The following is a 53,201-nucleotide window of genomic DNA, read 5'->3' as shown; positions in this document are numbered from 1 at the left end:
CTGGCGGTGCAGGACTTGGAGGCGCAGTTTTTATACGCTCTGGTAACTTGACCCTAAACAATGCCACTTTTAACGGTAATGAAGTTGCTGGCGGAGAAGGGGGCAATTCAAATGCTGTTACTGATGACGGACAAGGTTTAGGCGGTGCTATCTTTGCTCTCAATACTTTAGATAACGGTAACGGTAATAATCTGGGAATGCCCGATTCCTTGCCCACCGTTACGGTTAATGGTATTACTTACACCAACAACATCGCTCCCAACGATGCGGGGACTGCTACCGATAATGATGATTATTATGGTGTCGCACCAAACGTATCACCTTCCATCACTAGTAACAATACCGCCAATCTTGATGAAAACACCACAGAAGTAATTACCGTTACAGCAGATGACCCCGATGGAGACGTTGTAACTTACAGTATTAGTGGTGGCAACGACAATACCCTCTTTAGTATCGATAGCGATACGGGAGTTTTAAGCTTTAATACTGCTCCCGATTACGAAAATCCTGGCGACAATGATTCAGATAATGTTTATGAAGTCGAAGTTACTGTATCTGATGGTAGTGCCAGTCAAACACAGAATCTTCTTGTTACAGTAAGTAACGCTAATGAAACACCTGCGATTGTTAGTAGCGATACCGTTAATCTTGAGGAAAACACTACAGAAGTCATTACCGTTACAGCAGATGACCCCGATGGAGACAGTCTCAATTACAGCATTAGCGGTGGCAGCGATAATAGTCTTTTCAGTATCGATAGCGATACGGGGGTTTTAAGCTTTAATACTGCTCCCGACTACGAAAATCCTGGCGACAATAATTCAGATAATGTCTATGAAGTAGAAGTAACTGTATCTGATGACGATTTAACTAAAACTCAAAATCTTTTGATCACGGTCGATAATGTTAATGAATTATCGATCGCTAGTAACAAAACTGTAGACTTTTATGGTGATACGAATGAAGTAATCGCGGTAACGGCAGAAGAACCTGATGTTGGGGACATTGTAACTTATAGTATTAGCGGTGGCGTTGACAGTAATCTCTTCAGTATCGATCCCGACAGTGGCATTTTAATTTTTAATACTATTCCTGACTATGAGAATCCTAGCGACAGCGATTTAGATAATGTTTATGAAGTAGAAGTAACAGTCTCCGATGGTGATTTAACTAAAACTCAAAATCTTATAATAACCGCCAAAGATCCTGATAGCGTACTAACTCCAGTAATAGATCTTGATGATAGTGAAAATATTATTGCGGGAAATGTTTTCGACAACCCTTCAGTTGGGATCGCAGCAAATTCTAGTAACCCCAATAACGATACTATTACCTATAGTCTATTAGACGACTTTAATGGTGCTTTTGCCATAGATTCTGATACTGGTGTAGTGACACTAGCAGATCCTTTGGCACTAAACTACGGGGTTGGTCAGGAATACAATATAACAGTAGAAGCTTCCGACGGAGTAACTACTGTTAGCAATGATTTTGTTATTACACCAGATACTGTTTCAATTTTATCGTCGTTAATCAATCGAGATAACTTAATTCAGCTAACTAATGAATTTTTAAGTTTAATCCCCGAATTTACGCTCAATTATTCAGAAATTGCTGAAAATTTACTCGAAAAATTAGAGATAAGTATAGACAGTTTCCTTGGCGGAGAAATAGAATTAGACCTGGCAAATACTCTTGGCTACACCAATACAGAGAGTACTGAATACAAGTTGCTTGGGGCAATTGTCGATACCATTGATGGTACGGAAGAAGGAGTTACCGATACCACTCTTAATATCCAAGGACTGAGCTACAGCAGCGAGAGTACACCCGACGACCTGACGACACCAGAAATATACGACCCGATTACCCAAAGCGTAGATTTTGCGGTGACAGTCAACGAACAAGACTTTATCTACAGTAAAGACGAAACGGGATATCAGCTTTCCTATGGCGGTAGCGTCGATGTCCTGGCACTAATTAGAACCCTGGCTAACGAAACGGGAATTGTCGAATTACCCGAAGGGTTTAGTCTCAATGTCAGTGGTTTTAATCTCAGTTCGACTTTTGACGAAGAAACAGATACAGAAACCCTAAATCTGAGTATCGAGAGTCTTAATAATGGCGAAACGGGATTGAACTTAGCCGCACTGTTTGGCATCAGCGATACCAATTCCACCAACTACAAGTTAATCGAAGCGGTAGCCTCAACCATTGATTCTAATAGTGTAGATACAGTTTTAAATATCCAAGGACTGAGCTACAGCAGCGAGAGTACACCCGACGACCTGACGACACCAGAAATATATGACCCGATTACCCAAAGCGTAGATTTTGCGGTCACCATCAACGAACAAGACTTTATCTACAGTAAAGACGAAACAGGATATCAGCTTTCCTATGGCGGTAGCGTCGATGTCCTGGCACTGATTAGAACCCTGGCTAACGAAACAGGAATTGTCGAACTACCAGAAGGATTTAGTTTAAATGTCAGTGGTTTTAATCTCAGTTCGACTTTTGACGAAGATGCCGACCTTGAGACTGTCAATCTTACTATCGATAGTTTGAGTAATAGTGATGAGGGATTAAACCTAGCCGCACTATTCGGCATAACCGATCCCAATTCAGGAAGCTACAAGTTAGTCCAAGCCATTGCCCAAACAATTGATTCCTCTTCGGTCGATACGGTGTTAAAGATTAGCGATATTTCTTATCGCAGCGAAAGTACACTGGATGACCCCACAACAACAGATATTAATGAATCAGAGATTCAAAGTTTAGACTTCGGTTTGAAGATTGAGGATGAGGATGGGGTCGAGCAAGACTTGGTCTATAGCCAGAGCGATTCGGGCTACTCATTCTCCTATGGTGGCAGCATCGATGTTTTAGCAATCATCAGAACCCTAGCTAACAATACTGGATTGGTCGAGCTACCAGATGAATTTAGTTTGAATGTTAGCGGTTTTGACTTTAGTACTACTATCGATGAAGATGCAGAGCTTGAAACTGTTAACCTGACTATCGATAGTCTCAGTAACGGCGAAGAGGGATTAAGACTCGCCTCTTTATTTGGTAATCCTCCGCCAGATTCAGGAAGCTACAAGTTAGTCCAAGCCATTGCTCAAACAATTGATTCCTCTTCTGTCGATACGGTGTTAAAGATTAGCGATATTTCTTATCGCAGCGAAAGTACACTGGATGACCCCACAACAACAGATATTAATGAATCAGAGATTCAAAGTTTAGACTTCGGTTTGAAGATTGAGGATGAGGATGGGGTCGAGCAAGACTTGGTCTATAGCCAGAGCGATTCAGGCTACTCATTCTCCTATGGTGGCAGCATCGATGTTTTAGCAATCATTAGAACCCTAGCTAACAACACTGGATTAGTCGAGCTACCAGATGAATTTAGTTTGAATGTTAGCGGTTTTGACTTTAGTACTACTAAAGAAGAATTTGAAACAACTACCAATTTAACTATTGGTGAGGTAAGTAATGGAGAAGACGGATTAGATTTAGCTTCTTTCTTTGGATTAACGGCAGCAGATAATGAGACTTTTACTTATAAATTAATTGGCGGATTAGTCGATACAATCGATGGTGACAAAGATAATATTGAGGGTGAAATAGATACAGTTTTAGCTCTTAACGGTTTAGAGTATCAAACTATTGAAATATCTAACGACCCAGAAACAAGAGATATAGATGAAACTGCTAGCAGTTTGGATTTAACCCTCGATATAGATGAAAACCAGTTTGTTTATAGTCAGGAATCAGTAAAAACTAAAGTTAGTTATGACGGTGTAGTTAATGCTTTGGCTTTACTTAAAGTATTGGTAGACCAAACAGGAATTATAGATTTACCTGACAATCTAGCTTTCGATGTTGATGGGTTTGAGGTCGATCTAACTAAAGATGAAATAACTAATAAAATTGTAGAATACGATCTATTTGTCAATGTACCAAAAACAAGTATTGTCAATTTATTTGAATCTTTAGAAGTTCCCGATTTTATTAATAGTTTTGTAGATGCGATCGCAGCAGATCTTGAGTTTAATATAGGTTCGGATGCTGTTGGTTTTAACTATCAGGGAACATTAGATATTAGTGGCATTATCGCTAGCATTCTTTCAGGATTCGGCTTAGATACACAACTAGAACCACTATCTGTTAATAATGCCAATATCCTAATAACTAAAAATGAACTACAAGAACGCATCTATGAAGTAGCAATTGAATCAGTCGCTCCTGGTGAAATCATCACTTTTCTAGCCGATCTTGTTGGTGCGGGTTTATCCGATGAAACCAAAAACAAACTTAGTAATGTTGGCGATGTCAGTTTAGTTTTATCTAATGAAGGAATTATTTTATCCTATCAAGATGATATTACTATCGATCTAGGCAATATCCTTAGTGGAGATGGCGGCATTCCCTTTGTCGAAGATATTATCGATGAAATTGTTACCAGATTCTTAGGAACCGAGGAGATAACCTTTTCTCAGTCGCAGTTTGGCATAACTGAAGAAAATAACAAAACTGTTCTGAGTTTAGTTTCGCTCCTAAATGACAAAGAAATCAGCCTAGATTATAGCGATCGCAACACTACTTTTGGTTATGAAATAGGCGAGCTTGATTTTGCTACTATCGCACCAGATATTGCCATTTTAAAAGACTTCAAGTTAGATAATGTCGATCTGCTAATAGCTGAAGCCGATGAAACTGTCGATTACGAAGGTTTAGGCAGTATAGATTTAGTAAAAGGTGTCAATTTAATTGGTCAATTAAATTTCACCAATAGCGAATCTGAAGTTATCAAATATATTAACAATGATTTAGGCATAGATAACTTAGACGTTGCTCTGGGAATTGGTGCTGATGACGGAGTTGGTTTTAAAGGAAAAGTTGACGGTAATATTTCGCTGCTTTCATTGGGCGATTCAGCAGAGGATTTGAACTTAAAGCTTAATGAAATTGCTCTCGGTTTTCTAATAGGTTCGGAGCTATCACCTAAATTTACAATAGAAGCAATTTTGGCTTTATCGGGATACGATCCTTTTCAAGAGAACGAACCAACCTTGTCTTTAGCGGGTGCTTTAGCCTTAGATACTCAATCTTCAATCGCTTCTTTTGCTCTCGAACCTGAAAGTCCCTGGATAAATCCTTTTGGCATTCCCGATACAGAAATTAGAACTTTAGCTTTCCAACTAGAAACAATCTATACCCCTCCTTCTTCTACTATTGGATTTTTAGCCGATTTAAAATGGGGTGCAATAAATGTTGATTTTGCTTTTACCTATAATCCTACAAACCCTTTACAAAACGCCGTACTTCTCACTTTAAATGAATCTGTATCCTTAATCGAACTATGGACAGTACCCGCTTCACCTTTCATAGGAGACTTAGGAATCGTTACCGATGGATTAGAATTGCTCGATTCAATTATCGATCTCGAAGTTGTCTCTTTTGATAGGGATAAAGATGGAAAATTAGACCCTTTAATTAAGTACGTTCCCTTTGCAACCGAAATTGCGGGAAATGTAATTGAAGAAGGGTTTGAAATTAATGCAGAAATTACAGCTTGGGGTGCTGCTGCACGATTAGACCTCCAAGCCTCTCCTGACTATACGAGCTTTGAAGGTAGTTTGCAAATTCCCGAAATCAGTTTTGATATTGGTGACTTTAATATTCTTACTTTAGGAGGCTATGATCCCAATGCTGACGATACAGACAAAACTCTAGACGATCCGAATTTGGCTAATAGTAGCTTAGATTTAGAGTTTAAAATTTCTACCGAAGAAATCTATCTTAGAGGTGATGGAAGTCTATCAATATTAGGAACTCAAGTAGCTAATGCTGCCTTTTCTATCGGTACAGAAGAGATTAATATCCAAGATTTTGATATCAATTTATTTGAGGTTATTACTCTCGACGTTGATAATTTTTACCTCAACTTTAATACCTATAGTGGCAGTGGTGCAGCAGCCTTAACTTTCTTCGGTCAATCTTTAGCTGATGTCGATTTCACCATCGAAAATGGTAGTTACTTCGAGTTAAACGTCAATCAATTAGGATTTGGCGATTTTCTAGCTTTCCAAGATGTCAATTTAACCCTTGATTTTGAAGAACCATCTGCTTCTGCGGAAGGTTCGTTAGTCTTATTGGGTCAGGAAGTGGCTAGTGCTGCGATGGCAATTAACCCAGATGGAATTGTAATTGACAATGTTAACTTAGATCTAGGAATTGCTAGCTTTGAAGTTGAAGAGTTATCGCTCACTGGTTTAGAGACTAACGAACCTGCGTTTAAAGCCAATGCAGGATTTGAGATTTTAGGACAAACTATGTCCAGTATTGATATTGAATATGCCGATGATATATTCAATGCTCAAGATGTTGTTTTAGGTTTTGGCGATATTGCCAGCATCCAAATTCCCGAACTTTATATCGACTTTAATTCTTCGGAGTTTGATGCTGAAGGAGAGTTGGTAGTATTAGGTGCTACTCTGGCTTCGGTTGATGCAGAATACCAAGATGAAGCTTTAGATATCGACACATTTTGGGGCGTAGATATGTCCTTGCCCGTTGTAGGCGATATTAAAATTGGGGTAAATATCGGACTAAGTAGTACTGAAACTACCTCTAACTATAGCTTTGCTTTTGTCTTCTGGGACGTTGAATATGAAATCGAAGTTCAGCTAGATAAAACCATCCCAGAAATGATTGCCGAAATTCTCGACCCCGTACTGGCAGCATTTGAGGCTGTTGGTGAAGCAATAGGAGCGGTATTTGATGCTGTAGGAGGCGCATTTTCAGCGATCGGCAATTTCGTCGGAGAAGCCTTTTCCTTCATATTTGGTCCAGATAATGATAGCGAATATGACGAGCTTGATAATGATTTTGATGACCCCGACGAATTTGACGGCGGCGGCGGTGACGATACAATTAAAGGTTTGGGTGGAAACGACACAATTACTGGCGGTGATGGTCGAGATGAGATAGATGGTGGCAACGATAATGATTCCTTACTTGGAGGTAGTGACAACGATCGCATTATTGGTGGAAATGGCAATGATTCTCTGTTGGGTGAAGGTGGCAATGACTCTCTTTACGGTTATGCAGATGACGATTTAATCCTCGGCGGTAGCGGCGAAGACTCGATTCATGGTGATGGGGGGAACGATACCCTCTTAGGCGAAGATGGCAGAGATTATCTAGACGGATTTGAAGGAAACGACACGATCTCTGGTGGAAACGATAATGACACGATACGCGGAAGTGATGGAAATGATGTCATTGCTGGCGATGAAGGAAATGATGTAATTGCTGGTAATAACAACGACGATACGATCTCTGGTGGTGAAGGAGATGATTCTCTAGAAGGTAATTCAGGAAATGATGTCATTGCTGGCGATGAAGGAAACGATACAATCTCTGGTGGTGAAGGTGACGATGTAATTACTGGTGGCGAAGGAAATGATTCGATTCAAGGTAATTTAGGATATGACACGATCGCTGGTGGCGAAGGAGATGATGTAATCTCTGGTAATGAAGGAAAGGATGTTCTTTCTGGCAGTCAGGGTAACGATACCATTGATGGTAACTCTGAAGCCGACATAATTCTTGGTGGAGAGGGCGATGACCTCATTACTGGTGACGCTCCTGAAACTGAAGGATTTTCCGATACTTTAGATGGTGGTGCTGGAGATGACACCATTTATGGCTATGGTGCTAGCGATATCATTTACGGTGGTAGTGGTAACGACAGTATCTTAGGCGGAGAAGGTAACGATAATATTTATGGTGGCGATGGCGTAGATTCTATCGAAGGTGAAGCGGGTAACGATAATATTGAAGGCGGTAGCGGAAACGATCTCCTCATCGGTAATTTAGGGGATGATATTATAGCTGGTGGTGACAATGACGACAGCCTTGAAGGTAACGAAGGTAATGATTATCTTGCTGGTGGAAGCGATCGCGATACTCTAGTTGGTAATGTAGGTGATGATACTCTAGAAGGTGGTACTGGCAGCGACAGTCTGGAAGGTGGTACTGGCAACGATTATCTTTTCGGCGAGGACAATGCTACTTCTAGTGAAGAAGAGACAGAAGAAAATCCGACAATTAATAACGATACTTTAATTGGTGGAGAAGGTGACGATACCTTAATTGGTGGAAAAGGTGATGACTTACTTATTAACGATGCAGGGGTAGATTACTTTGATGGTGGAGAAGGTCGCGATACCTTAGATTTAAGCAGTGAAACAGATAATCTCAAGATAGATCTAAACCGCAATCGCATTACTAGAAATAGCAGTGAAATTGTCGAACAATTCTCCAATATTGAAGAATTTGTTAGCGGTAGCGGTAACGATATTATTATCGGCGATAGTAACGATAACAATCTAGATGCTGGTGCTGGTAACGATTTAATTGATGTTACCGAAGGCTTAGAAGTTACTACAGGCAACGATACTATTCTTGGTGGCGATGGTGATGATACTTTGGTCTTGGCTGACACGACCGAAGATTATAATTATTCCCAACTAAGCAATATTATTCTGATTACGGATAATAATAACCAAGTCAAGACTGTAAACGGAGTCGAGCAATTTTTCTTTGACGATGGTATTTTAACTCCCGATTCCTTTAAAGACAGAGCTAACTACAACGATTTACTGGATGGTAATTTTGACAGTCTAGAAGAATTTTTATCCATTGTTAGAGTTTTAGTTAACGATGGTTTATACAATCTGTTACCAGATTTAACTGTAAACCTCAACCAAATTAATGGATTTAATTTAGGATTTCAAAAACAAGCTGAAAACGTCGATTTGGCGATGGGAATCGGGCAACTTGCCAATGAAGAGTTTGGTATTCAAGAAAGTACTTCTAACCTGGCAGAAATTTTAAATCTAGATGATGCGACAACTCTAACTGAAATATTCGATCGCCTGACTGATAGCGAGACGGGATTGGGATTAGAAGAATTATTGGGAATAGAAGATACTCCTCTAATTGCCGAGACTATTAGAGGTGTTTTGGGTGTAGTCGATAGTACTGGACTCGGAAATTCGTTAATCGATGGCTTGAATCAAAGCGGTGGAGATACAAATTCCGACGGCGACACAACTCAAAATTCGCCTTTTACAGGAGTCGGTTTAACTGTCGATTCGATTTTAGATAATCCCGATACGGTTTTAAATGAAAGTGAAGACAATCTCACCTTTAGTATTGGTATTAACGATGCCAAGTTTAATATCGGTAGAGGATTTTCGGGAGATAATTCCTACAATAACTACAACTTTGGTTATGACGGCACGGTTGATATCGTAGCTCTAATTAGAGATTTACTAAACTCGACCGATTTGGTTAACTTGCCTCCAGAAGTTTCTCTGGCAGTAGAAGATTTTGAGGTTAGCTATACCGAAGAAACTGGTGTCAATCCGTCAGAAACATTAGCTTTGAGCGTAGGTCAAATTAGCAATACCAGCGAGGGATTAGATTTAGCTGCCATGTTTGGCATCCAGTCAGATTCCTTTATGTATCAAATAATCGGCGGAATTGTCGATACTATTGATGGCACAGAGATAGGAGTTACCGACACTACTTTAGACTTGAACGATCTCAGTTTTGAGATGAATCGCCGATACGATCTTTTAAGTCTGCAAAACGAAAACGAAACCGATTACAGTCTTAACATCGGTATAGATGATAATGATTTCGTTTGGAAACAAAGTCCTAATAGCTATGAGATTAGCTACGACGGCACCATAGATACTCTGGCAATGCTTCGAGGTTTAGTTAACTCGACGAATCTATTTACTATTCCTCAAGATTTCTCTTTTAATGTCGATGGGTTTTATATTGACTTTTCTAAAGAAAAAACCCTATTAGATCGAGATTTACCTAGTTTCTTACAGGATGATGCCGAAAAAGAAGTTACCGAAACCTTTAATTTTGGTATAGGTGCAATTAGAAATGGCGAATCGGGACTAGATTTAGCTAAATTATTTGGCATTAAAGACACTAATTCTTTTGGTTATCAGTTAATTTCTGGGTTAGTCGATACTGTCGATGGAAGTGAAGTCGGCGTTGACGACACGACTTTGAATATTAGTAGTTTAGATTTCAGTATGGACGAAGTCTACACTATTAATACAGAAACTCCCACCAGTTCTAAAAATATCGAGTTCGATCTTGGCATAGACGATAACAATTTCATCTGGAGCCAAAGTCCCGATGGTTGGTCGGTAAGCTACGATGGCACGATCGATCTTCTAGCTTTGAGTAGAGGATTTATTAACGGCATTGCGCCAAACACTCTACCAGAAGAATATGCTTTCAATATTAATGGATTTGGTACTAGCTATACCGAATCAGAATTTCAAGATGTCTTAGAACTTAATGTCGGCGGTATTAGTAATACTGAATCGGGACTAGACATAGCTAAAATGCTCGGTTTGACCGATACTACATCGGTTGGCTATCAATTAATCGAAGGTTTTGTTAACACTATTGACGGTAATGAAATTGGGGTCAGCGATACTGAAATTGCCTTTAATGGTTTAGATTTAATTCTTACTAACGACCGTGACAACCCCGAAACAACCGAGATAGACGAAACTGCTCGAAGTATTGCCTTTAATCTTAATCTTGACGAAAATTTATTAACTTGGAATCAAAATTCTGACGGCTGGCAACTCAGTTACGATGGTACGACTGATGCCTTAGCACTAGTAAGAGTGTTAGCCAACAGTACGGGACTATTTAATTTACCCGAAACCTTCGCCCTCAACGTCGATACTTTTGATATTGGCTTTACCGAGACAGAAACAGAAGAAAAATTTAATCTTTCCTTCGGTGAAGTAAGCAATGGTGACTCTGGTATCGACCTAGCTGCCATGTTTGGCATTACCGATATTAATTCCTTTGACTATCGTTTGGTAATGGCAATTGTTAATACGATTGCAGGTACGGGAGCGGAAATAACCGAACCGATTATTAACCTTGACGGCGCGGACTTTAACTTTGCCAAAGACAAAGAAACTGGAGAGCAAAGTATTGGTTTAAATATCGATACGGGAAGAAACAAATTTGTTTGGGAGCAAAGTAAAGATAATTTTGAACTAAGTTATGACGGCACAATCGATGTCTTTGCTTTGATTAGATTTGCAGGACAAGAAATAAATTTATTTGATGTTCCTGATGAATTTGCTCTCAATGTTAATGGTTTTAGCGTTAGATCTTTCCAAAATAATGCCGAAAAAACTTTGGAGCAGTTAGTAATACCAATGATGGATTAGATTTAGCTGCTATGTTCGGTATTACAGATACCGATTCCTTCGGTTACAAATTTATTGGCGGAATAGTTGACACCATTGACGGTAGTGAAGTTGGAGTTGTCGATACGGTATTAGGATTTAACGGTTTAGATTTACAAATACTCGACGGCAGTGATATAAACTTAGGCTTAACTATAGATGAAAGTCAGTTTACATATTTACAAAAAGATGATGGATACAGTATTAGCTATGACGGAACAATTGATGTCTTAGCAATCCTTAAAGTCTTAGTTAATGAAACAGGATTGATTAGTTTACCCGATGAATTTGCTCTTAATGTTGAAGGTTTCGCAGTTGATTATACTAAAACTGCAACTCAAGAAATTACTGACATCAGTATCGGAGCAGTTAGTAACACCGATAGCGGTCTAGATTTAGCTGCCATGTTTGGCATCAGCGATCCTAATTCCTTTGGTTACAAATTAATTGGCGGGATAGTTGACACCATTGATGGTAGCGAAGTTGGAGTTGTCGATACGGTATTAGGGTTTAATGGTTTAGATCTAGCAGTAGATAGGAACTTAGAAACAAATGAAATTGATTTAGATTTAGATTTTGCGATCGATGACAATTTACTAACCTACAATCAAACAGCCAATAATAAATACGAACTAAGTTATGACGGAACAATTGATGTTTTAGCTCTAGTCAGGGTATTAATCAATCAAACAGGATTAATTGCTTTACCTGATGAATTTGCCTTTAATATTGAAGGATTTGACGTTGCACTAGAGCTAAATAACCAACAAGAAATTGTCGATTATGAATTAGATATCAATAAAGTTTCTCAAGAAACTATTGTTAATTTGTTTGATTCATTAAGTCTGCCTGAATTTATCGATCGCTTTATCGAGGCGATCGCAGGTGATTTACAGTTAATCCTTACCGACGATTCATTCCAGCTTTATTATCGAGATACGTTAAGAGTCGATACAGTTTTAGAAAGCATTGCTATTGCATTGGGAATTAATTTAGATTTACCAACATTGGCAGTAAGCAATCCTAGTCTAACTCTTGGCAAAGATGGAGATGAAACTACCTTTGAATTATTAATTCCTGAAATAGATGCTGCTAGCTTCCTTACTTCATTTATTGATTCTCTTGGCATTGATGTACCTTCGAGTATTAAAGATCGATTGAGTGAAATTGGTATTGTAAGTGTAAATCTTTCTGACGATGGAATGTTATTAGCCTATCAAGACGAGCTAGTAATTGACTTTGGTAAAATATTCAGTTTTGGCGGCTCGATAAAAGCAGTTGAAGATATTATTGATACCCTTGCTACTGTTATTTTTGGTAGCGAACAACTTGTTATCAATAGTACTCAGGAATTTGGTATTTTCAATGAAAATGGCGTTACCGAAATTTATTTGAGTTCTGCCCTTAACGGCAATAAATTATCATTTACCTTCTCAGAAGAAAAGACCAGCTTTGGGTTTGAATTACCAGAACTTGATTTTGGTTTCTTGGGAATAGATCCATTATTTGGTGGAATCAAAATAAATCAAGCAGAATTATTCATGACCGATAAAACTGAAGTGAGAACCCTGGAAACTATAGGTGAATTAACTATGGTAAAAGGTGTTAACTTACTCGGGCAAATAGATTTTACTCAAGCTGAAGGTATAATCGGTCAGTTCATCAACGAATACTTGGGTATAGATTCGTTAGCCGCTCATATGGGAATAGACCCTGAAAATAGTTTGAGCTTAACTGGAAAAGCGATTCTTGACATTCCTTTGATTCCGATTGGCAATATTATACCTATCGGCGATCTGAAATTAACCCTAAAAGAACTCAATTTAGGGGTAGATGCCGATTTTGTCGCTCAAGACTATGGTTTTACTATCGGGGGTGGTGTCACTTTAGAGGGATACGATCCTTTCCAAGTCAACGAACCCTTATTGCGGTTAGATGGTGGTCTGACTGTTGGCATTAACCTGATATCTCAAGCCCCCACCTTTACAGGCTTCTACAGCCTGAAAACTGGGGAAACCTGGTCAAATGTCTTTGGCATTCCCGATACAGAAATTCGTACTTTCGCTATGGAGTTAGGTGGTGCTATTCAAATAGTTCCACTACCTATAGCAGCAGGTGCGCCCGTTCCGACTCCAGTTCCCAGACCCGACAATCTTGGCTTTATTACCAACTTCCGTTGGGGTACAATCGATGTCGATTTGGCTTTGAAAGTCGATATCGATAATCCCACCGATATTGCAGGAAGCTTCACAATCTATGAGCCTGTTGGCTTGACCCAGCTATTTACAGGTCCAGTATCGCCCTTTATCAGTGCCGTTGATAGTCAAGTTATCGATGAGACTATTGCTTTTATAGATAAAATTGTTAACGCCAAAATTGTATCTACTGATGGCGACGGAGACGGCAAGCTAGATCCTATCGTTCAGTTTGTCCCCTTTGAAACAGATATTGCAGGAATTCCTTTAGATAGAGGACTTGGCATCAATGCCGAATTTTCGGGTTACGGAGCAAGTGCGGCATTGTCGTTACAAAGTAATGCTAATTACACCAGTTTTGCAGGTAGTTTGACCATTCCCGAAATCGCGATCGCCTTTGAAGACCAACCTTTACTTACCTTGAGTGGTTCTTCAGACGACACCTTAAACCTCGAATTTAAAGCAAGTTTATTAGAAACTTATCTTAGAGGTGATGGACGCTTAGAAATGTTTGGTCGAGAAGTCGCTCAAACAGACTTCTCGATTACTCCCACCCGAATAGATATTACAGAGCTAGACCTCGACTTAGGAAAATTAATTACCCTTGATATTAATGACTTTTTCCTTGACATAATTACTTTCAGCGGTGGCGGCGAAGTAGATCTAACTATTCTCAATCAACGAATTGCCGATGCCTCTTTCAGTATCGAAAACGGAACTAAATACAACCTAGATATCGAGCAGCTAGGATTTGGCAACCTTCTCGCTCTGCGAGACGTAGATTTAAGTTTAGATTTTACTCAATTTGATGCTTCGGGTACGAGTAATATAGTCTTGTTGGGTCGAGAAATTCTAGGAAGCTCTTTTAGTATCGATGATAATGGTCTTAACCTTAGTTCCTATGCAAGTTTTAATTTCGCTTCATTGGGTAATATCAACTCAGATTTGTCACTGAGTTTAGATAAAGCAGGATTTAGTATGCGAGGCGACACTGACATCTCCCTTGCTGGTATAGAAGTCAATCTTGGCTTTATCAAACAACGTCTAGGTGGTTTGGATTTTGAAGCGCAATTAATGTTAGAAGCAGATCTTAGTGGATTGAGAGGGGGTATAGAAGATCTTGAGTTTGAGGTATTTGGCAAAAAAGTCGGCTCTTACGACCTCACTTTTGACACTGGAATTTTAATCGATAGTTGGGACGATCTTGTTGAAGAAGTCTATGATTCGGCTAAAGATAAAGCCCTAAGTGCTGCTAAAAGAATATTTTCTCCGCCCAAAAAAGTCGTTCAAGGCATTAGAAATGTATTTAGAAGACTATTTAATGGTTATATTGATGGTGCAGAAGTTTGGTTAGACCTCGATAATGATGGCTTATTAGACTCAGAAGAACCTGCTGGAATTACTAAAGTTGATGGCTCTTTCGTTCTAGAAACTGCCGAAGACTTCGACCTATCTGGAGCAGTCATTCGCTCTATGGGTGGTATTGAGACTGCAACTGGTTTACCTGTTGTAGGAGTTATGTCTGCACCCGCTAGCGGTAATATCACCCCTTTAACTTCTCTAATTCAAGGCTCGATCGATGGGGGAGCGACCTTAGCCGAAGCCACAGAAAATGTTAGAACTGCCTTGGGTATTTCTTCTAATGTCGATCTGCTCGACTTCAATCATGTGGACGAAGCTCTCAATGGCAATCCCGATGCTCGTAATGTCTTATTAACAGTTAACACCGTCCAGGGAATTATATCTGGAGTTCTCAACTTGTTAGCAGGGGCTGCTGGTGGCACGATGGATAGCCAAGATGCTGCTGCCAATCTACTTCTAAGCAACGCAGCCTATTCGTCACTAGCAGAGCTGGTTGATGGCGACACTTTCAATCCAGAAGACTTAGAAGATCCTAGCCAATTAGAAGGAGTCATTCGCAGCGCAGCAACAACGGCGCAAACTCAAGCCCAACAGCAGGGTGTAACTCTAGAAATTGACGACACTGTAATTGATGACATTGCTACTAATGCAGCAGGAGTATTAGCTGCGGGAGCAACTAAGAAGCGGCTCCTCAGTGAAGAATCTGCTGATGGTATGGATTTGTTTACCAGAATTAATCAGGCTAAGTTCATTTCTAATGGGGAAGAAGCAAATGCTCTAAATAATTTTGCTCTGGGTAACGTTGACGAAGCAGATATTCTGGCTCTGGCAGATACTAGCGAAACCGCACTGCAAGCAATTAGAGATGTCAATCTCAAACCTCAGTTGGCAGGAATCCTCGATTTATACTTAATTGGCGAGCAAAAAGTCATCGATCTTCCTATTACCCTGTTTGATTTTGAAACTCCTTACGAAGAATTAAATATTACCATTACCTCCGATAATCCAACTTTATTACCAAGTGAAAATATCTCAATTGCTCCTGGTAGTAACCCACAGGAAGCTCTCTTTAGCGTTTCTCCTCTAGATGGAGAGACAGGAGAGGCAACTGTTAATATTACCGTCGAAGATGCTAACGGCAACAGTATTAGTGAAGAAATTACTGTAACCGTTGAAAGTGATGTTGCACCTATATTTACCAAAACCCCAAATACAACTGTATTGACATCCAGAGATGCCGAACTAGGTTTGATTGTTACCGATCTAGATGCGGATGACGGTAACGGTAGCGATACAGACTTGAGCGTTTCCTATTCTATTGTGGACGGAAACAATTTGGATGGAGACGACCTCGAACCTTTTGATATTGGCATCGATGGGGAAATTATCGTCACCGATCCTGACGATCTGGCTCTGGCAGATCCCATAACGCCATTTAGTTTAACGGTAGAAGTCAATGATGGGGTTTACACTACTCAAACCGATGTTGCTATCCGAATTAACGATGCTCCCACAGTCGCTAATGCTATAGCAGATCGCAGCATTCAAGTAGGAAAATCCTTAAACTTCCAATTTGCTGCCGATAGCTTTGCAGATATCAACCAAGACAATCTAACTTACACTGCTACCCTGGCAGATGGTTCGGATTTACCGACCTGGCTCGATTTTAATCCCGATACTCGCACCTTTAGCAGCAATAGCAATCCTAAAAACAAAGATGTTGGCGTTCTAGAAATTGTGGTCACTGCTAGTGATGGAGAAAGTTCGGTTAGCGATCTGTTCGAGCTTGCAGTTGTTAACACAGTAGTAGATGACAGCAAAGAACAAAAAGGTAGCGGTGGTAACGATGCCATTGGTGGCGGTGCTGGTAAAGACACTGTCAGAGGTGGTAATGGTGATGATGTCATTAGCGGTAATGATGGCGCAGACCGAATTTTTGGAGATAAAGGTAGCGATCGCCTGGTTGGAGGCGAAGGCAACGACAACCTCGATGGCGGAGACGATGATGACACCCTCTCTGGTGGTTCGGGTAGAGATAATCTCAAAGCTGGAACGGGTAACGATACACTTTATGGCGGTACTGGTAACGATCGCTTGTTCGCTGGCTCGGGAGATGATTTTCTCGACGGTGGAGCGGGAATAGATTACCTTAAGGGAGGAGCGGGTAACGATACACTCTATGGCGGTACTGGCGGCGATCGCCTCAGAGGGAATGAAGGTAATGATGTCTTTGTTCTTACCTTTGGCGATACAGGTAACGTTATCTTTGACTACCAAGATGGCAGCGATAAACTAGCCTTGGAACTCTCCAGTTTTACTACTAATACCGTAGAAGATATCTTTACTAACGAACTCACTATTAGTCAAAACGGCAGTAAGAGTGAAATCTATACCAATGACAATAATTTACTTGTCTCCCTCTCAAACGTCGATTCTTCCAGTCTCACCGTAGAAGACTTTATCGAATTCTAATTTTCTCAATCGAGGCAGTTCGCCAACTGCCCTTATCTTTTCCCGAAATCGCGATTGACTTTTTAGTTCGGTACAACTCAACCAACAATAAACTAAAGATTATGAACATCTATCGTCTTCTGGCTACAACTGGTGCAATAGCAGGAACTTTGTTTCACGCAGTTTCAGCTTACGCTCTTACGTTTTCACTAAATAACTACGATTCTAGCAGTGGAGTTTTTTCTTACGATGTAACTCTCGACCCTAATGAGCCCCTAGAAGCAGGTTTCGATTATATATCCCTAACTAATTTGACGGGAATAACCAATACCAGTGCTGTTGCTCCTTATAGTACAGATGGTTATGACACTACAAGTGCTGATTTTCTTGTATCTACTTCAGTTGATTCTCTATCTCAACCTCAAACTTTTGAAAATGTCATTTCGTTAACTTCAAACAGTCCCCTCGGAACGATCGACTATGAAGCTACATCCGATTTTTTTGCGAATGAATTTAGCTCTACTGCTCAGGGTCCTACAGCGGTTCCTTTCGAGCTTTCACCAGATATCGGGCTGTTTACTATCTTCGGCATTTTTGGGTTAAATTACTACCGCAAGAAGTTTAGAGCTAAATAGTAGATTTTGCTCTTTTAAGGATAGAGCCGAGTATTTATTGTCTAGATCGATCGACACCGCGTGTGCAACTTTTTTGAGCCATTGATTTTATTGGGTTTCAGGCATACAGATTCATTAAAAATCTCCTGAAACTGTTATTCTCTCGTAGAAAGTTGCATATCGCGCGATCGACTGATTTCTAATGACGATCGCTTGAATTTCTTCAACTATAAGTCAAAATTTGACACTTAATTTTTTAAAGCAAAAAACGCCTTCGGAAAAAATTGACATCTAATTTTTTAAATGTAATTTTGGTCTAATTTGGCAAAAAAAAGCTACAAGCTATATGCTGAGATTCTTGTAGAATACCGTGATTTTTGACACTAATTCTTTAAATTGGACAAATAATTCTTTAATCTACACTAAAAATCGTTTTAAAATGATAAACTATTCATCTCGTTTGACAGCGATCGCTCTAAAATTGTAAACTTCACTAGTTATTCTGTCGATCGCTCCAAATACAACTAATTTCTAAATAAAAATAATTTTGAATACCAGTGCTAATCTCTCCTAATTGTTCGCTATCGGAAATAAACCCCAAACAGCCACTTCAACTGGGAATTATGGCATCGGGAAGCGGAACTAATTTTGAGGCTATAGCTAAGGCGATCGCGTCGGGACAATTAAATGCAGAGATAGAAGTTTTAATTTACAATAATCCCCAGGCAAAAGTGCGATCGCTTGGCAAAAAATATAATGTTCCGACAATACTAATCAATCATAGAGAATATAAAACTAGAGAAGACTTAGACCACGCTGTCGTATCTACCCTGCAAAACTACGGTGTTGAGTGGGTAGTAATGGCTGGCTGGATGCGGGTAGTAACTGAAGTATTGATTGCCAGTTTTCCCGATCGCATTATCAATATTCATCCAAGTCTGTTACCTAGTTTTAAAGGCATTCGCGCTGTAGAACAGGCTTTAGCTGCACAGGTCAAAATTACGGGCTGTACGGTGCATTTGGTAAGCCTAGAGGTCGATAGCGGTAAAATTTTGATGCAGGCTGCCGTACCAGTATTGACTGAAGATACACCTGCAACTCTACACGCCAGAATACAGGAACAGGAACACATTATTTTACCACGGGCAATTGCTCTAGCAGCCCTCAAAGGAGCCGACGCGATCGAGAACCTTACTAATTAATGCTGAAATTTGCGAGGCACGATTCATAATCATTAAATGTCCGCCTTTTTCTATTTGCCAATCGGCATTTACGAAAGAAATAGGAAAGACGCGATCGCGCGTTCCGTGAAGATGACAGATATGTTCGGGAACTTCTTCATTGTTCCAGATTACAACCCGATGCACTGCCCACTTCAAAAAATGTGCGTCAGTATCGCTTAAAATTGCCCTGAGTAATTTCTGTTCGTCAACGGTTTCCAAACTAAAAAACCAGTATGCCAGCCAGTACACAAAGCGCAGTAAGCTTTTTAAAGGAATAAGACGGTGAACGGGAAACCAGCGAAATAATCTAAAGTATAGGGGAATTTCTCGTTTGTTTTTCGCACTAGAAACCAAAATTACTTTCTCTACTTCGATTTGTTTGGCAATTTCAATCGCAATTAAACCGCCAAAAGATAGTCCGATCAAAATCGGCTTTTCTGACTTTATTTGCGCCGTCAGACGTTTGGCATAGTCAGCAATTGATTCTCTCGGTTCTGGTTCTACCCAACGTATGTGAACTGGCTGATAACCTTCAAACTCTAACTGTTGAAATACGCGATCGTCGGCACCCAAACCGCTTACACAGTATATATTTTTTAACGAATTTTCTAGCTTTTCTGAGGCTGTTGGTTGAGAATTGTTTTCTAACTCGGCTAACTGCTGTTCTGTTATCTGTTCTGAAGTCATCAATAATCTTAAAGTTTTAAATATTTGCTTTGAAATACTTATTTTTTGCTGGTTTCATTCAACATTATAGTTTTGCTACTTCAAAAATTCTGTTAGATAGCTTACTCAAACTACTAGAACGACTGTTATTGATTTATGGCTCAACTGCGTAAGTCCTGATGAGTTACAAAATTGCCAAAGTGAAGCGTGGCTATCAGTGAAATAGATCTAGACTCGATGTAAATGCGAAGTCCCTTCAGTTGAATTTTTGCAACATCTACTTCTAAAACCAAGAACTTAAAGATTATGTACTATAACGAACTGATTGTTTTTGTGTAGTTGTTTTAAAAAATATTGTAAAATTTGCCTATCTGTACGTTAACGCGCTAAAAGTATTGTTCTTTTGCGTAACAATTGTTAAATAATTCAAGAACCTTTGTTGAAAAAGTCAATATATTTGAAATGAATCGCTCCAACTTTTTTCGTCCTAGATATCACTACTACGGAAAGAATAATCCTAAAAACATTTCTTTTAACACTTACCTACAAGAATTTTCACATAAAATAAGCTATATTTCTAGCTTGGAAACCAACGGCAAACTATCTTCAGATGAAGCTTACCGACAACTCAAACATCTTTGGAAGCAACTAAAAAAAGCTAAAAAGCAAATTTTAACTAAATAGTTAAAAAAAAATAAAATTAGAACGATTGGTTGTATCACAGTCGTTTGATTAATAGTAACAGCTTTTTTAATATGCTTGACGTAAAAACTACAGTGAAAGTTATTTATCCCAAATATGCCAAAGGAATTAAAGGGATAGTTATAGCCAGAGAAGAATCAACTAGACGTTGGTTAGTCAAATTAAATTACCAAGAACGAGAGCGTAGTGAAACCTTGATTTTGTCTTTGAAAGAATTGGATTTTGAAGTAATAGAAAGTGACGACATTTAGCCAACTCAAAGTTCAGTTATAACTTTTTTCGAGCGGCTGCTTTGAGTAAATTCAAGTTATTAACTAATAAATAAAATTTGGCACAATTATCATTTTTATGAAAAATGTTTTGTCTTTTGAAACTAAATTAAGTCAAGCAGTGACTCAGATTGAAAATAAATATTCAAAAACAAGAGTATTAGAGGCAGGTGAAAAGATATTTGACTTTTTAGAACCACAACAAAATATTTATTTTTCTTTGAATGGAATAGTCAAACTTTTTAAAATAGATCGGATAGGCAATGAAATTGCGATTGCTTTACTGCCAGAAAAAAGTTTCTTTGGATTATCATCTTTGCTTTTAGACGAACTAGAACAAAAATACTCTGCTTCGGCTGTAACTCCAGTAAAATTGATTTCTACACCTACTTTTAGAGTACGGCAAGAATTACACAAATCGCCAGAACTATCATCATTAATGATTCGGCAGCTAGTATCGCGACTATTGAATGCTGAAATAACTATTGAATTTTTACGAATGCAAAGATCGCAGACTAGATTAGTTAGCTTTTTATTAATCTTGAGTCGTGATTTTGGAATTAAAACAAATGCTGGAATTGAAATTAACTTGCGATTAAGCCATGAAACTTTGGCTGAAATGACTAGTCTAAGTAGAGTCTCCGTTACCAAATTTTTAGGACAACTAAGGCATCAGCAAATGATTTCTATATACCGACAAAAAATTACCATACACGACCCTAAATATCTGCGTCAATACTATAAAATTCCCGATTTACTAAGCTAAAGCGCACAACAGAAAGCTAATTGCTACTTGCTGCTTTTTACTTCCGCGTAGCGGTATTAGCTATACCCAATCCTCATCGTCTTCAAAATCATCATCAGAAAAAGCCGTGTCAGAACTTATTACAGCGCGATTAGCCTGACTGGCATTTGCTTCGCGATCGCGCTCTGCGCGCTGCCTTCGGCAATCGCCCGATTCTATACTGCTTTCATCTTCAAGATCGTCAAACTCTTCTCTATCTTCATGACTCACAGATGAAACCACAATTTCTGGCAAAATTTCTGAAGGTTTTTGACCGTCTATTTCGCTAATAATTAAATCGTCAATATAACTCAAAAACATATTTCCTCTGGCATCGCAAACAGTTACCAGTCCATAATTTTCGGTATCGTTCTGAGGAAATAGATCGTTGAGAAAACGCGAGGGTAAATTGACTTTACTACCACCGCTAACAGCATTAACAGCTAAAAGAATATATTCACTGCCAGTTTTTTTGTGTTTGACTACGATCGCCATAAATTTATTTTTGCCCTTGGTTTTTAGTTATTTTCCACCGTGATTGCGAGGATCGCTGTTTTTCTGTGTTGCAACCTTATCAAGCTGAGAAACGGCTCCTTTCTCATAAGCATAAGGGATGGGGTTACTAGCAATTAAAGCTTCAAGATCTGCTTCTAGGATCGAACGAGGCTGTTCGCCAATTGCTTCGGCGATCGCTTCACCCTCTCGATCCATAAACACGAAGTGTGGAATTCCATCAACGCGATAGCGCAACATTTCTGGAAGCCATTTATTATTATCGACATTGAGCATGACAAAATTAACCCGATCTTCATAGCTGTTTTCGATGGCTGAAAGATCTTCTGCCATTGCCTGACAGCTAGTACACCAGTCAGCATAGAATTCTGTTAGGGTTGGTTTACCGTTACTCAAAGCATCCTCAAGAGGTATAGAGCGTCGTACTAGAGCTTCAAGAGAACCAGAGTTTGTTTCGCTTTGTAACCCAATAAACAGAGCTACACTTAGTACTACTGCCACGATCGCAATCAGTACGTTTCTAACAGTGCTACTGTTTTTAGATTCATAATCTACTGTAGGTTCGTTCATTAGCTAACTTAGTATATATTCTCATTCCTGTTTTATTGTACTTTTTTATTTCTAACCAGCCATGAAAAAACGGGTAACTCTAACTTTTCCCCGAACTGCCATTCAAATACCAATTACCTATCGTCTGGCAAAAGATTTTAATGTCGCTGCTAATATTATTCGCGCTCAAGTTGCTCCCGATCGCATGGGCAAGCTGGTAGTAGAATTACAGGGTGATATCGATCGCATCGATGAGGCGATCGAATGGATGCGTATGCAAAGCATCAGCGTTTCTTCAGCTAGTGGCGAAATTGTTATCGATGAAGAAAGTTGTGTAGACTGTGGTTTGTGTACTGGTGTCTGTCCTACCGAAGCTTTGATTTTAGAGCCGCAAACTTTTAAACTCAAATTTCGGCGATCGCACTGTATTGTTTGCGAACAATGCGTTCCTACCTGTCCCGTAGGCGCAATTTCTACTAATTTATAGCTAGTTTACCAATGAACAGTGAACATTGCTCATTGCTCATTGTTCATTGTTCATTGTTCATTGCTCATTGATAATAGCTTGTTTGAGATTATGACAAAATTGGGCGATCGCTTCCAATCCTGCTTCTGAATTTTCATCTGCCAGACGCTTGACAAAAGCACTACCGACAATAACTGCATCTGCTCCCCAGTCTTTAATCTGTCGGGCTTGTTCGGGACTGGAAATTCCAAATCCTACCCCAATTGGTTTATCGGTAATCTCTCGCATAGAGGTAAGTAAATCTTTAACTCTAGTAGCAATTTCAGTCCGCGCTCCCGTAACGCCCGTAACCGAAACTAAATAAATAAAACCTTGAGAAGAGTTAGCAATGGTATGTATTCGCTCTTGAGAACTGGTGGGTGCGACTAACAAAGTCACCTCAATCCCCATTTGGTTAGCTGAGGTGAGTAAAGTTTGGGCTTCCTCTAATGGTAAATCGGGAACTACTAAGCCTTTGACTCCTGCGGCTTGAATCTGCTGCATAAATTGCTCTATGCCTCGGTAATAAATAGGATTGTAGTAGGTAAATAAAATAATTGGAGTCTCAATTTTTCTACTTACCGTTTTAACTACATCCAAAACCGCCTCTAAATGTACACCTCGTCCTAAAGCTCTAGTTGCCGCCGCCTGAATTGTCGGACCATCAGCCAGAGGATCGCTATAAGGAACCCCCAGTTCAATTAAATCTGCTCCATTTTGCGCCAAAACTTCTAGGGCTTTAGCCGTAGTTTCTAAGTCAGGATCGCCAGCGGTGATAAAAGGAATTAAGGCACATTCAGATTTTTGACGCAGATGTTTAAAGCGATCGCTAACAGAATTCATCTTGAGATTATTTAATGTTTAATTACCGAAAAATATTTTATTCCGAAGCAGACTCAGAAGAAGCAGAATTTTCTTTTTCTCTTTCTACCTCTGTTTGCAGACGCTCGATTTCTTCTGGACTCATTTCTTCCAGTCGCTTTTGCAAAACGGCATCTTCATAGTCTTTGAGTTGTTGATTGTAAGTCATGTTTTTAGTACCTACTCGGAACAAATAAGTCAAACACCAACCCAATAAGCCAACTACCAACAGAGTTTGAGTCCAGATTCCAGCACTGACGCTGTTTATTCCCAATACTTGCAGCACTAAATAGACGATACCACCCGTTAGAAAAATACCAAAAGCGATCGCGATCGCATCTATTCTTCGCATAGCTTACTTAGGCTTTGAGATCTCGACGTTTGGGACGAAAGTTAAGAAATGGACTGAGTAGTAGCATTCCAGGGAAGCAGAGAAACACAAATAGATACATGATAAATCGCTCGACCGAACTAGCTGTATACCAGCGATTTTTTAAATAGAAATAAACTAAACCTGGCAATACCAGCAAATACGTCCCACTCAAAACCAGGTATATTAGGGCAACTAAATTAGTTTCTGTTAATAGCGTCATCTACTTTTACCAGTAATTTTTTTCTCTAATTTAATCTTAGATGTTAAAGCACAATAAACATACTGTATGATATATTAGGTTCTACCGCAAAAGCTAAGACTGGGTTTTTAAAACTTGGGGGTATGGCGGAATTGGTAGACGCTGCGGACTTAAAATCCGTTGAGCCTTATAAGCTCGTGAGAGTTCAAGTCTCTCTACCCCCACTACTAGCAAGCGATTTTTACGCCTCTTACTGTGACAGGAAGCATAATTTTGCCATTTTGGAAGCTTTATGCTTCCTCTGACTCTTGACAATTTTATGTTTCTTATAATAATTCATATCACACACAATAAGTACGATATTTGATTGTTGTTTTAGTTTATCTAAGCTCGACTTTATCCATAAATTGCCAAGATGTGTAAATCAGTTAAACAGGGAAAATAGTTAAAACATTGGGGCTTTTAAAAGTCAGCCCCTTATAAAATCAGAAAAGTCGCTCGGACAAGAATTTTTACTCCCTAAATGCTTATGCTGTTTTGTTTGTTTTCACTGCATGAAGCTTTTTCTAAAGTGTATGTTCTTAAATTGACATGATTATTGCAACCATCCTTTTAACCGACGAGCTACTTGCGGACGGCGTAACTTTCGCATTGCTTTACTTTGTATCTGACGCACCCTTTCGCGAGATAGATTAAACACCTTACCAACTTCCTCTAAAGTATACGAGCGATCGTTGGTTAGTCCATAACGCAAACAAATAACGTCTTTTTCTCTTTCTGTAAGTACGTCATTAAGAACATCGGTAATTTCCTGACGCATCATCGATTCACTCATGCGTTCTTCAGGTAGCTGCAACTCGCTATCTTCTAATAAATCTACTAACTCGGTATCTTCTGCTTTTCCTACTCGATGATTTAAAGATAGAGATTGACGGCGTAGTTCGAGTAGCTGACGCAATTGTGACAGGGAAATTTTTAATTCTTCAGCCAGTTCGGTTTCATTAGGGTTACGCTGTAGCTGTTGTTTGAGGTGACGCTGTGCCTTTTTAAGCTTATTAAGTTTTTCTACTATGTGAATTGGTAATCGAATAGTGCGAGCATCGTTGGCAATGGTTCTAGTAATTGCCTGCCGTATCCACCAGTAAGCATAAGTAGAAAATTTATATCCTTTATTGGGATCGAATTTTTCTGTAGCTCTATTCAAACCGATCGCGCCTTCTTGAATTAAGTCTAAAAAAGGAACGCCGCGATTGAGATAACGTTTGGCTATAGAAACTACCAGACGCAGATTAGAGCGAATCATTTTGCGTTTGGCAACTCTACCGCGATATAAAATTAGCTTTAACTGACGTTCTGATTCTAAGGTTAAAGCTTGTGATAGTTCTGTCGTACTGGGATTTCTATCTAACTGTTTTTTTAGCTGTTGACGTGTTGCTTCCACTTTAACCATCATTTTGACATCGTTGGCTAAATGAATTTCTTCCTCTGCTGTGAGCAAAGGATAACGAGCCATTTCTTTAAAAAAAGCACCGATATTATCTTCGAGGTTGCTGCGGCGATTACCAGTCAAATAGAAATTATTATCTTCTTCTGAATATTCGGCTTCAACTAATTTTAAATTTTCAGCAGTTGAAGGTTCTTCTTCAATCGTTAGCCCCGCAGCATTAAAGTTATAGCTATCTCGAACGGCTGATTTGGCGGTAGTCATCGGTTGTAAATCCTATTTTATTTTTATTTAAACTTGGCTGCTTATTTTGGATAGATCGATAACCTATCTCAGACAAATCGAACTAGATACCTAGATTTAAGTAAACCTTTTTAGCAAAATGAAAGCTGAATTAGATGTACGGTTGCTAAATATTTACTTTCAAAGTGTAGTCAATTTCCGATCGCTGAAAAAATATGTTAAATCAACTTTTCTTAATATGTTTATAAAGTGACCTGTTTTTATTTCCCCTGACTTTTTAAACCAAAGTAAAATTTATGTATGTAAATACAGTACCAGATGTTTTAAGGGTTTTTGTTTTGTCAGTTACCGAATTGTTATAAATTTTTTTAAAACTCAAGATTAAGTTAAGTGATTTTTGGGATAAAAAGTAATAATCTTGAGTGATAATTGTTACTTAAATAACAAATGTACCTTCAAGACTAATTGCTCGACGACAACAAGCTTTTTATATTGGTAAAACTGTGAGTCTTGGAAAAAGTTGAAACAAGCCGACAAAGCCTTGATTGTATGAGTCTTCTGGCTTGCGAAACTAAACCGATCGAGATAATTTTTAAAAATACTACTGCGACCTGTCTAATATTAATTTTGTGAATGCTTATGTTATAGATTTACCTGAGTTTTTAAGTAAAAATAACTAGTTATTAATTATTTTTATGAATTACATAAAATTTAATCTATGGCATAGACTGTAATAATGTAGTCCGAACTAATTTTGTCAACAAAAAAACTGAAACAGTGTATCCCCCGCACAGAACAAATACTGTATGTTTGCCGAATATTTTTTCTCTAGCTAGCTAATCTACAACGGAGTCATCTATGACCAGACAAAAGTGTAAAATAGTATTCCTGTAAGACAATAGCCAGAAACGCTAGTGAAATCAGATTGTTACCATATATCAGAATCTACAGAATCCTTAGCCAGTGAAATTGCTGCGTCTCGTGCAGAAGAATCTTACCCAACTCGACACACTCAGCTTACTCTCTCAGTTGCCGAACCTAAAATCGTCTATCGATCGCAAACATCACCACAATGGATAGAGGTATTGGTAGATTGTCCTGGAGCAAGGGGATTGTATACATACAGTCTACCGCCAGAGTTGATGGTGCAGTCGGGAGACATTGTCAGCGTACCCTTCGGTATGCAGATAACAGGAGGGATAGTTATTGGTTTTCTGGCATCGCTTCCCGAAAATCTCAAGCTAGAGCAAATTCGCCCTATAGAAGAAGTAATTACTTCTGGTTTTTTTCCTAATAGGTATTGGGAGTTGTTGGGACGTGTGGCAGATTATTACTGTAGCGATTTGTTGAGCGCGATCGCCGTAGCTTTGCCTCCTGGTTTACTGGGGCGATCGCAAAGAAGAATTAGACTCAAAACCGCAGCAATTCCTTCAGGGGCTGAAACTTTTTGTAGTTCGGTAGCGGGGCAAATTTTACAGCTATTAAAACAGCAAAAAGAAGGTGACTACAGCGTTAACTATCTTCGCAGCCAGATTCGAGGCGCAAACAGAGGAATCCGCGAATTAAGTAAGCGAGGTTGGATTGAAGCTTATCTCGAACCACCCAGACGCGCCAAACCCAAGCTCAAAACAGCCATTACTTTGGTTACGAGTAACTTTTTAAACGATCTTAGTTCCAGACAGCGAGAAATATTACAAATCCTAAGTAGCCAGGGAGGAGAGTTGTGGCTACAAGATTTTGTTCGTTTGTGTCGCACTACCTCAACTACAGTCAAAAAGTTAGAAGCAAAAGGCTATGTTAGCTTGAGCGAACGCGAAATTCTGAGAAAAGCTGGAGGAATAGAAGGAGAAGCAGATAGACCCAAACAGCTAAATCAGGCTCAAGCCGAAGCTCTATCAGTAATTAATAACCAACAAAACTATACCCAGATCTTATTACATGGCGTAACGGGTTCGGGTAAAACCGAAGTTTATTTACAGGCGATCGCGCCAATTTTAGAACGAGGACAGTCGGCACTGGTATTGGTTCCCGAAATTGGCTTGACTCCCCAACTGAGCGATCGCTTTACCGCTCGTTTTGGCGATCGGGTTTGTATATATCACAGCAAGTTGTCTGTAGGGGAACGCTACGATACCTGGCGACAAACCGTTCGGGGAGAACCCCAGGTAGTTATCGGCACGCGCTCGGCAATTTTTGCACCGTTACCCAATCTGGGTTTAATTATTTTAGATGAAGAACATGACTCTAGTTTCAAACAAGACCGTCCCGCACCTACTTATCATGCCAGAACCGTAGCTAACTGGCGTGCCGAATTAGAAAACTGTCCTTTGGTGTTAGGTTCGGCTACGCCTTCGTTAGAGACTTTGACTGTATCTTATGGTGGTGAGGATGAAACGGGACAACAAACTATTAACCATTATCTATCTCTACCCGAACGCATTGGTTTTCGTCCCTTACCCAAAGTCGAAATAGTAGATCTCAGACAAGAACTAAATCGCGGTAATCGCTCGATCTTTAGTCAGTCTTTACAGGCTGCGATCGCTCAAATGCAGCAGCAAGGCAGACAGGGAATTTTATTCATTCCCCGTCGGGGTCATAGTACTTTTGTTTCTTGCCGTAGCTGTGGTTACGTTATGGAATGTCCTGATTGTGATGTATCTCTTTCTTATCACTATGCCAGCGAAGGTGCTGCCAAACTATTGCGCTGTCATTACTGCAACTATACTAGCCTCCAGCCTAATCTCTGTCCTGAATGTAGTTCGCCTTATCTCAAGCACTTTGGTAGCGGTACGCAAAAAGTAACTCAAGAATTGAGCAAGTTATTTCCCGAACTAAAGGCGATCCGTTTTGACAGCGATACTACTAGAAATAAAAACGCACATCGTGAGGCGATCGCCAGCTTCATTAATCGCGAGGCAGATGTTTTAGTAGGTACGCAAATGCTTACCAAGGGTTTGGATATTGCAGGAGTAACGGTAGTAGGCATAGTATCTGCCGATGGTTTGCTGCATCGTAGCGATTATCGCGCTGCCGAAAGAGCTTTTCAAACCCTGACTCAGGTAGCTGGTAGGGCAGGTAGAGGTGACGAACCAGGCAAAGTTATTCTGCAAACTTATTCTTCCGAACATCCTGTAGTGCAAGCCGTAGCCGATGGCGACTATCACAATTTCAGTAATGTCGAACTGCAACATCGAGCCGAATTACGCTATCCTCCCTACGGTAAGCTAATTTTAATCAAATTAAGCAGTGTGGATGAAGAAGAAGTAAGAAAAACAGCAGAAATTTTAGCTGACGAATGCTGCGAACGTCTGGGACAATACGCTCAGATTTTAGGTCCCGCACCTGCAAGCATTATGCGTGTAGCTCGTCGCTATCGCTGGCAAATATTACTCAAGTTTGAATTGGAAGTAAAAAATAATTTACCCGATTTAAATGAACTGCGATCGCTTTGCCCTAATTCTGTCAGCATGACTATTGATGTCGATCCGTTAAATATGGATTAATATAATGAACATTGACCATTGAGCAGTTGAAAATGATAAATGCTTAATGCTTAAATGTTTGTTGCCTAGTGCTTAGTTCCTAAAGTCTAAAATAACTTCCTACTTTTTCTGCTGTTCTAAAAAGGACAACATTGCTAGCTCATCGAGTTCTAACAATTCATCAGCCGATGGCACTTGTGTTTTTATGGACTCCAGTGTTTCTAATAACTGTCCTGCCTGATAAGTTTCCAGCACTAAAGGATGAATATAATACTTGCGACAGGTTGCAGGGCGATTTCCCAGACGTTTGGCAACGAGTTTTACAGCATTAACAATATTTTGTTTGGCTTCGGTATCGGACTGAAAATTACCAACATCCTGTAGGGCTATAGCTGCTTCCATCGTTCCCGCCCAGGTGCGAAACTCTTTGGCAGTAAATGTATGTCCCGTAATTGTTTCGAGATACTGATTGACATCACCCGAATCGACCTGTTGTTTGTTACCGTCATCATCAAAATACTGAAATAGCTGATAGCCAGGAATTTCCTGACAGCGTTTGATGGCGCGTGCCAGACGGCGATCGCGCAATTCGATCTCGTGCTGTATACCACTCTTACCAGTAAACTCGAAGCAGACCTTATGCTTAAAAATTTCTACATGGCGATTGCGTAATGTCGTCAAACCAAAGGATGAGTTTTGCCGCGCATATTGAGGATTACCAACTCGAATCAAAGTCTCATCTAGTAACCTTACCACTACTGCTAAAATTTTTTCTCGCGTTAATTTGCGCTTACGTAAATGGGAATCGTATTGCTTCCGAATTAACGGTAGTGATAAACCAAAGGGAATCAGGCGGGCAAATTTGGCTTGACTGCGTAGCTTGCGCCATTCTGGATGATAGCGGTATTGTTTGCGTCCTTTGTCGTCTCTTCCCGTCGCTTGTAAATGTCCTTTGGGATCGAGACAAATCCACACCTCTTGCCAGGCAGGGGGAATATTTAAAGCTTTAAACCGTTCGATAAGTTTTGACTCGCTAACGCGCTCGCCTTGGCTGTCAAAGTAACTAAAGCCACGTCCCCAGGGTTTGCGAGTAAATCCTGGCTGGCGATCGCTTACATAATGTAAATCCGCAGTTTTAGCAGCGGCTTCGGGATTAGTTATTAGGTCGGTAGCTAACTTTTCTGCAATTAGTTGGCGATGGTCTTTTATTGAAGCTGGTATCTGCATACAATCTTTTCTTTACAGGTCGAAAAAATTTAACTAATAAAAGGATTCGACCGAGCTAGCTGTTTGATTAAATAAGATTTGTTAATAATTTAAACAAAAATCAACTACTCTAGCATCTGTCATCTGGAACGAGTTAATGTCTACCTTTGGAAAGATTTGCTTTGTAACTATGTGCTACCAAGGTTTTCGTTTGTGTTTGTGGCGACTGTCACGTTTTTAATACAGTTCGATCGCGATTTCTAAAATATTACGGTTCTTCAGTAAACACTATGCCTAACTAATAGTTAAATTGCTAAATTAATAAAACTCTATTACGAAAGTTATTAAAGTTTCTAAAGCCGTATGCCGACCGTTTTATTAGCTTTAATTTATTATTAATTCCTTCCACTGTACCATTGGTTATTCTCTCGTCAAAGTAAGCAATTATTTCCCCTATCCATCTGATAATTGTCTTTTTACTTTCTGGATAATATTCTCCTGCTTCTTTTAACCAATCACTTATTTTTAGTAGTCCAGTTAAACTATTTTGCTTTTTTTCTAATATATCCCGAAATTTTTCTTTTAATTTGTGCATTTTTTCGAGAATTGGATAGAGTTTTTTTACTGCTTGCAATTTTTGTTGCTGTTTCTCATTTAAATTACATTCATTTATTTGTTTCATCACCTGAAATCTATCTGCTACCACTTCCGCATTCGGCATTAATCAGTTAGGTGGCTTGGAAAAAACGCAATGTCTAATTAAATTTACCGTGTTAATTTCACAAGTAATAACCGAAGAATATGTAAAAAGCAAAGTTATTGCCAATAATGCTGCTTTTTCTCGATTTGGTTTAACCAACTGCGGAATAATGTTGCTTGCGGAAAATAAATACTTGGTTTTAACTGGCGACTTACAACTACATTATTATTTAAAAGCATTTGGTATTGATACAGTTAACTTTAATAATTTGCGATCGCTCTAAAAATTTGATGCTGGCGATCGCACCAGGTAATTTTCTAGCCTAACTAGATGAGTTTGAGAAAGATCGAAACGACAGTGTTTTGAGAACTATAGATATGTAAGCGATCGCAATTAAATTTTAAACATGACTTTACCGTTTTGTACTACTTCTAAGTTGAGTTTGAGCGTCTGTGCGGTATAGGCATTTTCAGCGACGATCGCTCTAATTTCTCCCAAAGATTCATCGGATGCGGCTATTTTATCGATAAATCTTACTAAGGTAGCTATTTCACCATCGCCAATTTGAATATCACCCAGAACTCCTGCTCTTTGTGCGCGAAATTTAGAGGCAGAAAGTAACCAGTCTAGTCTATCTTGTACTTTTCCAGGAGTTTTATCTTCAGCGTCAAGAGAGACTGTAGCAATTTCTTCACCTGCTTTAAAAATTCTTTTATTTGGAACTAGATCGGCGAATACTCTTACTTCAGGCTCTCCTCTAACGTAGTTGCCAGCCGATAAAATACGTAGAACATAATCTCGACCATCTTTAATTTCTGCTGCTAATTGTTCTACTTGAGCATTAGTAATTTTAACGATTCTTTGTTCTGACGATTCGTCGAGCATAAATGCTTCACTTACATTGCTATTAGCCTGTTGCAATAAACGATCTATTGCCAAAACCGCAGCATCGGGATCGACGATCCGAACTGTAGCTGAAGCCAGAACTTGTCCCCTCAAAATAGCAATTTGTCTTTCTCGCAACTCTTGATAGTTTTGATAGTAGCGTTCGAGAACTGCCACTTCTCGCTCTAAATACTTTAGTTCCGATTCGAGATTTTGCAGGCGATTGGTTCTGGTTTCCAAATCTCTGTTTTTGCTCGCGATTTCTCGATCTAACTCTACAATCGAACTGTCTCGCTGACGAATTTTTGTTTGTAAAACCTGCTGTTGTGTTTCTAGCTGCTTTAGACGTGTTTCTCTTTGCTCTAAAGTGCGATCGCGTGCTTCGATTTCTCGCTCTCTTTGTTTTAGTTGAGTCTGAAGTTGTTGACTTTGCCCTTTTAGCCGATCTAATTGCTTTAACTGTTTGGCTCTTTCGTCTAACAGCGTATTTAACTCCGAACGTAGTTTTGCGGCTCGTTGCGATATGGTAACTAACTGCTGTTTGGACTGTATATAATCCTGTTCGATGGCTTTTAGTTTTTCTGTAGCGGCTATTTGCTGGTTTTTTACAGTGGTTAGTTCGCTAGTAGCCTGTTGTTTTTCATTCTCGGCACTAGCCAATTCTTTTTTTGTCTGTCTTAAATCGTAGAGAATATCATCCAGTTGAAATATACCCTTACGTAAAGACTTACTCAAACTGAATAAAATGCCTAACGTAGAAGCAGAAATCAACATTCCAGTAATCACGGTAACGATCGCTGCCGTCTGGCGAGGACGAAGATTAAACAGTCTCAGTCTGGCTTTACCGACTTTGGTTCCCAAGCGATCTCCCAATGCCGCAATTAAACCTCCTAAAACGAAAATCGCCGCAATCAGGATATAACCACTGGTCATTTTTAGCTGTAAGTTTTGAGTTAGATCTTTTACTTATACTCTATTCGGTAACACTTTTTAACTGCAAATTTCAACTGTTTAACTCAGGCAAATTGTTGGCTCAAAGCTACGGGGTTGTGTACGGTAATCTTTTTTTTGTGAATTGAAATCATGTCGCGATCTCTTAAGTCTCCTAATAAACGAGTGACCGTAACGCGAGTCGAACCAATAGCTTCGGCGATCGCCTGATGTGAAAGTTTGAGATCGATTCTAATTCCTTCAGTAGTAGGGATACCAAAATCGCGACAGAGAATTAGCAAAAAGCTAACCAAACGCGAACCCATGTCCCTATGAGCTAGTGTTTCAATCATCATTTCAGTCTGCAAAATTCGCGATGATAACCCCTTTAGCATTAACATCGATAATTCTGGGTTTTCTTTAAGAGCTTGCTCTACGTGTTCGATTGGTGCTGAAAGTAGCTCGACCGAAGTAAAAGCAACTGCATGATAGAAGCGATCGCTCTTTTGACCCGTAATCAACGACAGTACGCCAAACACGCTATTTTCTCGCAATAATGCTACGGTAATTTCTTCTCCTGCTTCGTATACGCGGGAGAGTTTGACTGCACCTTTAAGTAAAAAATAAACTCTTTCGGCAGGATCTCCTGGAAAAAATATGGTTTTTCCTCGCTCGAAATTTTCAACAATTGGTGGAAAAGAGCCTCTTCCAAGTTTGCGAAATACAGATGCTAATGGTTGGTTTTGCGTTAGAGATAGTTCCATAAAACTTACCAATGCTTAGTACTAATAATTGTTTAATATTGACATAAAGCCAGAATAAATTAAAGATTTTTGTTATGTATGTACCTTTTGGTTTTTTTGTCTTGACAGTTTGAATAGTGAGAAATTGCTGTTCTAGACAGGAAGCTTTTTGATACGATTAAAAGTTGCGACTAAAAATTTTCAAAAATTATGCTGGATTTAACAGGAAAAAATGCCTTCGTTACTGGAATAGCTAACAACCGCTCTATTGCCTGGGGAATTGCCCAACAGCTACACAAAGCAGGTGCTAATCTTGGTGTTAATTATTTGCCAGATGAAAAAGGACGCTACGAAAAAAAAGTTAGAGATTTAGTCAAACCTCTATCTCCTAGTATAATTGTTCCGTGTGACGTACAAAATGACGAACTGCTAGCTGAAATGTTTGCCACTATTGAAGAAAAATGGGGCAAGTTAGATATTCTGGTTCACTGTCTGGCTTTTGCGGATAAAGAAGATCTGACAGGAGATTTTTCTGCTACTTCAAGAGAGGGTTTTGTTAAAGCTTTGGATATTAGTAGTTACTCCCTAAACTGTCTGGCAAAAAGAGCCAAACCCTTGATGAAAGATGGCGGTAGCATTGTTACTCTAACTTATCTAGGGGGAGTTAAAGTTGTTCCTAACTATAATGTAATGGGAGTTGCTAAAGCGGCTTTAGAAATGAGCGTTCGTTATCTGGCTGCCGAACTGGGAAGCCAAAATATTCGCGTTAACGCTATTTCAGCAGGTCCCATCAGAACTTTAGCCTCTTCTGCCGTTGGCGGCATTCTTGATATGATTCGTCATGTTGAAGAGACTGCACCTCTCAAACGTACCGTGACTCAGCTAGAAGTAGGTAATACTGCCGCTTTTCTATGTAGCGACCTTGCCAGTGGCATTACGGGACAGGTGATATATGTCGATGCTGGCTATGAAATAATGGGCATGTAGTTTCTTTGTAGCTAAAAACTAGGTAGCGAAAAAATATTATGCAAATTGGCGATCGCTCTACTAAAGAGCAAAATCAATCATCTTCTTTATTGCTTAGATCGGCTTTGGTAAAGCGAACCACTAAAGAAACCGATGTAGCCGTCAGTCTTAACTTAGACGGTAGGGGCAAATGCAGTGCCGATACGGGAATTCCTTTTCTCAACCACATGCTCCAGCAAATTGCTTCTCATGGCTTAATCGATCTAGAGGTAAAGGCAACAGGAGATATTGACATCGACGATCATCATACTAATGAAGATGTTGGTATTACCTTAGGACAGGCGTTAGCCAAAGCTTTGGGCGATCGCAAGGGGATCGTACGTTTCGGTCATTTTATCGCTCCTCTCGATGAATCTTTAATTCAGGTGGCTCTAGATTTTTCTGGCAGACCTCATTTAAGCTTTGGTTTGGATATTCCCACTCAAAGAGTCGGCACTTATGATACGCAATTAGTTAGGGAATTTTTTGTAGCAGTAGTCAATCACTCTCAGATGACTCTACATATCCGTCAGCTAGACGGCATTAACTCCCATCATATTATCGAGGCAACTTTCAAAGCCTTTGCCCGTGCTATGCGGATGGCAATAGAAATCGATCCCCGTCGTGCTAATACTATTCCTAGTTCAAAAGGGGTACTTTAAAAAGTAAAAAGTAAAAAGTAAAAAGTAGAAAGTAAGAAGTAAGATAGGCTCTATGCTTTGGGCTTTAGGGAACGGGGAAACAATAAGTAATGAGTAATGAGTGTATTATTGTGACCCACTACTCGTTACTCGTTACTCGCTACTCGCTACGCTACTTACGAACCATTAACTTTTGAATTGTCTCAGGCTAACTTTGTACGACTATAAAAGGGCGTTAGGAGTTAAAATTAAAGAAAAGTGAAGTTTTGTAACTGACTGTGACTGCAAATTTGTCCTCGCCCGACCGAATTACTTCAGATACCTGGCATTCTCTTCAACCAATTTGGCAAGGAGGAGAAGCAGCCATTCAACAAGGTTTACCCCATCAGCAATTAGCTCCCACCTGGCAAATATTATTATTAGGAGATGGTTCTCCTACTCGTCATTTGCAATTACTTACAGGAGAAAAAACCGAAGTAGATGTAATTGATATGTCTATTGTCGGTAATAATCGCGATGGCGCACCAAGCGAAGTTGAAGCAATTGGCAAACCGAGACTGAGACGACAGGTTTGGCTGAGAACTGCTTCAGGTCAAAGATTAGCCTATGCTGCTTCCTGGTGGGATGCCGAGCGGGTAGACGATTATCTCCAAAATCGCTCCTTGCCTATCTGGGAAAGTTTTTCCCGACTACATACAGAACTCTATCGAGATGTACGGGGTATTTGCTACGGTAATTCTTCAGCATTAGAAAGCGCGTTTGGCGAGACTGGAGCCTTTTGGGGACGGCACTATCTATTTTGGCACGATCGCCAGCCCCTAACCTTAATTTATGAGGTTTTTTCGCCTTATTTACGTAAGTATCTAGGAGAAATGAGCCAAAAAGCCTCCGATACTACGAAGTCGTGAGTTCGACGAGTACAAAATTAGCTAGTTTTGATAAAGAGAGTAGGGAACGGGGAACAGGGAACAGCCATTGATGACAAGTTAAAGGACTACGTTGTTTGTCAATCGGTTCGTAGCTCTAAGCTTTAAGCCTTAAGCTCTAAGCTTTCAAGATATTTCTAAAGAACAAATTTAGAAATATAGCGATCGCCAGACAAATTCACTCCGATCCATATTTGGTGTTAACTTAAACAAAAGACACTATATGTAGTAGTTGGCTAATTTATTTTTTTCTTAACTTGTCACAATTGGGGAACAGCCTATTACTTCGTTCTTATTCGACCGAAAATTTAACCCAGAATAAAATCTGTCGAATAGAAGCTTTGTGGGTTAGGCATTTCAATTTTGACTTTTGCCTCTTACTTTTTGCCTTTTACTATATTTACTTACTCATACCCATTTCGGTGTGAACCTTTTTGTATTCTTGATAATCGATACCCAATAAACCTGCAAAAGTTCCCGCACCCCGATAAATATAAAGTAAGGCATTAGCGATCGCGTGTTTGCCTAGCAGCCAAGCAGGAATCATTTTTAAAATACCAATGAAAATCAAAGCCAGTCCTTTAACAATTCTTGTAGCTTGAGTTTTAACAGAAGGATATAGCTCTTTTTCTAGCAAACTGTGAGTTCCCCAGCAGCGATAGCCCCGTTTTAAAATCCACTTGAGATTGGTTCTTGAAGCAGGGATCCAATCGTAAACTATGGCATCATCTGCCCACACAATTTTATAACCCATTTGGTTTAGGCTCAGAAACAGATGAGAATCTTCACCGCCAGTAATAGCAAAGCGATCGTCAAAAACGCGATCGAACTTTCTTAAAATCGCAGCTCGAATTAAGACGTTATTGGTAAATGCCACATGTCGTTGCTCTCCTGTTTGATAGCGTGGCAGATCGAAAAAACCTCCTTTAATGACCCACTTGGGTACTGCTTCTGGAAAATGAGGTAAAACTGGTCCTGTTACAACATCGGCATCGTACTGTTGTCGAACTAATAATAATTCTTCTAACCAGGTGAATTCTGGTACTTCATCATCATCGATAATTACGATAAAATCGGAATTTACTGAAGCTAAGGATACCGATTTATTACGTGCGTAAGTGATGCCTCTTTGTGATTCGACATCAGTTTTAAGTTTCCATCTAAAATTGGCTTCGAGTTCGGTACAAACGCGGGCGGCTTCACCAAGAATGCCATTATCAACTACTATAATTTCAATATCGGGAGATTCTAGTTTATCGAAAGTTAATTGGTTGAGCGTCTGAAGTAAGCGTTTTAATCCTTCGGGGCGTTTATAGGTAACAATACAAATGGAAACCAGCATAATGTAGTTAAAAATTATTTGGCTTTAATAAACAAAACTGTAGTTGAACTATAAATAAAATAAACGAACGAATTGATAAATCTTTTATTTTGATTCTCAAGCAATATGCTTAGCCAGATCTTGAAAGATTATTCGATTTTGTTATAGAATAAAAAGCTATTTAAACGGTTTTGCTTGTTGATTTTCTCCAAACTTTAGTAAAATTTTTCTATTACAAAGCGATCGCGATAGTATAAAAAAAGATTGTCTTAAATATAAGATATTGGTAAAGTATGACTAAATAAATAGTATCGTAATATCTCTAAAAATGGAACTTCGAGAGCTTATTAGTCTGGCTTTACTTGGTGGTGGATTAGTTTTATTCGTTCCCTGTTTTTTATTTTTTATCGAATGTTTGGTAGCTTTTAACGCCAAAAAACAGTCCAACTCAATAGCGATCGCTCGCCCTAAAACAACCGTATTAATACCCGCTCACAATGAAGCAGCACAAATAGAACCAGTGCTAAAAACTGTTATCGCTCAGCTAACAGAGCGCGATCGCGTAGTGGTAATTGCGGATAACTGTGAGGATAACACCGCAGAAATCGCTAGAGCTACAGGTGCGACAGTAATCGAACGAGCCAGCGCGACCCATAAAGGTAAAGGATATGCACTGGATTATGGTATGAAATTTATTCGCGGCGATCGCCCAGAAGTAGTCGTAATTCTCGATGGAGACTGTATTATCGCGCCTCTTACTATCGAGCGCATTACCTGCAAGGCGATCGCTACGGGTAGACCAGTTCAAGCAACCTACCTCATGGAACAGCCAGACGAAACCAGTCTCAAAGATCGTATTTCCATGTTTGCTCTCAAAGTCAAAAACCTGGTACGTCTGCTCGGTTTAAATCGACTGGGATATCACTGCTTGCTAACGGGTTCGGGAATGGCTTTTCCTCTATCGGTTATCGAACGAGTTTCTCTAGCAGGAAGTAAAACTACCGACGATACCCAGTTGACCGTAGACTTGGCACTGACTGGCTGCACGCCAGTATTCTGTGAAGATGCTTTAGTTATGGGTCGTTTGATGAAAGACGAAGACGCTCAAAGCCAGAAGTCTCGTTGGGAACACGGACAGCTAGAAATGATTTTGGTTGAAGTTCCGCGTCTATTTAAAGCATTTATCAACCAAAGACGTTTATCTTTATTAATCTTAGCTTTAGACCTTTTAATTCCCCCCTTGTCCTTATTAATTATGTTCTGGCTAGTTTGGACGATAATTGCCTGGCTAGCAGCATTTATAGGAGCATCTTTAATAGGGGCAATAGTGTCAACTTTGGCGGGAAGCTTTTTATTTACGGGAGTATTTTTAGCTTGGATTAAATTTGGTCGCTTCGACTTACCACTATCCAATTTAATTGCTATTCCCAATTATGTTCTGGGTAAAATACCAATTTATTTCAACTTCTTGGTCAATCCTCAAAGCCGTTGGTTAAAAACCGAGAGAGATATTTCTAATTAAATAAGCTATAAGCTATAAGCCTTAAGCGCGAACTGTATGTAGTTTGCCGACGTTTTACAAATGGCGGATGTGCGTACCACATCATTAATTCTACTGCCGATCTCTCTACAAAAAACATAGCTTATGGTTTATGGCTAACCGATTTTTGCATTGTTATTGTTTTCAGATAGGCTAAGTTTTTAAGAACAAATAGATCTTTTATTAAGCTTTTTTGGGAATTATAAACTTACACCAAACTCTTGGAGCGATAGATTTATCTATATGTAACAATCAATATTATGAAGAAGAGACAGTAAAGGTTCTTTTCAATACTTAATGTGTTTTCGCCTTGTGAAAGGAGCATCTCTCAATGGAAAGAATTCAAAAAATTTTATCCCAATGGGGGGTTGCTTCGCGGCGACAAGCGGAAAAATTAATAACGGCAGGAAAAGTTCGGGTCAATGGTAAAATTGCCAGTCTTGGAGACAAGCTCGATTTAGCAGTAGATGTATTAGAAGTAAACGGTAAGGTAATCCAATTAACCGATCGCCCTCAACCAATATATCTATTACTAAACAAACCTACTAGTGTTGTCTCTACCTGTAGCGATCCCCAAAATCGACCCACAGTTTTAGATTTATTACCCAATAATCTAAAAAAAGGCAAAGGTATTCATCCTGTAGGCAGACTCGATTTTAATTCCAGTGGTGCGTTGCTGTTAACTAATGATGGCGATTTGACTCTTAATTTGACTCACCCTCGCTATCATCTGCCTAAAACTTATCTGGTCTGGTTGGATAAACATCCTACCGAGGAAGATTTAGTTTTATGGCGTAATGGTATAAATTTAAACGGTAAAAAAACTTTGCCAGCCGAAGTAGAAATAGTTCGCCGTCGAGGACAACAAACTCTTATAAAAATTGTTCTAATCGAAGGCAGGAATCGCCAGATTCGCCGCACGGCAGAAAAATTAGGATATAAAGTTGTCGAACTACATCGTACGGCGATTGGCTCGATTTCTTTAAATTCTCGTGGTAAAACAGAACTAACTAATGGTAGTTACAGACATCTAACCTCTTCTGAAATCGCGCTAATAAAAAATTTTAATTAAAACTCAGTTATAAATTTAAATTATCTGCACCTAGCAGGAGCGCAGTCAATGAAAAATCAAGATAAAAATTCGCAAATAGATTTACCAAAGCTACAGGAAATTGGTACTTGTCTGTATCAGATTCGTGAGGAAAAAAAAATTTCACTCGATATGGTAGCGGCAAAAACTTTAATTCCCAAACGTCTTTTAATTGCTATCGAACAGGCAGATATAAGCAAATTACCAGAACCATTTTATATTAAAGCTTTAATCGTCAAATTCGCTCGCGCGATCGACGCAGAGTTACCCGATTTTACCTTAACTTCTGCTGCCAAAACTTCTAATCTGGCGAAGTTAGAACGAGCTAATGCCGACAAGAGAAATTGGTCTACGCCTTCATTTATCAATGAGTTCCCACGAAAGCTGTCTATTGACTTTCAGGTGCGATCGCTTCATTTATATTTATTCTACATTCTACTGGTAGGTTTTTCAGTTAAAGGAATTGCTGCCCTGGTAGAACGCCCTCTTGTTATCGAGCAAGCTCCCGAACAAAATTTGCCTAAAGATGCCTCAGTTGTTGATACCGATCCCACACGAGGTAAGCAGACAGTGACACCTCAATTGATTAGCCAAACTAGCCAGTCGCAATCGGTAACGGTGGGGATCGATTTAGAAGATAGATGTTGGTTAAAAGTAATGGTTGATGGTAAAAAAGCTTTTGAAGGTACTCTACCTAAAGGAACCAAACGAACTTGGACTGGCAAGAAACAAGTGACTATTCGCGCTGGTAATGCAGGTGGTGTGGCAGTAACTTTTAATAATGAAAGGCAGCAAATACTGGGTGAACCAGGAGAAGTCCAGGAAGTTACTTATACAGTTAATTAGGTAATTAGTTAAATTTTATTTTTGTCAATCTTTATTTGGTAAAACTGCTATAGAGCGTAGTATGTGCTGTTTTTGTAACAATTTTATCAACATTTTAACAATGATAAAAGTAGTAGGTAGTAAGGAGCATCCATAGTTAATTGTTAATTATTAATTGCTATCTGCGCTTTACGCTAATTATCCTTTAGTCAAAAGTTTATAGTTTAGAGCTATAGCGAAGCCTTTTATCTTTAAAAAATACAGTGTTTTTGACGTTTAACATCTATCATAAGTTGGTGTTTTTATAATTCTTTTATTTATACTTTATATCTTTTTATAGTTTTGTTAAGGAGCGAAATCCCTATATGCTAACCATAAAGTTAGCTATAAACTAGCTGAGAAATGGTGAGAATTGTATGTTTTTGACCGCGATCGCAGCTAGTTAATAACTTTAATTAGAAATTAAATAACAAGAGGTGTAATTTTATGACATCTGCCAATTTAGACCAGAATGTAGATCGCGCTTTGAGTGCATATAACAGTTTAAGCGTTGATGATAAGTTAGCGTTCTTATGGTATGTATATAAAGACATGGGAGATTCAGTTACTCCTGCGGCTCCAGGCGCGGCAGGAGCCGATATTTCTGGAGGACTTTTCAATCAGGTAAAAGAAAAGTCTTTTGAGGAACAATTAGATATTCAGCGTAAACTTATTTCTGGTCAAGATAGCCTTATTTCTCGCGAATATGGCTCTTTAAGCGCAAATACCAAACTACTATTTTGGTATCAACTGGCACAGGGAATGGACGAAGGTACCATAGTTCCCATGCCCGACGACTATAAAGCTAGCGGTAGTGTCGAACAATTGCTCCCACAAATTGAATCATTGGATTCAGAGCAACAGATTACCTTGCTAAGAAATGCCGTAGTTAATGCAGGTACAGAACCAAAACAGGGTGCAGACATTTAGTTTTATCGAGCGATTATAAAAATTAAGTTTGGGTATAAACCCTAAATTGAAAAAGTCAAAAATTAAAAGGTAAAAGTTAAAAATTTGTTTTAACTTTTAACCTTGAGCGGAGCCAGATAAAATTTTTTTGCTGCTTGTCTACATTGTTTGGGCGAGCAGTATTTTGTATGAGAATGAGGTGTGTACGGTTATTCCAAAAAATTGGCAGCATACTGTAAAGCTTCTTGGGGTGTTGAGATTTTTCCCTCAAGACAAGCAATTTGAATTTCTGTTAATAGTTTGCCAATTAGAGGTGAGGGTTTGAGATTTAATTTGGTAATGAGGTGATTACCCGTAACTATAGCTTGAGGATAGGCTACAGGATCTTGTAAATTTAAATAGCGGTCAATTAAAGGAGTTGTAATTTCTGGGCTAATTCCCAGCGCGATCGCTCTAGCAACTAAAATAGGAAAAACATCGCGAGTTTGTAAAAAGAAAAAATACTGTTCTCGCAAGCTCGGCAAGGATGAAATGGCTTGCAGTTGTGGTAGATGCTCGACGGTTTTTACTACAGCTTTAACTTCAGCGCGAGAGTATTTTAGATTGATTAATTCAGCTTCAGCAGCTTCGGGAGTTGAAGCAACTAAAGTAGCGATTTTTGTCAGACACTTCCAATTATGGCAACGCTCTGTAAAAGTATTCCAGGCAAATTTCAGACGGTTGACTGCTGTTTCTACTGCCATTAGCTGCTGAATTTTAACTGCATCAACAGTAGGGAAATAAAGCTGGATTAACCCATCCTTCCATAAAGCCTCCAGCCATTTATTGCCCGTATCGCTTTTTAAAAGATAGTTAAACTCAGTCTGGACTCTTTCTGCCGCAACCCGAGGTAATAAAGAGCCTAAAGAACGAATAGTTTTTCTGGTATTAGCTTCGATCGAAAAGTCTAGCTGTGCTGCTTGGCGGTAAGCTCTTAATAGTCTGAGGGGATCGTTTACTAGATTACCTGGTGAAATCATCTCGATTTTACCTTGCTCTAAAGCTTGTATTCCCCCAAAAGGATCGACTAATTGTCGTGTTTGAAAGTTATAAGCGATCGCGTTAATTGTAAAATCTCGGCGTTGTAAATCTGCCGTCAAACTATCTCCTTCCTGTAGGGCAAAATCTAAAGTTCCGTTAGAAAAAACCACTCTGGCAATTTGTCTGGCTTCATCCAAAATTACAAAGCCACCCTGATAGCGACGGGCAATTTCTCGCGCCGTTTCTATGGGTTTGGCTGGTAAAACCAAATCTAGATCGAAAACATCTTTTGTGCGGTTTAACAAGCCATCTCTGACCGCACCGCCAACTAAATATGCCGAGGCAGGCAAACAACTCAAGTCAAAAGGAAGTGCGATCGCCGAAAAATACCGATCGAGCCGAGTCACTATCATAATAATAATTATTCAAACAAATATTTAAATATAGCTTGAGTTTGAGCTAGTTTAATAAGTACAGCCAGTATCAATTTGGGAATCAGCTTATGTGTATCTGTGTAAATTGCTACTTTGTAGACCAGTGTAATACTTACAATGCCGTAGAAACTCAACATCAACAACCCCATCTAACCGAAACTCCAAGTTTTGAACCCGTCGAGCCTTGCATTAATGTTAATATCCGTACCAATTCAGATATTATCGAAATGGAATGGGATGTAGTTGGTTGCGCCAGTTTTCGCCAAGAGGTAGGAAAATGGGCTAAACTACGTCCAGGTGAACCAGTTCCCACTTAAAGGAGAATAAGGTTGGCAAAATTTTTGTCCGATAGTTATAGCTAAATGTCCATCGAGTTACTCAGTTTAGATAATGCTTTAGAAATTGCCCGCCAATATGGTTACCTGGCAGTATTTTTGGGAATAGCGATCGAAAATACTGGTATTCCCATACCAGGAGAAACCGTTACCATCGTAGGTGGTTTTTTAGCAGGAAACGACGAATTAAATTATTGGTGGGTGTTGGCTAGCGCGATTTCTGGCGCAGTTTTAGGAGACAATTTTGGTTACTGGCTTGGTAGATGGGGTGGCTGGACTTTACTAGTCAAAGTTGGTAGTTGGTTTGGCATTCAAGAGCCACAGCTAGAATCTGTCAAACAACGCTATAGTAAAAATGCACCTCTAGCAGTCTTTTTTGGGCGTTTTGTTACTTTATTAAGAATTTTTGCAGGTCCATTAGCTGGAATGACTCGAATGTCATACAGAAAATTTTTGCTCTGTAATTTTGGTGGCGCATCGGTCTGGGCGGTTACTATTGTCAGTCTCGCTTTTTTTCTAGGTAAAGTTATTTCTTTACAACAAATTATCAGTGGAATTTCTCAGTTTGGAATTTTAGCTTTAGTATTAATTATCTTAGTCCTTTTGATTCCTACCTTATGGGAATACGGACAGACCAAATTACTACCAAAAGATTAATTATTGTATATTTTAAGTCGATCCCGATCGCTCTTATTGGCTGAAACCAGCAAATTGAAAAACAAATGGCAATCGCTTTCAAGTAGCTGCTTTCTGGGTTTAATTAAATAAAATACTTAGCAATTGTTTGGGAATATGCTACTAATTTAAGCGTTTGCTTTTAGCGGCATTCGGTTATATATTAACCATTGCCCGAAAAATTGGTTTAATTTTATCTAATAGCTAAAGCGATCGGCATGAGTAGATTATTATCTACCTTTGGAATTATCTTAAGCCTATTAATTACTATTACGTCCTGTAGTTACAGTTCGCGTTCCAACTCGAATACAACCGATAAAAATCTCGGCTCCGAAATCTCAAAACCCGAAGGTAAAGTTCTCTTTAATAGAGCAGCAACTAAACTAATTGACGTTATCTCTAAAAATAATTTAGATACCGATGTTTTTAGCGATCTACCTACCTATTTAGACCGCAAAAAATCCCAACGGCTTACAAATACTGCAAAAATCCTAGCAGGTATGAATATTGGTAGTACAGGCGAACTGAGCCAATTCCAAGAAAGAGGAAATTGGCAGCAACATCGAAACTTCTTAAATGATGCTTGGTCGCAGTTAGAAACGCGTCGGTTAGAACCAATGAGAAACTGGCAACAGAGAGAACTAACTACCCTTAATAATCTCGAGCCAACAATTTTTTATCCGTTTAGCAATGCTAACTTTTTAGATGTTTATACTTTGTTTCCTCATGGTAGAGTATTTGTTTTAGTCGGTATCGAGCCTGTTGGTAAAATTCCCAATCTAGAGCGACTCAATCGCCAACAGTTTGCCCAAGAACTAAAGCATATAGCCTGCAATTTACATGAAATTTTAGCTTTAGATTATTTTCGCCCACCTCAGATGATTAACTTCAAACAAGAGGTAAGCACGGCTTTATACGTTTTTTTAGCTAGAACCAACAATCGCATTTACGATCTAGACTACATTAGTCTCAACGAGCGAGCCGAAATTAGTTCGCCACAATCGGGGAAGATTTCAGGAGTCAAGATTACTTTTGCTTCTGAAGGTGACACCAAGCGCAAAATAATTTACTATTTTTCAAGTAAGCTGTCCAATGAAGCTTTAGCAGAAACTCCAGAGCTAGTAACTTTTATCAGCAAATACGCTCCCCAAGTCACTTATTTAAATGCTGCTGCTTATTTAACCCACTTTGATAGCTTTTCGCAAATTAGAGAGACGATTTTAGCTCAAAGCAGTTATTTACTACAGGATGATTCTGGGCTACCAATAACTACCTTTGAGTCGAGTCGATGGAATTTGAGTTTTTATGGCAGCTATACTCAGCCTATCGCGCCATTTAGCGATCGCTATCAGTCACAATTATGGCAAGTTTACAATTCAAAAAATAATATTCAACCACTTAATTTTGCCACAGGCTATCAGTCAGAAGCTAAAGTCTCTAACTTAATTTTGGCTCGCTTAAAAAATAATTTCACAACTGAATCCCCTCAGTTAGATTTACCGATAACTATCGATCGATAAATTGAGAGAAACGCTATAAATATGTAGGTCAACCCCAAACTTAGAACCAGAAGATGAAAGTTATTGGTGCAATTAGCGGTACCTCAGTAGATGGAATTGACGTAGCTTTAGTTGAAATTAGTGGCGGCGAATCAGAGTTACAGATCGAGCTATTGGCTGGCAACACCTATCCCTATCCTCAAAACCTCAGACGAAAAATACTAGCAGTTTGTGGTGGAAAATCTCTAACAGTTGCCGAATTAGCCACTTTAGACGATGCGATCGCCTTTAATTTTGCTCTGGCTGCTCGCTCTATTCAAGCAGAGTGCCAGGAAACAGCAGAATTAATCGGTTCACACGGTCAAACAGTCTATCATCGTCCGCCAATAGCTAACGGAGAGACAAACATCGGCTATAGTCTGCAACTAGGACGCGGTGCCGTAATTGCCAGTCAAACGGATCTGACTACTATAAGTAACTTTCGGGCTGCCGACCTTGCCGCAGGAGGAGAAGGCGCGCCTTTAGTATCTAAAATCGATGCCTGTTTGCTAGCTCATCCTACACAACATACTGCCGTGCAAAATATCGGCGGTATTGGCAACCTTACTTATCTGCCTCCTAAAAATAAATCTAACTGGCAACAGCGCATTTGCGGTTGGGACACGGGACCTGGTAATGCCTTAATCGATCTGGCAGTAGAGCAACTTACAAATGGCAGTCAAACCTACGATAAAGACGGTAGTTGGGCAGCGCAAGGTTCGCCCTGTTTTAAACTGGTAGAGCAGTGGATAAAACAAGATTTTTTTAAGCGATCGCCTCCCAAATCTACGGGAAGAGAACTATTTAGCCGCGATTACTTAAGCCAATGCTGGCAAGATGCCAAAGACGAAAACCTCAGTTCTGCCGACTGGCTGGCTACAATAGCCGAACTAACTGTAGCCTCTATCGTTCATAGCTATCATCATTTTTTACCCCAACTTCCAGAGCGAGTTTTGTTATGCGGTGGCGGTAGTCGCAACCTCTATTTGAAACAACGCTTGCGCTCTCGGTTGACTGCGACAGAGATCCTAACTACAGATGACGTAGGTTTAAACGCAGACTATAAAGAAGCGATCGCCTTTGCCGTTTTGGCATATTGGCGGTTGAATTCGATACCTGGAAACTTACCCCAAGTAACGGGAGCCAAAAAGCCAATGTTACTGGGAGATATTCATTATCCACTAAATTCTTCAAATGTGTTATCTAACTAGGTAATCTAGGGAACACTAAAAATAGAAGATCCCGAAACTTTGAACTCTCTCTTTTTACTTAATAAGGGTGGAAATCAATTTCCCATACTTATCAATATGAATAAAGATTCCAAACACGGTCGTTTACTCTCTAACCGCTACCAGCTAATAGAACTAGTTGGAGAAGGTGCAATGGGTAGAGTATATCGCGCCGAAGACACTTTGCTGGGAGGAGTAACAGTCGCAGTAAAATTTTTATCCCAAACTTTGCTTAACGATGGCATGCGCGATCGCTTCGAGCGAGAAGCTTCGATTTCTGCCATTTTAGGAGAAAAAAGTATCCATGTTGTCAGGGTAAAAGATTATGGTGTTGACGAATTCAACATTCCCTTTTATGTTATGGAATTTCTTTCTGGCAAAAGCCTTAGCGACTTAATTCTATATCAACCACTATCCCTAAAGCGTTTTGCAACTTATACTCGCCACATTTGCTTGGGTTTGGAGTCGGCTCACCAGGGAATTCGCTTTAATGGCGAACTCTGCCGTATTATTCATCGAGATATCAAACCAAGTAATATTACTATTATTCAAGACCCTACTTTAGGAGAAGTAGCCAAAATATTAGATTTTGGTATCGCCAAATTAATTCAGGACGGTTCTTCCCAAACCCAATCTTTTATGGGTACTCTAGCATATTGTTCGCCAGAACAAATGGAAGGTAAAGAGCTAGATAACCGTTCTGATATTTATAGCTTGGGCATAATGATGTACGAAATGCTGACTATGGATATGCCCGTACTTCCCCAAAACTCTTCTTTCGGAGGCTGGTATCAGGCACATACAAATTTTAAGCCCGAACCTTTTAATGAAAGATTAAATGTACCTGGCGAACTTCAAGAATTGGTATTTCGTTGTTTGGCTAAAGAAAAAGAAAAACGTCCTCAAAATGTTCGAGAAATTTTGCAGGTACTAGAAAGTTTACAGCTTTCCAAGCAGCGTCCCTCTATTGAGGTGTCAGATAATGTATCCGAGACAACTCATAACACCAAAACATATACACCCGATACCAAAACATATACGCCTACAGAAGACACCGTAGCGACAAATCTTTCAGTTACCCAAGTTTGTCTGGAAACTGGCTGGCCCCAAGACAAACCTCTGAGTAAAATTGTTTTTGCCAGATTAATCGATACTTATTTGGGAGAAACGCCAGTTCTTTCGGTAATGTTAGATCCAGAAGAATTGATGCATCTTACTTCTGGCATTCGCTACAATCAGTTTTTGTTTCTCGATCGCCCCCATCCCATGCTGTTATGGATTACGCTTTTGTATCACCCCGAACAGGGATCGCGTTGGCTACCTTGCTATCTAGATCTTAAATCCCATAAAGGACAGCAAATTTGTCGCGCCCTCTCAACAATTGGCGAATATAAAATTTTGTTTTACGTTCTCAACCAGCCACAACAGTGTCAGCATATAACGAGTTCATCTATTAACGAGCGTAACTGTAGTATGCTTAAAAAATGGGCGGATATCGGCAAAATAATTCCTTCCTCCAGTAATCCTAAAGCTGCCAAAAAAATCTTAAAAACCGAACTAGAAAAGCTTAAAGATAATATAATCGCTAAAGTTAAAGCAGCACAGTCAAACAATCCTTTGCTTTTGGATCTTTAAATCTATTTAGAAATCCATTTCCAGAGAGGATGCTTGGTACCTACAGCCAAAATTCTTTTTACTCGTTTTTCTAATTGCTTTTTTTCACTTTTGGGTATTCCCCAAATAATATTTTTACTCTGTCGAACTAAAGTCGATACTGTGACTCCGACACAGAAAGCCAAACAAAGAGTTGGAATGAGATGAAAGTGAAAAGTGTAATATACTGCCGACCAGGTAAAATAATCGAACCAGAGCGCGATCGCATTTTTTATTTGCCAAATTCCATAAACGCCTAAAGTTAACCAGCAAAATAAAACAAACAGCCAGCGGAGGTAAACTGTTAAATTATAAAGTTTCTCAACCTGCTGCCGAAATTTAGCTGAATCGATCATGAACCTATTCCATTAATAACGTTAGAGCCATCCATATATATACCAATGGTAGCCAGAGACAAAACGCATCAAACGCATCAAGATTAGACTTTTGACACTATTGAAGAGAATCTAAATCTCTTTCGCTGCTATTAGCTGCGGTGGTACGGTTAGCCACAGCCATTCTATTGCCTTTTATCGAGGTGTGAATCAGAATTTTACCTTTTACCCTTAAAAAAAAAGTAGAACAAGCGCATCGTCTACAGAGAGGAAACCTTTGCTTCCAATCTGAGCAAAAAGACCCGTCTGCCGCGCCAAAATTCAAGTTGATTAGTTATCGAGCGTTCGCGATCGCCGCTCGAAAGCTCATACACAGTATGACCACTGTGTTCTTCCGAGTAATTACTTAAATAGATACTAATATAGACCCCATACCAATTCCAGTGTTAATACGGAAGGAAATGTGCTGCCGTAAATATATTGTATTTTCAGTAACAAAATACACATTTTAAAAAGATGGTAGCTTCAATTACTGGTACAACTTTTATCGATTTTGATTTTGACGGAGTTCGAGATTCACAAGAAGCAGGATTAGAAAATTTTGAAATTCAATTACTTGGCTCGAATGGCAACATCATAGCAACAACCACTACAGATGCTTCTGGTTTTTATGAATTCTCAAATCTAGACTCCGACCCATATATAGTTCGCCAAGTGAGTCAGTCAGGTTTTGTGCAGACTGCACCAGCTTTTGCTACAGAGATAATAGAAATTGAGCCTGGTGTTACGGATAGTTTTCAATCTCCTGTTGATATTACTAATGCTGTTCCGATTGAATTCGATCGGATTCTCAAAAATAGCTACGATGGCGAGGGAGCAATAGAAATTCAAAATAAAGGCAGCAATTTTGAAGTTATCTATGAAGCGGGAAATGATAATTTTGTCAATCTAAACGGAGAGGAGTTTGAGCTAATTAACATTCATTTTCATTCAGAAAGCGAACATGCCGTAGATGGTGAGCTTTCTGATTTGGAGATGCATCTAGTACATGGCAATGAAACTGGAGGATTGACAGTTCTAGGTGTATTAATTGAAGAAGGTGAATTCAACCAAGAATTAGCTCCTGTCTTCGACACTGTTAGTTCGGAGCTAGTAGCCAACGGAGAATTACCAGACACTGTGGCATTTACCGAAGAAATTGAGATTGCAGAGGTGTTACCTGATAATTCAGGATGGTTTTACAATGGTTCGTTAACCACTCCACCGTTCAGTGAAAATGTTAACTGGTTTGTTTTTGAGGAATCTATCGAACTTTCCTCAGAGCAAATGGATGTATTTGAAGATTTTCTAGAAAGTGTCGATTTAGAATTTAATAATCGCGATTTACAACCCCTCAATGGGAGGCAGTTTAACGAAGTTAATTACCAGGTACAGGTAACAGGTGATGAGTCCATTACCGATCTCAATTTTGGGAATACTCCTGTTAATGAAATTGTAAGTGGTCAGGGTGAAGATACCCTTTCTGGCTCGGTCGGCTTTGATTCGATTGTAGGAGGCAAGGGTGAAGATGAACTTTTTGGTCTTGCAGGTAACGATACTTTAGACGGCGCAGGTGGTGAAGATACTCTCGATGGCGGTTTAGGAAACGATGTCTTAACTGGTGGTCGGGGTACAGATATTTTTGTCTTAGCTGCTGGAGAAGGGGCAGATACCATTACCGACTTTTCTAATGGAGAGAATTTAATCGGTTTATCAAGAGGTTTAACATTTGCAGAATTGTCTTTCGCGGGTAACAGCATTCTTGTTGATGATACCAAGGAAATATTAGCCACCGTAACAGGAGTAAATACAACTAGTCTCGCCGCATCTGATTTTATTTCTGTTTGAAGGTAGCTGTTAAAAATTACTTTATATTTTCTACCGCGCCGCAAGCCCTTGAAGTAACCTCCAGCAGGAATGCGGCGAACAGCCCTTTGCAGAAGGGCAAGCAGGGGTTTGCTGCCGTTTCGGAACTTCCTACTTTTTTACTCACTTGGTTTGGCAGTTACCAGGGTAGCTTTCCCCCTACTCTTACGCCACCAAGCCAGTAGGGTACTGGCAACAAAAATACTAGAGTATGCTCCTAAAATAAAACCGACAATCAAAGCGAGGGCAAAAAACTTTAGGGTTTGTCCGCCAAACAAGAAAATAGCTAGCAAAGGCAAAATGGTAGTCAGGGTAGTATTGATCGAACGACCGAGGGTTTGAATGACCGCATCATCGACAATTTCATTTATCGGACGCTGGGGATTGGCAGTAATAGTTTCGCGAATGCGATCGTATATAACCACCGTGTCATTTACCGAAAAACCAACGATAGTTAGCAACGCTACCAAAAATAAACTGTCTACCTCCAATCCAATTGCCAAACCTAATACGGCAAAAACTCCAGCCGTGATTACAACATCGTGAAACAATGCCAAAATCGCAAACAAAGCATAGTCAAACTGGAAACGGATACTGAGATAGACAATAATGCCAAAAAAGGCAACGATTAAAGCCAAAATACCCGATACAAAAAGTTCTTCCCCAACGGTAGGTCCTACAGAATCAATTTGGATAGCTTTGGGGTCAAACTGCCCGATTTTTTCACTTAGAGCAGATTGCAAAGTCGTTCTTTGTTCGACATTGAGATTTGGCGTTCTAATAGAAAGTATCTGTTGGTTATCTCCTAGTAGCTGAATGCTGCTGTTGCCTAAATTTTGCGCTTCTAGAACTTCTCTCACTTCTGCTGTCTCAATCGGGCGATCGCAATTATTGGCGATCGAACAATCCCGTTCGAATTGCAGGCGAGTTCCGCCAATAAAATCAATCCCAGGGCGTATGGGTGCATTTAAAATAGTAAACGAGATTACCATAGCGGCAATACTGGCGATAAATGCTATTCCAGAAATTGCCCACCAAAGATTGCGTTTTTTAGTGACACTAAATTTAATCATAGGTTGAAAGATAAGCAGTTAGTTAGTGACATTTCTGAGGGATTAACTACGCCCACTCAGATTGGGGCAAAATAATTCTGGTTTCTGTCTGACTTTGGGCATACCTAACACCATTAGTAACATCAAAGTTCGACTGCAAGTAACGGCAGTAAACATACTGACGATTACACCTATTAATAAAGTAACTGCAAAACCTTTGACCAAACCAGATCCCAGCCACAATAAAGCCAAACAGGCGATCGCTGTCGTCACGTTACTATCGAGAATACTGGAAAAAGCGCGATAAAATCCAGACTCTACCGAACGGTAAAGGGTTTTACCCCCTCGTAATTCTTCTCTAGTGCGCTCGAAAATCAAGACATTAGCATCTACCGCCATGCCAATACTGAGAATAAAACCCGCAATTCCAGGTAGCGTCAGCGTAACCCCGACTAAAGCGTAGCAAGCCATAGTCAACAAACCATAGACTACTAACGCAACATCGGCAA

At 39.5% G+C, this 53,201-nt stretch carries 38 protein-coding genes, 1 tRNA gene and 1 pseudogene (1 of these 40 cut by a window edge); 24 read left to right on the top strand and 16 right to left on the bottom strand.

Annotation, left to right across the window (positions count from 1 at the left end):
- The first annotated feature begins 47 nt into the window (after positions 1 to 47).
- From KV40_RS01575 to purN, 4 genes are all read left to right on the top strand, one after another.
- Positions 48 to 11,303, top strand: coding sequence for a cadherin domain-containing protein (locus tag KV40_RS01575; RefSeq protein ID WP_216595484.1), 11,256 nt, complete (start codon positions 48 to 50; stop codon positions 11,301 to 11,303).
- An 11-nt stretch (positions 11,304 to 11,314) separates the two neighbouring features.
- Positions 11,315 to 17,350 carry a putative Ig domain-containing protein gene (locus KV40_RS01570; RefSeq protein WP_036477224.1) on the top strand — a complete coding sequence of 2,012 codons (6,036 nt, stop codon included), beginning with the start codon at positions 11,315 to 11,317 and terminating at the stop codon, positions 17,348 to 17,350.
- 101 nt (positions 17,351 to 17,451) lie between these two features.
- Positions 17,452 to 17,964 (top strand): hypothetical protein, encoded by a 513-nt coding sequence (locus KV40_RS01565; protein WP_036477220.1) that lies wholly within the window; start codon positions 17,452 to 17,454, stop codon positions 17,962 to 17,964.
- A 530-nt stretch (positions 17,965 to 18,494) separates the two neighbouring features.
- A complete protein-coding gene (purN, locus tag KV40_RS01560) occupies positions 18,495 to 19,145 on the top strand; it encodes a phosphoribosylglycinamide formyltransferase (protein ID WP_036477218.1) in 651 nt (216 codons plus the stop codon).
- Here purN and KV40_RS01555 read toward each other — a convergent pair.
- Positions 19,098 to 19,853 (bottom strand): alpha/beta hydrolase, encoded by a 756-nt coding sequence (locus tag KV40_RS01555; protein ID WP_052055252.1) that lies wholly within the window; start codon positions 19,851 to 19,853, stop codon positions 19,098 to 19,100. The genes purN and KV40_RS01555 overlap by 48 nt on opposite strands.
- A 441-nt stretch (positions 19,854 to 20,294) precedes the next feature.
- Here KV40_RS01555 and KV40_RS01550 point away from each other — a divergent pair, with 441 nt between their 5' ends.
- The 3 genes from KV40_RS01550 (at position 20,295) to KV40_RS01540 (ending at position 21,569) form a co-directional block, all read left to right on the top strand.
- Positions 20,295 to 20,516 carry a hypothetical protein gene (locus KV40_RS01550; RefSeq protein ID WP_036477216.1) on the top strand — a complete coding sequence of 74 codons (222 nt, stop codon included), beginning with the start codon at positions 20,295 to 20,297 and terminating at the stop codon, positions 20,514 to 20,516.
- A 71-nt stretch (positions 20,517 to 20,587) separates the two neighbouring features.
- The gene (locus tag KV40_RS01545) at positions 20,588 to 20,785 is read left to right on the top strand and encodes a hypothetical protein (RefSeq protein WP_036477213.1); all 198 of its coding nucleotides are present in this window, start codon (positions 20,588 to 20,590) and stop codon (positions 20,783 to 20,785) included.
- Positions 20,786 to 20,882: 97 nt separating this feature from the next.
- Positions 20,883 to 21,569, top strand: a complete 687-nt coding sequence (locus KV40_RS01540) for a Crp/Fnr family transcriptional regulator (protein WP_036477211.1) — start codon at positions 20,883 to 20,885, stop codon at positions 21,567 to 21,569.
- 60 nt (positions 21,570 to 21,629) lie between these two features.
- On the opposite strand, the gene KV40_RS31705 is transcribed toward KV40_RS01540, so the two are convergent.
- Positions 21,630 to 22,082, bottom strand: a complete 453-nt coding sequence (locus KV40_RS31705; RefSeq protein ID WP_052055251.1) for a hypothetical protein — start codon at positions 22,080 to 22,082, stop codon at positions 21,630 to 21,632.
- 27 nt (positions 22,083 to 22,109) lie between these two features.
- Positions 22,110 to 22,670: a thioredoxin family protein gene (locus KV40_RS01530; protein WP_036477208.1), complete on the bottom strand. Its 561-nt coding sequence runs from the start codon at positions 22,668 to 22,670 to the stop codon at positions 22,110 to 22,112.
- A 61-nt stretch (positions 22,671 to 22,731) separates the two neighbouring features.
- On the opposite strand from KV40_RS01530, the gene KV40_RS01525 reads away from it, so the two are divergent.
- Entirely contained in the window at positions 22,732 to 23,136 is a 405-nt protein-coding gene (locus tag KV40_RS01525) for an NIL domain-containing protein (protein WP_036477205.1), read from the top strand.
- A 57-nt stretch (positions 23,137 to 23,193) separates the two neighbouring features.
- Here KV40_RS01525 and trpA read toward each other — a convergent pair whose 3' ends face one another.
- Genes trpA through ndhL form a run of 3 tightly spaced genes read right to left on the bottom strand, consistent with a single transcriptional unit; the run spans position 23,194 to position 24,608 of the window.
- Positions 23,194 to 23,997 carry a tryptophan synthase subunit alpha gene (gene trpA / locus KV40_RS01520; RefSeq protein ID WP_036477202.1) on the bottom strand — a complete coding sequence of 268 codons (804 nt, stop codon included), beginning with the start codon at positions 23,995 to 23,997 and terminating at the stop codon, positions 23,194 to 23,196.
- Between the two features lie 37 nt (positions 23,998 to 24,034).
- The gene (locus KV40_RS01515; RefSeq protein ID WP_036477200.1) at positions 24,035 to 24,367 is read right to left on the bottom strand and encodes a DUF3007 family protein; all 333 of its coding nucleotides are present in this window, start codon (positions 24,365 to 24,367) and stop codon (positions 24,035 to 24,037) included.
- A gap of 7 nt (positions 24,368 to 24,374) precedes the next feature.
- Positions 24,375 to 24,608, bottom strand: a complete 234-nt coding sequence (gene ndhL, locus KV40_RS32955) for an NAD(P)H-quinone oxidoreductase subunit L (protein ID WP_072013750.1) — start codon at positions 24,606 to 24,608, stop codon at positions 24,375 to 24,377.
- Between the two features lie 116 nt (positions 24,609 to 24,724).
- Here ndhL and KV40_RS01510 point away from each other — a divergent pair.
- Positions 24,725 to 24,811: transfer RNA gene (locus tag KV40_RS01510), tRNA-Leu, on the top strand.
- 371 nt (positions 24,812 to 25,182) lie between these two features.
- Here the strand turns inward: KV40_RS01510 and KV40_RS01505 are convergent.
- Positions 25,183 to 26,295 carry an RNA polymerase sigma factor, RpoD/SigA family gene (locus KV40_RS01505; protein ID WP_036477198.1) on the bottom strand — a complete coding sequence of 371 codons (1,113 nt, stop codon included), beginning with the start codon at positions 26,293 to 26,295 and terminating at the stop codon, positions 25,183 to 25,185.
- A gap of 947 nt (positions 26,296 to 27,242) precedes the next feature.
- Here KV40_RS01505 and priA point away from each other — a divergent pair.
- Positions 27,243 to 29,777, top strand: coding sequence for a primosomal protein N' (gene priA / locus KV40_RS01500; RefSeq protein ID WP_036477285.1), 2,535 nt, complete (start codon positions 27,243 to 27,245; stop codon positions 29,775 to 29,777).
- Positions 29,778 to 29,876: 99 nt separating this feature from the next.
- Here priA and KV40_RS01495 read toward each other — a convergent pair whose 3' ends face one another.
- Complete coding sequence (locus KV40_RS01495) at positions 29,877 to 30,983, bottom strand: DNA topoisomerase IB (RefSeq protein ID WP_036477195.1); 1,107 nt, start codon at positions 30,981 to 30,983, stop codon at positions 29,877 to 29,879.
- 292 nt (positions 30,984 to 31,275) lie between these two features.
- Positions 31,276 to 31,686: pseudogene (locus tag KV40_RS01490) on the bottom strand (transposase); the annotation flags it as partial.
- A 46-nt stretch (positions 31,687 to 31,732) separates the two neighbouring features.
- Here KV40_RS01490 and KV40_RS01485 point away from each other — a divergent pair.
- On the top strand, positions 31,733 to 31,945 hold the full coding sequence (locus KV40_RS01485; RefSeq protein ID WP_052055249.1) for a hypothetical protein: 213 nt from the start codon (positions 31,733 to 31,735) through the stop codon (positions 31,943 to 31,945).
- Positions 31,946 to 32,055: 110 nt separating this feature from the next.
- Here the strand turns inward: KV40_RS01485 and KV40_RS01480 are convergent, their stop codons facing one another.
- Together KV40_RS01480 and ntcA are read right to left on the bottom strand one after the other, a co-directional pair.
- Positions 32,056 to 33,480 (bottom strand): DUF3084 domain-containing protein, encoded by a 1,425-nt coding sequence (locus KV40_RS01480; protein WP_036477192.1) that lies wholly within the window; start codon positions 33,478 to 33,480, stop codon positions 32,056 to 32,058.
- A gap of 83 nt (positions 33,481 to 33,563) precedes the next feature.
- Positions 33,564 to 34,241: a global nitrogen regulator NtcA gene (gene ntcA, locus KV40_RS01475; protein ID WP_036477190.1), complete on the bottom strand. Its 678-nt coding sequence runs from the start codon at positions 34,239 to 34,241 to the stop codon at positions 33,564 to 33,566.
- Between the two features lie 189 nt (positions 34,242 to 34,430).
- On the opposite strand from ntcA, the gene fabI reads away from it, so the two are divergent.
- From fabI to KV40_RS01460, 3 genes are all read left to right on the top strand, one after another.
- The gene (gene fabI / locus KV40_RS01470; RefSeq protein WP_036477187.1) at positions 34,431 to 35,207 is read left to right on the top strand and encodes an enoyl-ACP reductase FabI; all 777 of its coding nucleotides are present in this window, start codon (positions 34,431 to 34,433) and stop codon (positions 35,205 to 35,207) included.
- A gap of 38 nt (positions 35,208 to 35,245) precedes the next feature.
- On the top strand, positions 35,246 to 35,887 hold the full coding sequence (hisB, locus tag KV40_RS01465; protein WP_036477185.1) for an imidazoleglycerol-phosphate dehydratase HisB: 642 nt from the start codon (positions 35,246 to 35,248) through the stop codon (positions 35,885 to 35,887).
- A 257-nt stretch (positions 35,888 to 36,144) separates the two neighbouring features.
- Positions 36,145 to 36,774, top strand: a complete 630-nt coding sequence (locus KV40_RS01460) for a chorismate lyase (RefSeq protein WP_036477183.1) — start codon at positions 36,145 to 36,147, stop codon at positions 36,772 to 36,774.
- A 418-nt stretch (positions 36,775 to 37,192) separates the two neighbouring features.
- Here KV40_RS01460 and KV40_RS01455 read toward each other — a convergent pair whose 3' ends face one another.
- Positions 37,193 to 38,134, bottom strand: coding sequence for a glycosyltransferase family 2 protein (locus KV40_RS01455; RefSeq protein WP_036477181.1), 942 nt, complete (start codon positions 38,132 to 38,134; stop codon positions 37,193 to 37,195).
- Positions 38,135 to 38,441: 307 nt separating this feature from the next.
- On the opposite strand from KV40_RS01455, the gene KV40_RS01450 reads away from it, so the two are divergent.
- The 4 genes from KV40_RS01450 (at position 38,442) to KV40_RS01435 (ending at position 42,537) form a co-directional block, all read left to right on the top strand.
- Positions 38,442 to 39,635, top strand: coding sequence for a glycosyltransferase family 2 protein (locus KV40_RS01450; RefSeq protein WP_036477179.1), 1,194 nt, complete (start codon positions 38,442 to 38,444; stop codon positions 39,633 to 39,635).
- A gap of 349 nt (positions 39,636 to 39,984) precedes the next feature.
- Entirely contained in the window at positions 39,985 to 40,725 is a 741-nt protein-coding gene (locus tag KV40_RS01445) for a pseudouridine synthase (protein ID WP_036477175.1), read from the top strand.
- A 48-nt stretch (positions 40,726 to 40,773) separates the two neighbouring features.
- The gene (locus tag KV40_RS01440; protein WP_052055248.1) at positions 40,774 to 41,589 is read left to right on the top strand and encodes a RodZ domain-containing protein; all 816 of its coding nucleotides are present in this window, start codon (positions 40,774 to 40,776) and stop codon (positions 41,587 to 41,589) included.
- Positions 41,590 to 42,054: 465 nt separating this feature from the next.
- Positions 42,055 to 42,537 (top strand): orange carotenoid protein N-terminal domain-containing protein, encoded by a 483-nt coding sequence (locus tag KV40_RS01435; RefSeq protein ID WP_036477174.1) that lies wholly within the window; start codon positions 42,055 to 42,057, stop codon positions 42,535 to 42,537.
- A gap of 188 nt (positions 42,538 to 42,725) precedes the next feature.
- Here the strand turns inward: KV40_RS01435 and KV40_RS01430 are convergent, their stop codons facing one another.
- The gene (locus tag KV40_RS01430; protein ID WP_036477172.1) at positions 42,726 to 43,949 is read right to left on the bottom strand and encodes a CCA tRNA nucleotidyltransferase; all 1,224 of its coding nucleotides are present in this window, start codon (positions 43,947 to 43,949) and stop codon (positions 42,726 to 42,728) included.
- 89 nt (positions 43,950 to 44,038) lie between these two features.
- Here KV40_RS01430 and KV40_RS01425 point away from each other — a divergent pair, with 89 nt between their 5' ends.
- The 5 genes from KV40_RS01425 to KV40_RS01405 all read left to right on the top strand — a co-directional run bounded on the left by KV40_RS01425 (position 44,039) and on the right by KV40_RS01405 (position 49,382).
- The gene (locus tag KV40_RS01425; RefSeq protein ID WP_036477170.1) at positions 44,039 to 44,287 is read left to right on the top strand and encodes a Ycf34 family protein; all 249 of its coding nucleotides are present in this window, start codon (positions 44,039 to 44,041) and stop codon (positions 44,285 to 44,287) included.
- Positions 44,288 to 44,332: 45 nt separating this feature from the next.
- A complete protein-coding gene (locus KV40_RS01420; RefSeq protein WP_036477167.1) occupies positions 44,333 to 44,962 on the top strand; it encodes a DedA family protein in 630 nt (209 codons plus the stop codon).
- 236 nt (positions 44,963 to 45,198) lie between these two features.
- Positions 45,199 to 46,500: a hypothetical protein gene (locus tag KV40_RS01415; protein ID WP_036477166.1), complete on the top strand. Its 1,302-nt coding sequence runs from the start codon at positions 45,199 to 45,201 to the stop codon at positions 46,498 to 46,500.
- Between the two features lie 53 nt (positions 46,501 to 46,553).
- A complete protein-coding gene (locus KV40_RS01410) occupies positions 46,554 to 47,729 on the top strand; it encodes an anhydro-N-acetylmuramic acid kinase (RefSeq protein WP_036477163.1) in 1,176 nt (391 codons plus the stop codon).
- 96 nt (positions 47,730 to 47,825) lie between these two features.
- Positions 47,826 to 49,382, top strand: a complete 1,557-nt coding sequence (locus KV40_RS01405; RefSeq protein WP_036477159.1) for a serine/threonine-protein kinase — start codon at positions 47,826 to 47,828, stop codon at positions 49,380 to 49,382.
- Positions 49,383 to 49,384: 2 nt separating this feature from the next.
- On the opposite strand, the gene KV40_RS01400 is transcribed toward KV40_RS01405, so the two are convergent.
- Positions 49,385 to 49,756: a hypothetical protein gene (locus tag KV40_RS01400; RefSeq protein ID WP_036477157.1), complete on the bottom strand. Its 372-nt coding sequence runs from the start codon at positions 49,754 to 49,756 to the stop codon at positions 49,385 to 49,387.
- A gap of 495 nt (positions 49,757 to 50,251) precedes the next feature.
- Between KV40_RS01400 and KV40_RS37080 the strand changes: the two genes are divergently transcribed.
- The gene (locus KV40_RS37080) at positions 50,252 to 51,622 is read left to right on the top strand and encodes a carbonic anhydrase family protein (RefSeq protein ID WP_052055247.1); all 1,371 of its coding nucleotides are present in this window, start codon (positions 50,252 to 50,254) and stop codon (positions 51,620 to 51,622) included.
- Between the two features lie 137 nt (positions 51,623 to 51,759).
- Here the strand turns inward: KV40_RS37080 and secF are convergent, their stop codons facing one another.
- The gene (gene secF, locus KV40_RS01390) at positions 51,760 to 52,713 is read right to left on the bottom strand and encodes a protein translocase subunit SecF (RefSeq protein ID WP_081942717.1); all 954 of its coding nucleotides are present in this window, start codon (positions 52,711 to 52,713) and stop codon (positions 51,760 to 51,762) included.
- Positions 52,714 to 52,755: 42 nt separating this feature from the next.
- Positions 52,756 to 53,201 carry the end of a protein translocase subunit SecD gene (secD, locus tag KV40_RS01385; RefSeq protein ID WP_036477155.1) on the bottom strand. 964 nt of this gene lie beyond the right edge of the window, so 446 of the gene's 1,410 nt are visible here — the last part of the coding sequence; the start codon falls outside the window, past its right edge; the stop codon is at positions 52,756 to 52,758.

Source organism: Myxosarcina sp. GI1, from assembly GCF_000756305.1.
GTDB lineage: Bacteria > Cyanobacteriota > Cyanobacteriia > Cyanobacteriales > Xenococcaceae > Myxosarcina.
The sequence above is the reverse complement of the archived record's forward strand: the minus strand, read 5'-3'. Positions and strand labels throughout refer to the sequence as shown.

Excerpts from the sequence above, each read along its gene's own strand:
- KV40_RS01570 (WP_036477224.1), top strand. The coding sequence starts at position 11,315 with ATGTTCGGTATTACAGATACCGATTCCTTCGGTTACAAATTTATTGGC.
- KV40_RS01565 (WP_036477220.1), top strand. The coding sequence starts at position 17,452 with ATGAACATCTATCGTCTTCTGGCTACAACTGGTGCAATAGCAGGAACT.
- KV40_RS01555 (WP_052055252.1), bottom strand. The coding sequence starts at position 19,853 with ATGACTTCAGAACAGATAACAGAACAGCAGTTAGCCGAGTTAGAAAAC.
- KV40_RS01550 (WP_036477216.1), top strand. The coding sequence starts at position 20,295 with ATGAATCGCTCCAACTTTTTTCGTCCTAGATATCACTACTACGGAAAG.
- KV40_RS01545 (WP_036477213.1), top strand. The coding sequence starts at position 20,588 with ATGCTTGACGTAAAAACTACAGTGAAAGTTATTTATCCCAAATATGCC.
- KV40_RS01540 (WP_036477211.1), top strand. The coding sequence starts at position 20,883 with ATGAAAAATGTTTTGTCTTTTGAAACTAAATTAAGTCAAGCAGTGACT.
- KV40_RS31705 (WP_052055251.1), bottom strand. The coding sequence starts at position 22,082 with ATGGCGATCGTAGTCAAACACAAAAAAACTGGCAGTGAATATATTCTT.
- KV40_RS01530 (WP_036477208.1), bottom strand. The coding sequence starts at position 22,670 with ATGAACGAACCTACAGTAGATTATGAATCTAAAAACAGTAGCACTGTT.
- KV40_RS01525 (WP_036477205.1), top strand. The coding sequence starts at position 22,732 with ATGAAAAAACGGGTAACTCTAACTTTTCCCCGAACTGCCATTCAAATA.
- trpA (WP_036477202.1), bottom strand. The coding sequence starts at position 23,997 with ATGAATTCTGTTAGCGATCGCTTTAAACATCTGCGTCAAAAATCTGAA.
- KV40_RS01515 (WP_036477200.1), bottom strand. The coding sequence starts at position 24,367 with ATGCGAAGAATAGATGCGATCGCGATCGCTTTTGGTATTTTTCTAACG.
- ndhL (WP_072013750.1), bottom strand. The coding sequence starts at position 24,608 with ATGACGCTATTAACAGAAACTAATTTAGTTGCCCTAATATACCTGGTT.
- KV40_RS01505 (WP_036477198.1), bottom strand. The coding sequence starts at position 26,295 with ATGACTACCGCCAAATCAGCCGTTCGAGATAGCTATAACTTTAATGCT.
- KV40_RS01495 (WP_036477195.1), bottom strand. The coding sequence starts at position 30,983 with ATGCAGATACCAGCTTCAATAAAAGACCATCGCCAACTAATTGCAGAA.
- KV40_RS01480 (WP_036477192.1), bottom strand. The coding sequence starts at position 33,480 with ATGACCAGTGGTTATATCCTGATTGCGGCGATTTTCGTTTTAGGAGGT.
- ntcA (WP_036477190.1), bottom strand. The coding sequence starts at position 34,241 with ATGGAACTATCTCTAACGCAAAACCAACCATTAGCATCTGTATTTCGC.
- fabI (WP_036477187.1), top strand. The coding sequence starts at position 34,431 with ATGCTGGATTTAACAGGAAAAAATGCCTTCGTTACTGGAATAGCTAAC.
- hisB (WP_036477185.1), top strand. The coding sequence starts at position 35,246 with ATGCAAATTGGCGATCGCTCTACTAAAGAGCAAAATCAATCATCTTCT.
- KV40_RS01455 (WP_036477181.1), bottom strand. The coding sequence starts at position 38,134 with ATGCTGGTTTCCATTTGTATTGTTACCTATAAACGCCCCGAAGGATTA.
- KV40_RS01450 (WP_036477179.1), top strand. The coding sequence starts at position 38,442 with ATGGAACTTCGAGAGCTTATTAGTCTGGCTTTACTTGGTGGTGGATTA.
- KV40_RS01445 (WP_036477175.1), top strand. The coding sequence starts at position 39,985 with ATGGAAAGAATTCAAAAAATTTTATCCCAATGGGGGGTTGCTTCGCGG.
- KV40_RS01440 (WP_052055248.1), top strand. The coding sequence starts at position 40,774 with ATGAAAAATCAAGATAAAAATTCGCAAATAGATTTACCAAAGCTACAG.
- KV40_RS01435 (WP_036477174.1), top strand. The coding sequence starts at position 42,055 with ATGACATCTGCCAATTTAGACCAGAATGTAGATCGCGCTTTGAGTGCA.
- KV40_RS01430 (WP_036477172.1), bottom strand. The coding sequence starts at position 43,949 with ATGATAGTGACTCGGCTCGATCGGTATTTTTCGGCGATCGCACTTCCT.
- KV40_RS01425 (WP_036477170.1), top strand. The coding sequence starts at position 44,039 with ATGTGTATCTGTGTAAATTGCTACTTTGTAGACCAGTGTAATACTTAC.
- KV40_RS01420 (WP_036477167.1), top strand. The coding sequence starts at position 44,333 with ATGTCCATCGAGTTACTCAGTTTAGATAATGCTTTAGAAATTGCCCGC.
- KV40_RS01415 (WP_036477166.1), top strand. The coding sequence starts at position 45,199 with ATGAGTAGATTATTATCTACCTTTGGAATTATCTTAAGCCTATTAATT.
- KV40_RS01410 (WP_036477163.1), top strand. The coding sequence starts at position 46,554 with ATGAAAGTTATTGGTGCAATTAGCGGTACCTCAGTAGATGGAATTGAC.
- KV40_RS01405 (WP_036477159.1), top strand. The coding sequence starts at position 47,826 with ATGAATAAAGATTCCAAACACGGTCGTTTACTCTCTAACCGCTACCAG.
- KV40_RS01400 (WP_036477157.1), bottom strand. The coding sequence starts at position 49,756 with ATGATCGATTCAGCTAAATTTCGGCAGCAGGTTGAGAAACTTTATAAT.
- KV40_RS37080 (WP_052055247.1), top strand. The coding sequence starts at position 50,252 with ATGGTAGCTTCAATTACTGGTACAACTTTTATCGATTTTGATTTTGAC.
- secF (WP_081942717.1), bottom strand. The coding sequence starts at position 52,713 with ATGATTAAATTTAGTGTCACTAAAAAACGCAATCTTTGGTGGGCAATT.